At 55.6% G+C, this 55,266-nt stretch carries 62 protein-coding genes and 3 pseudogenes (2 of these 65 cut by a window edge); 21 read left to right on the forward strand and 44 right to left on the reverse strand.

The window, feature by feature from the left end; genetic code table 11:
- The 26 genes and pseudogenes from HEQ18_RS06505 to HEQ18_RS06630 form a co-directional block, all read right to left on the reverse strand.
- On the reverse strand, positions 1–1,904 hold the 5' portion of the coding sequence (locus HEQ18_RS06505; RefSeq protein WP_432814097.1) for a phage tail protein. 277 nt of this gene lie to the left of the window's left edge; only the first 1,904 of its 2,181 coding nucleotides appear in the window; it begins with the start codon at positions 1,902–1,904; the stop codon falls past the left edge of the window.
- A 1-nt stretch (position 1,905) separates the two neighbouring features.
- Entirely contained in the window at positions 1,906–2,364 is a 459-nt protein-coding gene (locus tag HEQ18_RS06510) for a peptidoglycan endopeptidase (RefSeq protein WP_432814098.1), read from the reverse strand.
- Positions 2,330–3,152: pseudogene (locus HEQ18_RS06515) on the reverse strand (DUF2163 domain-containing protein). The gene HEQ18_RS06510 and the pseudogene HEQ18_RS06515 overlap by 35 nt, the downstream one beginning before the upstream one ends.
- Positions 3,152–5,476 (reverse strand): DUF2460 domain-containing protein, encoded by a 2,325-nt coding sequence (locus tag HEQ18_RS06520; protein ID WP_432814099.1) that lies wholly within the window; start codon positions 5,474–5,476, stop codon positions 3,152–3,154. The pseudogene HEQ18_RS06515 and the gene HEQ18_RS06520 overlap by 1 nt, the downstream one beginning before the upstream one ends.
- 3 nt (positions 5,477–5,479) lie before the next feature.
- The gene (locus HEQ18_RS06525; protein ID WP_397605842.1) at positions 5,480–6,046 is read right to left on the reverse strand and encodes a tail tape measure protein; all 567 of its coding nucleotides are present in this window, start codon (positions 6,044–6,046) and stop codon (positions 5,480–5,482) included.
- The gene (locus tag HEQ18_RS06530; RefSeq protein ID WP_432814100.1) at positions 6,046–6,252 is read right to left on the reverse strand and encodes a phage tail assembly chaperone; all 207 of its coding nucleotides are present in this window, start codon (positions 6,250–6,252) and stop codon (positions 6,046–6,048) included. The genes HEQ18_RS06525 and HEQ18_RS06530 overlap by 1 nt, the downstream gene beginning before the upstream one ends.
- Positions 6,249–6,563, reverse strand: a complete 315-nt coding sequence (locus HEQ18_RS06535; RefSeq protein WP_397605819.1) for a gene transfer agent family protein — start codon at positions 6,561–6,563, stop codon at positions 6,249–6,251. Before HEQ18_RS06535 ends, HEQ18_RS06530 begins: the two co-directional genes overlap by 4 nt.
- A complete protein-coding gene (locus HEQ18_RS06540) occupies positions 6,560–6,967 on the reverse strand; it encodes a phage tail tube protein (protein WP_397580483.1) in 408 nt (135 codons plus the stop codon). The genes HEQ18_RS06535 and HEQ18_RS06540 overlap by 4 nt, the downstream gene beginning before the upstream one ends.
- Before the next feature lie 52 nt (positions 6,968–7,019).
- The gene (locus HEQ18_RS06545) at positions 7,020–7,418 is read right to left on the reverse strand and encodes a DUF3168 domain-containing protein (RefSeq protein ID WP_397605820.1); all 399 of its coding nucleotides are present in this window, start codon (positions 7,416–7,418) and stop codon (positions 7,020–7,022) included.
- Complete coding sequence (locus HEQ18_RS06550; RefSeq protein WP_432814101.1) at positions 7,415–7,612, reverse strand: hypothetical protein; 198 nt, start codon at positions 7,610–7,612, stop codon at positions 7,415–7,417. The genes HEQ18_RS06545 and HEQ18_RS06550 overlap by 4 nt, the downstream gene beginning before the upstream one ends.
- Complete coding sequence (locus HEQ18_RS06555) at positions 7,609–7,935, reverse strand: head-tail adaptor protein (RefSeq protein WP_296199819.1); 327 nt, start codon at positions 7,933–7,935, stop codon at positions 7,609–7,611. The genes HEQ18_RS06550 and HEQ18_RS06555 overlap by 4 nt, the downstream gene beginning before the upstream one ends.
- Positions 7,932–8,471 (reverse strand): head-tail connector protein, encoded by a 540-nt coding sequence (locus HEQ18_RS06560; RefSeq protein WP_432814102.1) that lies wholly within the window; start codon positions 8,469–8,471, stop codon positions 7,932–7,934. The genes HEQ18_RS06555 and HEQ18_RS06560 overlap by 4 nt, the downstream gene beginning before the upstream one ends.
- A 133-nt stretch (positions 8,472–8,604) precedes the next feature.
- Positions 8,605–9,672, reverse strand: coding sequence for a phage major capsid protein (locus tag HEQ18_RS06565; RefSeq protein ID WP_432814103.1), 1,068 nt, complete (start codon positions 9,670–9,672; stop codon positions 8,605–8,607).
- Position 9,673: 1 nt separating this feature from the next.
- Complete coding sequence (locus HEQ18_RS06570) at positions 9,674–10,042, reverse strand: HK97 family phage prohead protease (RefSeq protein WP_432814104.1); 369 nt, start codon at positions 10,040–10,042, stop codon at positions 9,674–9,676.
- A 12-nt stretch (positions 10,043–10,054) separates the two neighbouring features.
- A complete protein-coding gene (locus tag HEQ18_RS06575) occupies positions 10,055–10,312 on the reverse strand; it encodes a DUF6127 family protein (RefSeq protein WP_397603326.1) in 258 nt (85 codons plus the stop codon).
- Positions 10,313–10,444: 132 nt separating this feature from the next.
- Complete coding sequence (locus HEQ18_RS06580; protein WP_397605825.1) at positions 10,445–10,891, reverse strand: hypothetical protein; 447 nt, start codon at positions 10,889–10,891, stop codon at positions 10,445–10,447.
- Between the two features lie 63 nt (positions 10,892–10,954).
- The gene (locus HEQ18_RS06585; protein WP_397605826.1) at positions 10,955–11,401 is read right to left on the reverse strand and encodes a hypothetical protein; all 447 of its coding nucleotides are present in this window, start codon (positions 11,399–11,401) and stop codon (positions 10,955–10,957) included.
- A 10-nt stretch (positions 11,402–11,411) separates the two neighbouring features.
- The gene (locus HEQ18_RS06590; protein ID WP_432814105.1) at positions 11,412–11,684 is read right to left on the reverse strand and encodes a DNA/RNA non-specific endonuclease; all 273 of its coding nucleotides are present in this window, start codon (positions 11,682–11,684) and stop codon (positions 11,412–11,414) included.
- 75 nt (positions 11,685–11,759) lie between these two features.
- Positions 11,760–12,836 carry an IS5 family transposase gene (locus tag HEQ18_RS06595; RefSeq protein ID WP_432814106.1) on the reverse strand — a complete coding sequence of 359 codons (1,077 nt, stop codon included), beginning with the start codon at positions 12,834–12,836 and terminating at the stop codon, positions 11,760–11,762.
- A 40-nt stretch (positions 12,837–12,876) separates the two neighbouring features.
- On the reverse strand, positions 12,877–13,197 hold the full coding sequence (locus tag HEQ18_RS06600) for a DNA/RNA non-specific endonuclease (protein WP_432814107.1): 321 nt from the start codon (positions 13,195–13,197) through the stop codon (positions 12,877–12,879).
- Between the two features lie 305 nt (positions 13,198–13,502).
- Positions 13,503–14,618, reverse strand: a pseudogene (locus HEQ18_RS06605) (phage portal protein); the annotation flags it as partial.
- Positions 14,619–14,670: 52 nt separating this feature from the next.
- Entirely contained in the window at positions 14,671–15,141 is a 471-nt protein-coding gene (locus tag HEQ18_RS06610; RefSeq protein ID WP_432814108.1) for a hypothetical protein, read from the reverse strand.
- Positions 15,138–15,452 (reverse strand): helix-turn-helix domain-containing protein, encoded by a 315-nt coding sequence (locus HEQ18_RS06615; protein ID WP_432814109.1) that lies wholly within the window; start codon positions 15,450–15,452, stop codon positions 15,138–15,140. The genes HEQ18_RS06610 and HEQ18_RS06615 overlap by 4 nt, the downstream gene beginning before the upstream one ends.
- Positions 15,453–15,531: 79 nt before the next feature.
- Positions 15,532–16,023 carry a hypothetical protein gene (locus HEQ18_RS06620; RefSeq protein WP_432814110.1) on the reverse strand — a complete coding sequence of 164 codons (492 nt, stop codon included), beginning with the start codon at positions 16,021–16,023 and terminating at the stop codon, positions 15,532–15,534.
- Between the two features lie 69 nt (positions 16,024–16,092).
- Positions 16,093–17,346, reverse strand: coding sequence for a DNA-packaging protein (locus HEQ18_RS06625; protein ID WP_432815969.1), 1,254 nt, complete (start codon positions 17,344–17,346; stop codon positions 16,093–16,095).
- A gap of 34 nt (positions 17,347–17,380) precedes the next feature.
- Complete coding sequence (locus HEQ18_RS06630; protein WP_432814111.1) at positions 17,381–17,710, reverse strand: hypothetical protein; 330 nt, start codon at positions 17,708–17,710, stop codon at positions 17,381–17,383.
- A gap of 44 nt (positions 17,711–17,754) precedes the next feature.
- Here HEQ18_RS06630 and HEQ18_RS06635 point away from each other — a divergent pair, with 44 nt between their 5' ends.
- The gene (locus HEQ18_RS06635; RefSeq protein ID WP_432814106.1) at positions 17,755–18,831 is read left to right on the forward strand and encodes an IS5 family transposase; all 1,077 of its coding nucleotides are present in this window, start codon (positions 17,755–17,757) and stop codon (positions 18,829–18,831) included.
- A gap of 113 nt (positions 18,832–18,944) precedes the next feature.
- Here the strand turns inward: HEQ18_RS06635 and HEQ18_RS06640 are convergent, their stop codons facing one another.
- From HEQ18_RS06640 to HEQ18_RS06650, 3 genes are all read right to left on the reverse strand, one after another.
- Positions 18,945–19,187 carry a hypothetical protein gene (locus HEQ18_RS06640; protein WP_432814112.1) on the reverse strand — a complete coding sequence of 81 codons (243 nt, stop codon included), beginning with the start codon at positions 19,185–19,187 and terminating at the stop codon, positions 18,945–18,947.
- Positions 19,188–19,375: 188 nt separating this feature from the next.
- Positions 19,376–19,774, reverse strand: a complete 399-nt coding sequence (locus HEQ18_RS06645; protein WP_432814113.1) for a DUF5615 family PIN-like protein — start codon at positions 19,772–19,774, stop codon at positions 19,376–19,378.
- Positions 19,775–20,407: a DUF433 domain-containing protein gene (locus HEQ18_RS06650; RefSeq protein ID WP_432814114.1), complete on the reverse strand. Its 633-nt coding sequence runs from the start codon at positions 20,405–20,407 to the stop codon at positions 19,775–19,777.
- Between the two features lie 354 nt (positions 20,408–20,761).
- Here HEQ18_RS06650 and HEQ18_RS06655 point away from each other — a divergent pair, with 354 nt between their 5' ends.
- Complete coding sequence (locus HEQ18_RS06655; RefSeq protein WP_432814115.1) at positions 20,762–21,616, forward strand: DUF3800 domain-containing protein; 855 nt, start codon at positions 20,762–20,764, stop codon at positions 21,614–21,616.
- A 294-nt stretch (positions 21,617–21,910) separates the two neighbouring features.
- Positions 21,911–22,462 (forward strand): pseudouridine synthase, encoded by a 552-nt coding sequence (locus tag HEQ18_RS06660; RefSeq protein WP_432814116.1) that lies wholly within the window; start codon positions 21,911–21,913, stop codon positions 22,460–22,462.
- 10 nt (positions 22,463–22,472) lie between these two features.
- Here HEQ18_RS06660 and HEQ18_RS06665 read toward each other — a convergent pair whose 3' ends face one another.
- Genes HEQ18_RS06665 through HEQ18_RS06680 form a run of 4 tightly spaced genes read right to left on the reverse strand, consistent with a single transcriptional unit; the run spans position 22,473 to position 24,640 of the window.
- Positions 22,473–22,685 carry a hypothetical protein gene (locus tag HEQ18_RS06665; RefSeq protein ID WP_432814117.1) on the reverse strand — a complete coding sequence of 71 codons (213 nt, stop codon included), beginning with the start codon at positions 22,683–22,685 and terminating at the stop codon, positions 22,473–22,475.
- A complete protein-coding gene (locus tag HEQ18_RS06670; protein ID WP_432814118.1) occupies positions 22,654–23,811 on the reverse strand; it encodes a JmjC domain-containing protein in 1,158 nt (385 codons plus the stop codon). The genes HEQ18_RS06665 and HEQ18_RS06670 overlap by 32 nt, the downstream gene beginning before the upstream one ends.
- A 38-nt stretch (positions 23,812–23,849) precedes the next feature.
- Positions 23,850–24,269 carry a VOC family protein gene (locus HEQ18_RS06675; protein ID WP_432814119.1) on the reverse strand — a complete coding sequence of 140 codons (420 nt, stop codon included), beginning with the start codon at positions 24,267–24,269 and terminating at the stop codon, positions 23,850–23,852.
- Positions 24,266–24,640: a hypothetical protein gene (locus tag HEQ18_RS06680; protein ID WP_432814120.1), complete on the reverse strand. Its 375-nt coding sequence runs from the start codon at positions 24,638–24,640 to the stop codon at positions 24,266–24,268. The genes HEQ18_RS06675 and HEQ18_RS06680 overlap by 4 nt, the downstream gene beginning before the upstream one ends.
- A 91-nt stretch (positions 24,641–24,731) precedes the next feature.
- Between HEQ18_RS06680 and lnt the strand changes: the two genes are divergently transcribed.
- From lnt to HEQ18_RS06705, 5 genes are all read left to right on the forward strand, one after another.
- Entirely contained in the window at positions 24,732–26,423 is a 1,692-nt protein-coding gene (lnt, locus tag HEQ18_RS06685) for an apolipoprotein N-acyltransferase (RefSeq protein WP_432814121.1), read from the forward strand.
- Between the two features lie 66 nt (positions 26,424–26,489).
- The gene (metK, locus tag HEQ18_RS06690) at positions 26,490–27,698 is read left to right on the forward strand and encodes a methionine adenosyltransferase (RefSeq protein WP_432814122.1); all 1,209 of its coding nucleotides are present in this window, start codon (positions 26,490–26,492) and stop codon (positions 27,696–27,698) included.
- 58 nt (positions 27,699–27,756) lie between these two features.
- Positions 27,757–28,461, forward strand: coding sequence for a tRNA (guanine(46)-N(7))-methyltransferase TrmB (gene trmB, locus HEQ18_RS06695; protein ID WP_432814123.1), 705 nt, complete (start codon positions 27,757–27,759; stop codon positions 28,459–28,461).
- A gap of 108 nt (positions 28,462–28,569) precedes the next feature.
- Positions 28,570–29,697, forward strand: coding sequence for a sensor histidine kinase (locus tag HEQ18_RS06700; RefSeq protein ID WP_432814124.1), 1,128 nt, complete (start codon positions 28,570–28,572; stop codon positions 29,695–29,697).
- Positions 29,694–30,437: a LytR/AlgR family response regulator transcription factor gene (locus tag HEQ18_RS06705; RefSeq protein WP_432814125.1), complete on the forward strand. Its 744-nt coding sequence runs from the start codon at positions 29,694–29,696 to the stop codon at positions 30,435–30,437. Before HEQ18_RS06700 ends, HEQ18_RS06705 begins: the two co-directional genes overlap by 4 nt.
- Positions 30,438–30,482: 45 nt before the next feature.
- Here the strand turns inward: HEQ18_RS06705 and HEQ18_RS06710 are convergent, their stop codons facing one another.
- Both HEQ18_RS06710 and thiS read right to left on the reverse strand, forming a co-directional pair.
- Entirely contained in the window at positions 30,483–30,824 is a 342-nt protein-coding gene (locus tag HEQ18_RS06710; protein WP_432814126.1) for a UrcA family protein, read from the reverse strand.
- Positions 30,825–31,098: 274 nt separating this feature from the next.
- Positions 31,099–32,106, reverse strand: coding sequence for a sulfur carrier protein ThiS (thiS, locus tag HEQ18_RS06715; protein ID WP_432814127.1), 1,008 nt, complete (start codon positions 32,104–32,106; stop codon positions 31,099–31,101).
- An 88-nt stretch (positions 32,107–32,194) separates the two neighbouring features.
- Here thiS and HEQ18_RS06720 point away from each other — a divergent pair, with 88 nt between their 5' ends.
- The 8 genes from HEQ18_RS06720 to HEQ18_RS06755 all read left to right on the forward strand — a co-directional run bounded on the left by HEQ18_RS06720 (position 32,195) and on the right by HEQ18_RS06755 (position 40,192).
- Positions 32,195–32,635 (forward strand): type II 3-dehydroquinate dehydratase, encoded by a 441-nt coding sequence (locus tag HEQ18_RS06720; protein ID WP_397606491.1) that lies wholly within the window; start codon positions 32,195–32,197, stop codon positions 32,633–32,635.
- 44 nt (positions 32,636–32,679) lie between these two features.
- Complete coding sequence (gene accB / locus HEQ18_RS06725; RefSeq protein WP_432814128.1) at positions 32,680–33,147, forward strand: acetyl-CoA carboxylase biotin carboxyl carrier protein; 468 nt, start codon at positions 32,680–32,682, stop codon at positions 33,145–33,147.
- A 2-nt stretch (positions 33,148–33,149) separates the two neighbouring features.
- A complete protein-coding gene (gene accC / locus HEQ18_RS06730) occupies positions 33,150–34,499 on the forward strand; it encodes an acetyl-CoA carboxylase biotin carboxylase subunit (protein ID WP_397606493.1) in 1,350 nt (449 codons plus the stop codon).
- Positions 34,475–35,188: a M15 family metallopeptidase gene (locus HEQ18_RS06735; protein WP_432814129.1), complete on the forward strand. Its 714-nt coding sequence runs from the start codon at positions 34,475–34,477 to the stop codon at positions 35,186–35,188. The genes accC and HEQ18_RS06735 overlap by 25 nt, the downstream gene beginning before the upstream one ends.
- Positions 35,189–35,312: 124 nt before the next feature.
- The gene (locus tag HEQ18_RS06740; RefSeq protein WP_432814130.1) at positions 35,313–36,143 is read left to right on the forward strand and encodes an RcnB family protein; all 831 of its coding nucleotides are present in this window, start codon (positions 35,313–35,315) and stop codon (positions 36,141–36,143) included.
- Between the two features lie 104 nt (positions 36,144–36,247).
- A complete protein-coding gene (locus HEQ18_RS06745; RefSeq protein ID WP_432814131.1) occupies positions 36,248–37,516 on the forward strand; it encodes an amidohydrolase family protein in 1,269 nt (422 codons plus the stop codon).
- 12 nt (positions 37,517–37,528) lie between these two features.
- Positions 37,529–38,239, forward strand: a complete 711-nt coding sequence (locus HEQ18_RS06750) for a prolyl hydroxylase family protein (protein WP_397580507.1) — start codon at positions 37,529–37,531, stop codon at positions 38,237–38,239.
- 141 nt (positions 38,240–38,380) lie between these two features.
- Complete coding sequence (locus tag HEQ18_RS06755; protein WP_432814132.1) at positions 38,381–40,192, forward strand: DUF885 domain-containing protein; 1,812 nt, start codon at positions 38,381–38,383, stop codon at positions 40,190–40,192.
- A 245-nt stretch (positions 40,193–40,437) separates the two neighbouring features.
- Here HEQ18_RS06755 and HEQ18_RS06760 read toward each other — a convergent pair whose 3' ends face one another.
- The 5 genes from HEQ18_RS06760 to HEQ18_RS06780 all read right to left on the reverse strand — a co-directional run bounded on the left by HEQ18_RS06760 (position 40,438) and on the right by HEQ18_RS06780 (position 46,613).
- Positions 40,438–40,665 (reverse strand): transposase, encoded by a 228-nt coding sequence (locus HEQ18_RS06760; RefSeq protein WP_432814133.1) that lies wholly within the window; start codon positions 40,663–40,665, stop codon positions 40,438–40,440.
- A gap of 75 nt (positions 40,666–40,740) precedes the next feature.
- Entirely contained in the window at positions 40,741–42,051 is a 1,311-nt protein-coding gene (locus HEQ18_RS06765) for an MFS transporter (RefSeq protein ID WP_432814134.1), read from the reverse strand.
- The gene (locus HEQ18_RS06770) at positions 42,051–42,947 is read right to left on the reverse strand and encodes an ROK family protein (RefSeq protein ID WP_432814135.1); all 897 of its coding nucleotides are present in this window, start codon (positions 42,945–42,947) and stop codon (positions 42,051–42,053) included. The genes HEQ18_RS06765 and HEQ18_RS06770 overlap by 1 nt, the downstream gene beginning before the upstream one ends.
- Positions 42,944–44,080: a glycoside hydrolase family 68 protein gene (locus HEQ18_RS06775; protein ID WP_432814136.1), complete on the reverse strand. Its 1,137-nt coding sequence runs from the start codon at positions 44,078–44,080 to the stop codon at positions 42,944–42,946. Before HEQ18_RS06775 ends, HEQ18_RS06770 begins: the two co-directional genes overlap by 4 nt.
- Before the next feature lie 85 nt (positions 44,081–44,165).
- A complete protein-coding gene (locus tag HEQ18_RS06780; protein WP_432814137.1) occupies positions 44,166–46,613 on the reverse strand; it encodes a TonB-dependent receptor domain-containing protein in 2,448 nt (815 codons plus the stop codon).
- Positions 46,614–46,789: 176 nt separating this feature from the next.
- Here HEQ18_RS06780 and HEQ18_RS06785 point away from each other — a divergent pair, with 176 nt between their 5' ends.
- The 4 genes and pseudogenes from HEQ18_RS06785 to HEQ18_RS06800 all read left to right on the forward strand — a co-directional run bounded on the left by HEQ18_RS06785 (position 46,790) and on the right by HEQ18_RS06800 (position 50,193).
- A complete protein-coding gene (locus HEQ18_RS06785; RefSeq protein WP_432814138.1) occupies positions 46,790–47,845 on the forward strand; it encodes a LacI family DNA-binding transcriptional regulator in 1,056 nt (351 codons plus the stop codon).
- A gap of 85 nt (positions 47,846–47,930) precedes the next feature.
- Positions 47,931–48,086, forward strand: a pseudogene (locus HEQ18_RS06790) (ATP-binding protein); the annotation flags it as partial.
- A 110-nt stretch (positions 48,087–48,196) separates the two neighbouring features.
- On the forward strand, positions 48,197–49,315 hold the full coding sequence (locus tag HEQ18_RS06795; RefSeq protein ID WP_432814139.1) for an anhydro-N-acetylmuramic acid kinase: 1,119 nt from the start codon (positions 48,197–48,199) through the stop codon (positions 49,313–49,315).
- Positions 49,312–50,193, forward strand: coding sequence for a BadF/BadG/BcrA/BcrD ATPase family protein (locus HEQ18_RS06800; RefSeq protein WP_432814140.1), 882 nt, complete (start codon positions 49,312–49,314; stop codon positions 50,191–50,193). Before HEQ18_RS06795 ends, HEQ18_RS06800 begins: the two co-directional genes overlap by 4 nt.
- Here the strand turns inward: HEQ18_RS06800 and HEQ18_RS06805 are convergent.
- Genes HEQ18_RS06805 through HEQ18_RS06815 form a run of 3 tightly spaced genes read right to left on the reverse strand, consistent with a single transcriptional unit; the run spans position 50,165 to position 53,396 of the window.
- Positions 50,165–51,229 (reverse strand): beta-N-acetylglucosaminidase domain-containing protein, encoded by a 1,065-nt coding sequence (locus HEQ18_RS06805; protein ID WP_432814141.1) that lies wholly within the window; start codon positions 51,227–51,229, stop codon positions 50,165–50,167. The two genes, HEQ18_RS06800 and HEQ18_RS06805, sit on opposite strands and share 29 nt — an antisense overlap.
- Complete coding sequence (nagA, locus tag HEQ18_RS06810; RefSeq protein ID WP_432814142.1) at positions 51,226–52,362, reverse strand: N-acetylglucosamine-6-phosphate deacetylase; 1,137 nt, start codon at positions 52,360–52,362, stop codon at positions 51,226–51,228. Before nagA ends, HEQ18_RS06805 begins: the two co-directional genes overlap by 4 nt.
- Positions 52,359–53,396: an SIS domain-containing protein gene (locus HEQ18_RS06815; RefSeq protein WP_432814143.1), complete on the reverse strand. Its 1,038-nt coding sequence runs from the start codon at positions 53,394–53,396 to the stop codon at positions 52,359–52,361. Before HEQ18_RS06815 ends, nagA begins: the two co-directional genes overlap by 4 nt.
- A gap of 57 nt (positions 53,397–53,453) precedes the next feature.
- Here HEQ18_RS06815 and HEQ18_RS06820 point away from each other — a divergent pair, with 57 nt between their 5' ends.
- Entirely contained in the window at positions 53,454–54,824 is a 1,371-nt protein-coding gene (locus HEQ18_RS06820) for an FAD-binding oxidoreductase (protein ID WP_432814144.1), read from the forward strand.
- Positions 54,825–54,833: 9 nt separating this feature from the next.
- Here the strand turns inward: HEQ18_RS06820 and HEQ18_RS06825 are convergent, their stop codons facing one another.
- A protein-coding gene (locus HEQ18_RS06825) for an acyltransferase family protein (protein WP_432814145.1) crosses the window boundary here: on the reverse strand, positions 54,834–55,266 show its 3' portion. 653 nt of this gene lie beyond the right edge of the window; the window shows 433 of its 1,086 coding nt (coding positions 654–1,086); its start codon lies beyond the right edge, outside the window — the gene reads right to left on this strand; the stop codon is at positions 54,834–54,836.

Raw genomic sequence — 55,266 nt, forward strand, 5'->3', positions numbered from 1 at the left:
CCGCTACCGTCTTTTACCACGCGGCCATGAACGGGCGGCAGGGGCGTAATGGCCATTCCCTCTGCAACAACGACTGTTGTCACTGGTGCGACATCACCAAGTCCCTGCGCATCCAGTGTAACCGTTTGCCCGACCTGATAAGCGTTTTCCGATATAATACGTGTTGAGGGCGCATCTATGAGCACAATTTGCGCACCCGCAGCGTGCGCAGGTGCATGCATAACAGACGAGGAAACGGCCCGGCTGAATCGCGAAAGTCGGTAGCTTTTTCCGCCTAAGGCCACAATGCGCCCGACGCGCACAAACTCCCCATCGATCCAGAATATCGGCGCGTCAACCGCCAAAGGCGAAGTGTCACGGGTCGCAAGATTCATGGCCGCGTGCAGCAGCACGATATCAAGCATGCTTGCCTTATCCAACAAAAACGGGTGATGCGCACCCATTGCATTTTGCGTATTCCCCATCACCGCAGGCAGGGCAGTCGTCCCAAAATCCGTCCATTGATCATCCGTTGAAAGCGAGATCGCGGCCCGTTTCCATCCCGCTTCTGTGCCTGCTGCAAATAACGCCAAGGTCGGTTTATGCGGATCGCCGCCCGGGACCAAAGGCAAGTCGAAGGCCAATATTCGCGTCTGGCCAATCGGCTGATCCGCAGAAGGCACATGCCGTCCAGCTTCGCCGGCCAAGGCACCGATTGCCATATACTTGGGTAACGCCTTGGCCTTGATGTACGTCGTTCCCAGACCGACTTCAACCTCTGAAATTTGCCACTTCCGGTTATCGGCTGTCCGGAAATGATCGCCGGGCCGGTAAGAACGACCCGACGCTGCGGCTGCCCCGGACCAGACATGGGACGCATAGCGGACATCGCTGTCTTTGGCCTCAACGATGGCCTTGGCAGCGCCAGCGCGGAGCACCGCAGGTAATTCCAATCGCATGTCACTCCGGCCACCTGCGTCACTATTGCTTTGCTGAATACCTGCCTGATAATCGCGCTCTGCGTCATAATAACGCAGCGAGACATGGACCGGAATATTGGCCGCCGGTGGCATGGCATGTTTTGGTTTTTCCAACGCACGCCCATTTTCTTCAACCGCAATGTCGATGCTGTGGACAAAATCCTGCTGCACGCCGACATCCCGGATAACAAGATGGCTGTCGCAAACGACAAGTTCCAACGGACAACTATCCAAAATCGGCGCAACAGCTTCCCTCACGCTCGCGCCGGCAACGGCAAAGCCAATAATCTCAAGCCCGCTTTGGGTCGTAATGTCGCCATTCGAAACCGTTGTCAGCAAGGCGGATAACGCCAGCGGCTCGTCGCGTTCAAAAATCTCGAAGGTGAACGACGGTATGCGATTGCCAAATTCGGCGAGCTGGAGATCTTCGAAAACAACATAAGCTATGCCGCGATGTGCAGGGCATTGCCCATGCGCCTCGGCCGAGGCCAATAAAGGATCGCGCGGCTGATTTTCCTGACCTTCATGCACACGCATCTGGGCATCAATTTTAAAGTCATCATTTACACCACGGATAAGGTTGCCATCAGCCCATATGCGGCCAATGCGCGCGATTGGCCTGCTCGATAGCGCCACGGCAAGGCTGACGCGGTAGCTGTAATTCACCGTTGAAGGCCGCCCCTTGCCACCACCGCTTTTCGTCCGCTGTTCAATCAAATCTGTGGACCAGATGACGGTGCCCGCTACCCGCATGGCGCCAAATATACCGGGGATTTGCGAACCATAGCTGGATGTCTGGACCGCCAGTTCTTTCAGCCGGCTCCCCTGTCGGGCAGGCGGCGCGAATATTTCTGCATCGATCTGTTGGCCAATGAAAGCGCCAATCGCGCCGCCAATCGGTCCACCAATCGCGGAACCTACGGCGGTCAAAACAAGCGTTGCCATATCAGTCTCCTTGAAAGCGCCATTGGGTGATGTTGCCATAAGGCAGCGGCAGCGGGGTCAATACGACGCGGCCCAAACCCACATGCGCATGCACCGCACCGACGTGTGCCAGCACCGCAAAATGAATGTGTCGGGGCCCGGGTCGCAGCAGCAAAATGTCACCCGCGATCCACGATCCATCGTCAACATTCCGAAATTTTGAGTCCGTAAAAAAAGCCTGCACGCGTCCTTCAAAATCACCGCGCAGGCGATAATCTGTGGGTATTTCGAAACGATAGCCAGCTTCGAAAAGACAGGCCGAAACGACGCCAACACAATCAAGCCCGGTTTCCGGCGAACGGCCATGCAATCGGAACGGCGCACCTAGGCATGTCAGCGCACAAGCAGCGATGCTCGCTTGGGGCTTGGTCTGCGGCGGCTGAAGCCTAATTGCCACCGGGGTAACGGGTAAGTAGGTCATTGCCGGGCAAATAAGGCTCGCCGCGAAAGTTCGCACCATTGCCGAAGCGCCCCGCACATGTGGACATGATCTTGTCACACCCTTGCGTCAGTTCGATCAGGTCGCCTGCTTTTGGCACATGAAACGGGGCGCTATATACATAAATCTGTGTGCTTTCATGACCTGCAATTTTCGCAGTCGACCCGCAATTGGGACCGGTAAGCCATCGCAATTCGCCATAGGCCAAATGCCCGTCGGCAATATCCAAGGGTGCAGCGATCGAAATCCGGTTGTCATCTCCGCTTGCTACTTCGGCAAGATGCCGAAAACGTGCACTGTTCAGGCCACAGGCCGCATCGCAAAATCGTGCGCGACAAGATGGAGACGTTTGCGGCGCCACGGCTTTTTCCAACCGCGCTTGCAAGCCAACAAGCTCGGCCTCAAACGCATCATCGGTGAAGGATACTGCGCCCAATTCCCCGGTGGCCAACACGCGCTTTGCCGCTTGCGGGCGCGGTCCAGTCAAACAGGAAAATTTCCAGATACGCCCCGTTCCAACGTCCAGCCGCAAGATCATCTGCGCAGATGTCATCGGATGTCAGCGCGCCCGATACGTCCAACCCATCCTTATCCAGGCCAGCGCTTTGCATGACCGTCGTTGGCTGCATTCCGGGGCTTGCGCGCAACAATATGCCATCATGCGCGACATCGACATCATGCGAGGTAAACCCCAATGTCACCCCGTCGGCCCGTTCCAGCCGCCAGCCATAAGCAACGCTGGTCAATGGTCCTTCCATCCACGCGTCCATCACACCGCTTCCCGGATTTCGATCAACGGAATATTGGGCATATCGCCTGCGCCAAATGTCGCCCGCGCCATATCCATTTGGTCGGAGGCAAAGCGAACCGGAACGTCGAAACGATATCCAGCGGTCACGGCTGCGCCAGCAGGCGGTGCCGCGGCAAAGCTTACGACTCCACCTACAGCGAGCGACCAGCCCGTCGCCGTCACGCCATTCACAGCAACCAGGACCGATGCCGCAACCGGTCGGGTAATCCGGCGCACTTGGCCATCCGCCCCATAGGTTTTTAGCAAGGGAAACGCCGTGCGCACCCCGTCGCCCAACCCAAGACTTTGATTCAACATATTGGGGTTGCCCGTCATCCCGTTCGAGCTGTTATCGAACGGGTCAGTGAAGCGAAACCCGACCGCCGGGCCACGCCGTGCGCGAAAGAAAGACAGCAATTGCCCCAACTCCGCTTCGGACCGCACGCCCGGACCAACATCATAGCTTAAACGCGCATTGCTCCAACTGCTGTTGCGCCGTTCATGGCCTGAAAGCGTGGTGACAACATTGGTTGAAAATGCGGCAGTCACTTCTGCCTCACGCCCGATTTGCAGCGGAAAAAGCACATCATCAAATTCCTGCACCGCGTCCTCCTGTTGCCCAATTTCAAAATAGGTAAAGCCATCGCGCGCGACCTGCGGCAGCGCCCAGACATAAGTTTGTGCCGCACCGCGCGCGCGGCTTTGCGCTGCGGCAAAGGCAATTTCGCCCCATTGCGCTTTGTCTTCGGGCCGAAGGACGAAACCGGTGAAATAATGCTGCTGCGCGACAGGATAACCCAGGCGCGTCGCCATCAACGGAACCGCCCGCCGCGTCGCCCCATGATTGCCCGTGATGACCCAGTCATAATCTTCAAGCTGCAACACATCGAACGCGGGCTTGGCCCAGTCCAATGGCACGTTCGCCCGCATGGCCTCAGGCGCATCGGCGTCCAGCACCGTGGGCAAATACACCAGCAATAAAGTCTGCGCGCCTAAGCTTCCGGCTTCCGCCCGCACGGCATCGCAGATCGATGCTGTGGACGCGGCAAGCAACTGCCCCGCTTTGTCCAGCATCGCCTTTTGCGCCGCCGTTTTGGGGCCCTTTATACTCTCGATGCTCACAGAAAGCGCCCCAAAGGCCGCAGTCGCCGCCGTATCATATAGGCAAATCCGCTCGTCGGGCATGATCCACCACCACGGCTCGCCTATCTGGAACTTCACCGGCAATCCGGCGTCTTTCAATATCGCGACAAAGGCCCGCGCAACGGCCTTCAGGTAATTCATCGCGCCTGCATGCGCTGGCGACAACAATGTCGATGGCGGCTCCCAACCCGTCAGCGCCGGGTCACCGTTGGCCGCGCGTTGTTTCCAGTCATTCCAGCTATGCGCGTCAAACAATTCATAACTTAACGAAAAAATCAGGTCGAACCCAAGCATCTTGGCTTGCGCGGCAAAGCTGCTGTGCCAGGCGATGCAGGGCTTATTCAACGCCCCGCCCGTTAAGCTTACATAATGCGCATTGCCCAGCTTCTCTAACCGAAAATAATGGCTCATGCCGACATAATGGTTGATCGTCCCGCGATAGCCCAAAGCAAGAATTTGCCGCAATAGCCGTGCTGGCGTCTGGTTATAGGCATCATCATAGCCCGTCGCCATTTTCAGGTCATGTTCGGGGATCATCACATCACCCGTATCGAGCATCACGCCCGCGCCATCGCAGCGGATTTCGGACAATTCGACCCATGCTGAGGCTGGCGCAGCAAGGTTGCCCGGCTGGCCCGTATAGCTTGGCGGAACGAGCGAAATGAACATCCGGTCAATGTCGCCCGCAAACACAGGGTCGCGCTCTTGCGGCAATAAAAACCCGCCAGAAAGATCGCTAAAATCGAGGACGATCTCTGCGTCCTGCGGCGTGCCAACGGCATAATTCCACAACCGCACATACCAGCTTTTGGCCGCACCATTGGCGTCGCGGCCAGATATGGTCAGCGTCGGGCCGTTGACAGCATTCAATGGCATGATACCTTCAGACCGCCACCGGAAACTGATGGTCAGCCGTCGGTAATCGCGGTTGGTTTCATAAGCGAGCAATGGGTGGTCCCATGCATCGACGCTGTCCCAGATCAAGCCCGCCAGATCATCACTGCGATAAAATACCGCGTCTGCGCGCAAGGATTCCGGGCCAGTCGTCACCACCGACGCCATCATCGGGCGTGGAAAATTCACGGTCCAAAAGCGCGGGTCGAAGCGCATGACGGGCGTTGATTTTTGCTGCCGTCTTTTGTCGCATAACCAATATGCCATGGCTTAATCCCGCGCCAGGGCTTGGCGGACGGCACGCGCGACATGGCGCGAGGACCGTTCCAGCGCAGCAGGCGCAGTGCCACGTGCATCCGACACGTTGATTGTCATCCGCACAACTGTCGTCGTGCCGGACGCGGCAGACGCCTCAATACGCCCGCTGCTCGTGGGGACAAACAACTCAGGCCCGCGTTCGCCGACACGATAGGCCCGGCCCGGCGACACGGGGCCGCCCGTCGCGCGCCCCGGCGCACCCAATGCTGCGCCAAGCAATGTCCCCAATGTGCCAAGCAGGTTGCCAGCGCCGTCGCCACTGCCCCCATTCAAACCCGAACGAATGGCCGCAGCCGCAATTTCCGATAACACTGACAACGCCACACGGCGTAAATCTTCAAAGCTGAATTTGCCGCGTTGAATTGCGCTCGTCAGCCCGCGTTCAAGCGCGGCACCGGCGCGTTCCAACCCGTCGGTAAATGGCCCGTCGAGTTCCGCGCGCATCGCGGCAACGTCGCTTGCAAAGGCGCGGGTGTCCGCGCGCACCGACACGACCAGCCGATCAATTTCTTCATCCATCATGTCTCTCCGCTTGGGCTATCTGGAAACTGCGTCATCAGTCGGTGCATAATGTCTGGGCTTGGCGGCGCTTCGCCATCGCTCGCCATCGCTTGCAATATGCCCAGCAATTCGCCGGGTGTGGCGTTCCAAAAGTCATCGGGCCGCCATCCCAATGTCAGGGCCGTGCGCGCCGCCAATCGGGCCGCGACATCGGCAAAGGTCATTGCCCGCTCAATATCTGGCCAAGTAGAATTTTCAGCGCGGGCGTCATCGCCGAAAGCCCGACCTTGGCAACGCTTTCGCTGAACCTATCGCGCGTCATTTCGGCGTCGGCGTCATAAAGGCAGTGCCAGAATAGAGCGACCATTTCGGATAGCTTCAAATTGCCCGCCGCCGCCCGCTCGACAAGCGCGAACAAAGGCCCCAGTTCCTCCTCTGCCGCGACCAACGCCGCAAAGCTTGGGCGCAAAACCACCGCCCCGCTTTCCAGCAACAACGACGCTTCGCCGCGCGCTGCATTTGCCGGCCGCCTCATAAGGACGTTACCTGTCCGCTGCTTTCCAGCGCCAGCGTGTAGGACCGCTCCCCATTGAAATCGCCGGCATAATCGAGCCGTGCGACCAGAAATTTTCCGCGCAGCTGCTCCCCACCTTCAAAGCTTAACTCATAATCATCCAACTGCCCCGAAAGCGCGTTGTTTTTGATCCGCGTCTCAGCAGACGACCCTGTAAAAACGCCTGCCCCTGACACCGACACCGACCGCACACCCGCGCCCGACAACAGCTCACGCCACGCGCCGCTGCCCTTATGGGTGATGACCACCGGATCGCCATTGATCGACAATTGCGTGGTGCGCAGGCCAGCGACCGTTGCGTACACTGGCGGCGTTGCGCCATTGCCAACCTTCAACAGGAAGGCGCTTCCTTTTTCTACTGGCATATGCCCTTATCCTTTCAAGAATGTCCGCGCATCGGCGGAGAAATTATGTGATTTAGACGGCAAGCAATCGGACGCGGTGCTCGACCAGCCCGGCCCATGGCCCCGCCGGATCGCGCAGTACGATCGACCGCAGGAAGACAAAGCTCGCGATCCGCCAGCCAGGCAAATCACGTGGGATCGCCACTAAGGCATCGTCAACATGGCCCATAAGGTCCGTGAGCCGCGACGCGGCCTCGCCATCATCCCACACCGTAAACGCCAGCCGGATTTCACGCCCCTGCTGCGTTTTCGTCCCCCAATCGGTCACCAACCCGTCGGTGACCGCGACATAAGGAAAGTCGGCACGGGGCGGCGGGCCGTCATAAATGCCCTTCAGTTGCGCGGCCAACACCGGGTGTGCCGATAGCGCCGCCACGGCAGCGGCTTGCAAGGCTTGCACTGCATCGCTCATCGTCCGAAATTCCTTAATTGCGCGTCGTCCAGCATCCGGCGGCGCAGGTTTTTGGCCACTAAAGTTACGCCTTCGTCACTACGTTCGGCGTGCACGTCTTGCGGCAAGTCAGTTGCCATCAATCGGTCGCTGATCCGCTGCACGCGCGCTGCTCCCAAGACGTCGGCTTTGGCCGTCAGACGGTCGGCGTTCATCGCACTTCTTCGCAGGTCAGGTGCATTTGACCGGGCGTCTGCGGGTCACTTAAGGCCCCGCGCACCGCCAGATATTTGCCCCGCCATGTCAGCCTTGTACTTAGGCCAAGCCCTTCGCGTTTGCGCAACGTCACCCGCCAACGCGGCAGTGCCGACAAGGCATCGCCGCGCGTCAGATCGGCGGGCATTAACGGTGAAACCGCCGCCCATGCCTGCCCATCATAGCTGTAATTGCCTACTGCGCCTGCGCGGCTGTCGCGTGTGCTCAGGCGCGTTTCAATCACGACACGTTCACGCAATGTGCCTGCAAATTCCCCGCTCATGGCAATTGTATCCGGCGGAATGGGAGCAACAACGCCATTGCAGCGGCAGGTGGGCCAGCATCATCGCTCGCATCGCGGTTGTTGTAAAAATATGCCGTCAGCCGCAGCAAGCCAAGCCGAAGTGACTCCGGCAGACTGGCCCAATTGGCCGATAGGCCAGCGATAAGCGATACCTCCGCACGTCCCGCAATGCCGGGCTGTAGCACCCGGAAATAGGCTTCTCCGCGTGAGCTGATCTTTGCCTCCCACGCCGACGCTGCCATGGGAAAGCTTGCGCCCTCTGCCGGAATGCCCGTTACGCCCACGATTGACTGCACGGGCATGGCTTGCAGTATTTGCCAGCCCGACCCTGTCGTGACCATATCCTTTGCACCACGACGGATCAGTATCTGCCGCGTGAACTGCTCGGCATGTTCAATGGCGGCGACGGCGCAAGCGGCCAGCACATTGTCATCGGTGCCCGCATCGACACGCACATAGGCCCGAACCTCGGCCAGCATGACGCTGTCAAGGCCGAGCGGATCAAGGCTCAACATCTGATGTTCCTTTGAAATTGGGGAAGACGCGCTACCGGGGTTGCGCTATTCTAGCCATATCGGCTTTTGATGTTATGTGTTTTAACCAAAATTGGCCTCTGCCCATCAACGCAGCGGGCAGAGGCCAAAATGTTTACGTCAATGAAAAGCGCATCAATTTGATCGCCGCCGAATTGATTAGCGCGCCACCAATGCGCTTCGTGGCGTAGAAATGGACATAAGGCTTGTTCGAATACGGATCGCGCAAGATATTGGTCTCGCTCCGTTCGGCAATCAAATAGCCCGCCTTGAAATTGCCAAAGGCAATCGACAGGCTGTTTGCCGATATGTCGGGCATGTCTTCAGCTTCAACGACCGGATAGCCCATCAACGTATCCGGCTGTCCTGCGGCGAGCGCAGGTTGCCACAGAAACGCACCATCCGCCGTTTTGAACCGGCGAATAATCGACAGGGTGGATGCATTCATGACCCAGCTTGCTCCCTGACGATAAGGCGCGCGCACAGCGTGTACCAGCTCCACCAACTTGTCTTGCGGATTGGTCGCGGCAAAGCCGCCCGCCACGCCCGTCGGCACATATTGCAACGTGCCAAAGGGCCGCGTCGCATCGCTTGTCGTCGCAACCGGCCCGGTCAGAAATCCGCGCGGGCGGTTGGTGCCATTGCCATTGATGAATGCCGCGCCTTCGGCCTTGCCAAATTCGGTTGCAATTTCATCCGCTAGCCAGGCCTCCACATCAAATGCGGCATCATCCAGCATCGCCTGCGTCGCCGCCGGATTGGCGTACAGGTCGCCAAAGCTGGGGACGATTTCGTTGAATGTCGGCGTCGCCGTTTCCGGACGCGCCGCCGTTTCTGCGGCCCAGCCCGATGTCACGCCATTTTGCGTCACCAGCTTGCGATAGCCAGCCGACCCCACGCGCACCACGCTCGAAATCGCGCGAATGGGCGAGATTGATTTCAAGACGCTGTCAATAACTTCGTCAATTTCGCGCGGCACGGCAAAGCCGCCATCGGCAGGCGTTACGCCCGTGAAGCTTTTCAACTCCACCTCCGACCCGCGCCGCAAATAGCCATCGACAAAGGCCGACCGCGCCGGGTCAGCGACCTTGCCGCCCGACAAAACGGGCCGCGTCACCGCCACCGCCGGCACCGCCCCGTCAAAGACGGCGTCCAGATTGTCTGCTTTAATTTCATAATCCATGTCATTCTCCTTGCGTGAACTGAGTAATGTCTGTGATGTTTGGCCCACCCGCCTCCACCGCCAGCACGCGGGCCAGCGGTTGCATGGGGGTGGCAACGATGCTGACTTCGATAAGGTCGAGGTCAGTGAGCTCCCGATATTCCTGTTGCTGCATCGCGCGGACGCGGTAGCCGAAGGATAGGCCGCTGCCCGCGTGCACGACGGCGCTGTCATCATCGAGCTGCGCGATCACCCGCAGGCCGCGTGCATCCTCGCTTAAGCTTTCGACAAAGCCGATGCGGCGGCGTTGGTCATGCTGCCACAATAAGGGCAAACGCGCCTTTACGCACAATATCGCCGCCCTTGTCCGGCGCGTCGAAGATCGCGGCATAGCCCGCCAGCCTCATTGGCTGACCAATCCGGGCAGGCCCAATTTGAACGCAATGCCGATCAGCAACAACGCCAACACCATCCGCACGACCCAGCCAATCGCCGCCTTGCGCGCCGAGCGTTTGGCGTCGCGCCAGGCGGACAACAGCTCGCGCAATTCGCCCATATCCTTGGCGGCGCTGGCATCGTCCAGCCCCAGCCCGGCCAGCGCACGACGCGCACCAGTTTCGGAGGCCTGCTCCAGCAGACCTTGCAGTTCTTTATCAACCATTGATGTTTCCTATGTGTAAATCGGACCCAAACAGGCTCTATCCGCCGTTAAGGGTCGCGCGATCTGCGCAGCTTCATGCATGGTGCAGACGGCAAGCGGCGGTTATCGTGTCTTTTGGAAATGCAACGACCGTTAGGTCGCGGGATTTGCATCACCCGACAGGTCGTCTTCGGTTATTTCATGCCAATCGCCATCATACATCGGCGGGTAGATCACGGGCTTGTCGCCATAGCGTGCACGAAGAGCGTCCTGCCGATAGTCCAGCGAGTCCCATTCATCCTCGAGATCATCCGTGTACAAAAACTCGGCATCGAACCTGCCGTCCTTGATATCGTAAAGCAACATCGACCATTTCTTATCAGGCGGCGCGGCGTCCCATAATTCCAATATGGTATCATGTGTTTCGTTGCCAAATTCACGATATATGACTTGTTCGGGCAGATTCTCGAAAATTGCGCCGCCGGTCATTTGATCCGCAGCTTCGATGAATACAAAAACATCGTCGGGAACTTTACCCAGAAAATTTGCTACTTGCTGCCCAATTTGATTAAGCAGTTTACCCATTTCTTCGCTTGCCATGCCAAATCTCCTATTTGTCGTTGGGTAAACGTTCGATTTTACCCACTGGAAATGCAGCGCCAGCTAGCTTGCGGAATTCTCATCTTCGTCAGGCAAATCGTCCAACGTCAGTATACGGAACTTTCCGTCCCGCTTGGGGTAGATGACAGGCTTGTCGCCATAGCGGGCGCGAAGAGCATCCTGCCGATAGTCAAGCGAGTCCCATTCATCCTCGAGATCATCTGTGTACAAAAACTCGGCATCGAACCTGCCATCCTTGATATCGTACAGCAGCATCGACCATTTCTTGTCAGGCGGCGCGGCGTCCCATAATTCCAATATGGTGTCATGAACGTCATGTCCGAAATCATGATAGATGACTTGTTCAGGCAGATTTTCAAAAATTGCCCCGCCGCTCAACTGGTCGGCAGCCCGGATAAAAACAAAAACATCATCGGGAACTTTGCCAAGCGTTTTGGCGACAAGCTGCCCAATTTGATTCAGCAATTTGCCCATTTCTTCGGTTGCCATGATTTTCCTCCTATTTTTTATTGGGCATGCGGTCGATTTCATCAATGCCGCCAATATTTGAAAACACGAATATCCAATCTGGTCGCCGCGAATTACTGGTATAAGTGGCTTGGATGTCAACAGTTACATTCTTACCAGCTTTCAGAGCCTTTTTCCATTTGTTTTCAATGATCCGGTACTCGCTGAGATTGAAACGTGCATTCTGGGCAAAATGATTATAGCTGGGCACCTCCATTAACCGTTGATTTTGGTCAAGCGGCCTCGATATGCGCGTTGCAGGCACCTGATCGGTGCATTTCGGGCTGAGATTGGCTCTATTGCCGCTGTTTTGGCCCCTATTTCTGGATTTTGGACACAATTATCCTGTCGCCGCTCGTCGTTCGTGGAACAGCAGGCGCTGCATATTGTACGCAAGATTGGCGAGCATGATCTTCGTCTCGGCACGCTTGATGCCGATGGTGCGGATGAACAGTCCCATATGCGCCTTTTGCTGCGCAAAGACGTGCTCGACCCTTGCACGTATCTTCGACTTTGTTCGGTTGGCTGCACGAAGCGCTTCTGACCGTGGCTTGCCCTTTGGCTTCTTGCGGTGGATGCGGCTGACCCGGCCATGGGCTGCAAGCCACGCTTCATTGGTCTTGGACCGGTAAGCGGTGTCGCCCCACACATCAGATGCAGTGTTGTTTGTCGTGACCACTTCGCGCAGTTGTGATCCATCATGACGCGCGCCGTGCGTGACCACAGCCTTGCGGATGAACCCGAAGCGCTGATCGATAGCTATATGATTCTTGTAGCCAAAGCTTGGGATCGCAATGTCGATCTGCGGCTTGCCGTTCGCAGCCATGCGCGCTTTGGCAAACTTCACCGTCCAGCGCGCATCTGTGTCTTTCTGCGCAGCCTTGGCGGGTTGGTCGGGCCAGACTTCCTGTGCCGTCTTGCCCGTTTTGATTGCATCCTTCTCGTCTTGCGTATTGCGCTGCTTGGGGGCTGCAATCAGCGTTGCATCGACGATCTGGCCGCCCATTGCCAGATATCCATTGGTTCGCAGCCGGTGGTCAAAGGCGTCAAACAGCACCTGCAAGGTTCCGGCATCGGTCAACTTCTCCCGGAATAGCCGGATCGTGTTGGCATCAGGCGTTGGCGCTCCAAGATCAAAGCCCAGAAAACGCAGCCAGCTCAACCGATCACGGATCAGATACTCCATGCGGGCATCGGCCACATTGTTCTGCGCCGCCAGAATAAGGATCTTGAACATCGATACGCAGTCATAGGGCGGTCTGCCACCCTTCGAACCGTCCGAATAAGCCAGTGCATTGTCCAGGATCACACGAAAGCCTTCAAAATCAACTATCCGCCCCAGCGCCTCAAGCGGATCGCCATTGGCCGAAAGCCGCTTCAAATGATCCGATAAACCGAACAAACCCGCCTGCTTCATAATCGCCTCCCGATGGGGACCGTTGAATCAGATCACACGCTCAAATGCCAGAGGTTTTTGGAGGTGCCCAGCTGATCTCCGGTCCGCCGAATTCGCGGGCAATGAAATGGCCGCCATGATCGTTCTGTTCACGATTGGGTTTTCCTGCGTTGGTCTGCGCGTCGCGGGATCGTGGCTGATCGGGTTGTAAACGCAACTGACCAGACGCCCGAACCGTCCGATCCTGCTCATCCGCCTCAAAATCATAGCCGCCTGCAGAAATTTTCCGAGTTGTCGGCAACGGTCGCTCGACAGGTGTTTCCAAAACTTTCGGAACAGTGGTTCTGACGATTTCCGTCCGGACTTCTATCGGCTTTGCCAATGGTTTGGCGAGCGGTTTTGTCGGTGGCGTGGTAGGTTTGGCCCCATCCCAACTTCGACTCGCTTGATCGCCACCCGGTTCCCCACCACGGAAACCGCCGCCATCATTCTTCGGCTTTGGTGCCTTAGGCTTACTCCACCCCCCCCCGAAGCACCGCCACCGCCGAAACTTCCGCCACCGCCAGCAAATCTTTGCCCTTGTCCCTTAAATGTGAACTGGCCGTTTTCGGTGTCGTGCCACGGATTGAACTTGAATTCGAGCGCACCATTTTCGTTCGATATCTCTGACGGCTGCACGGCCGGCGCAAGGCCCACCGCCGCGCGTTTCTCTTCGGTCGTCAAAAAGTCCGCTGCACCCACTTGCGCCCACAACCGCTCCCGATCTTCGGCCAGCGCAGGGATCGCATCCAAATCCAAGTCCAACGTCAGGCCGTCAAAATAGGGCCGCAGCCCTTGCGCCAGCGCGTCCAAAATCTTGCGCGCCAACGGGATGATGCTCTGGTTCCACAAAGCGCGGTTTGCCTCGCGATAATTGGCATAAGTCGCATCGCCGGGCAGACCAAGCAGCACTGGCGGCACGCCAAAAGCGAGCGAGATTTCCCGCGCCGCCGCTTCCTTCAATCCGGCAAAATCCATCTCCGCTGGGGTCAGCGCCATCGCCTGCCATTTCAAGCCACCCTCCAGCAACATCGGCCGTCCGGCATTGCCCGCGCCTTGGAAACTGGCGGCAAGCTCCTCCTTCAACCGCGCATATTGTTCGCCGTTCAACGTCCCGCTGTCGCCCATGTCATAGACCAAAGCCCCCGATGGCCGCGCGGCATTATCCAGCAACGCCTTGTTCCATTTCGTCGCCGCATTATGCGTCGCGACCGCGCCCGACGCTGCGCCCAGACAGCCAAGCCCATAATGGTCATCGAGCGGGTGGATTGCGCGGATGTGGATCACATTTTCGGCGGGCAAACGGCTCGCGATCTCGCCTGCTTTATACACAAACGCCACGGGCCAGCCGCGCATGTCGGCTTCAATCGTCATCCGCTCGGGCCGCAGCGCGAACAATTCGGCTGGCCGCCCGTCATTGCCCGACAATATCTCGACATAGGCATTGCCGTGCAGCAACAGATGCGTCGCCACCGTCTCCATCAACGCCTGCCCCGCCGACGTGGCGCGCACCAGTTCCAGCCCGCGCGCATCATTTGCGGTCAACGGCGCGGACGCCAGCCCCTCGGCAATCAACCGCACCGCGCGTTGCGCAATCGCGTTCGACAAATAGCCTTCGCGCATCTGCGCCTCATAATGCCGGGGCCATTCGCCCAGGCTACCCAAAGCATATCCGCGCAAGCCCGGCAGACGATCCTGCTGCACACGCGTTTTGGCCGGACGCAGATACCCACGCCCGGCTGATTTCCAACCGAAGATATTCATGATTTTTTCCGTTTTTTAAGGTTGCTGCTTCAGCGTTTCAGCTAGACGGCGCCTAGCTGCTTTCTTCTGCTTCCGACTGCATGAGATTTACCTTTAGAGATCCGAGACGGATTTCATCGTCCCCTACGAACGCCCTCACCTTTAACCGAAAGGACTCGGTCACTGCGATTCCGTGGAGGAGGACCGGTACAATCATTTGATGGAACCGGACAGAACCGCCTTCAATATCCGAAATGTCTTCAAACAAGGTTTCTTCGTTTGCAGGTATATGACCTTCCATCGAAAAAATCGGTTCCACTTCATCCGAACGAAACACGAATATTTTTGGAGACATCGGCAACGAATCGGCCTTAAATCGGAAATCAATAAGCGCGCACAATTGTGCCAGTACGACTGGTGAACTACCCATGACATTTATCTGACTCTGATAGGTGCCCACTAGAGTCATTTTCCCTGTAACTTCATGCCTTATATCGTCGCAAAAAGTAACAAATCCTCCTGGGAAATTTGGATTTATTATCAAGACACCAGCTCCTGAAGGCGGAAGTCGTTAGATTTTGGTTTAAAACCAGAATTTGAAGAGGCTTCGGTAAGACTAGGCATACTTTCGATATGAACCGAAGGGTCTGGACTGGCATTAGTCGTCGGCAAAGCGTTGGTACCCGCAAGCACCTTTGGCACAACTAAGTCAAACTCAATCTCTCTGCCTAAGGCCCACGCAAGCTCAGCAACACGTCCTAAAGTAATATCCTGAGTGCCATTTAGCTCGCGACTAATAACAGAACGATGCACACCGATGGAGTTCGCAACTCGGGATTGATTGATGCCGCTCAAATCTCCTTCTTCAACAAGCGCGCGCTGAAGCGAACGGCGCACTCGTGAAATGAAACGTCCAGCGGCGCGCCTGCTTGGGCTAATAGCAATCTGAAATGACGTCATCTGGATTATCTCCGGTTACAAATTTTGGTTCGTCTAGAGCAAGGTTATCGCGCAAACGTACAGCTTGTTCACAATAGCCACGGTACATACTTCTTCGCTGGATGAGATTATATTTGCTGTCACAGTCCGAAACCACAAAGCAATCTCTCTGCGTAAACCAACCAAATAGGCGGACATCAGCAGTTTTCAATTCCCACACCCCGTCACCAAGATGAACGAGTGCCTTAAAAGTTCGACCAACTGGAAGAGCCTGCCCTGAACAAAATTCATAGAACAACGCATCCAACTGCTCGGAGGGGGTTTCTTCGATATTACGGTCCGAATCAGTTTCAGGTAACACCTCTACAAGCCACTTATGAGCCCTCGGGAGCAGGTAAATGCGACGCAATTCCAACTCTCTAAGACCCAAAACCGGATCGACCTTTATGACTTCTCCGGATTGAGCGAGATTTAGTAGTGTTGCCATTTAAGTCAACAGTCCTTAACAAATACTGAGCAATTAACATTTAGTATTGGTTTTGTTCTCGCTGTCAATTCACAACAACCGCACCTGCGGCACCCGTTCTGCTTTGCCGAGCATCAATTCGGTCAAGGCCCATACCAACGCGTCGGCGCGGTCGGGGGAGCGGCCGGGGCCTGCATAGCCGCCGCCTGCGATCAGGCCGCACATCTGGTCCTCCAACTCTTGAAAGGCGTTGATGTGAAAAACACGCCCGGCTTCGTATAATATCGAGATTGGCTCGGCGCGGGCAGATTTGCTGCGGCTCGCGTGCGCCCGCTTTATGGGCATCGCAATGTCCGCCGCGCGCAACACGGTTTCGACCATATTGCCGCCCTGATTATCCTCGACCACCACGCGGTCGGCCTGCCAAGCATCCGCCGCAGCCGCGACCGCGCGGGCCCAGCGTTCGGGCGATGCGCCAGAGATGCTATGGTCCGTCAGCACATAGGCGTTTTTATCAACGCCCAGCCCAACCGCGACGATGCCGCACGCGTCGCCATTTTCCGACACGGGCGGGTCAACGCCAATGACCACGCGTTTCAACTCGGGCGCGCACGCCGCACGTTGCCGTTCCAGCAAGTCCCGCGACCACAGCGCACCATCCGCATCCGCGATCAGCTCGCCATCCAATTCCTGCCGCCCAAGCCGCGTCCCGGCATACATCGCGCGCACCGACGCAATAAAGTCCGGCGGCAAGTTCATGCCGTTATCAATTGTCCGTCCGCGCGTCACCGCCACCCCCTTTTCCTTATCGAGCCGCCGGACCAAAGGCACCGGACGCGGCGTAGTTGTCGCCATCGCTCGCGGGTTCTGCCCGAGGCGAAGCCCAAGCATCAGATTGTCCCACGCGGCGATCCCGCTGGGCCATTTCGCAATTTCATCGGCCCAGGCAAAGTCATGCTGCGGCCCGCGCAGGCTTTCGGGCTCTGCGCCCGAAAATAACGTCGCCGTTGCCTGATTGGCCCATGTCAAACGGCGCAGGCTGGGTTCATAAGCAGGCCGCTCGCCAAAGGGCAGCGACAACAGGCCGCTTTCGCCCTCGACCATCACGGCCCGCGCCTCATTCAAGGTCGCGCCCACCAACGCAAAGCGCGCGCCGGGATGTTGCGCCGCCAATGCGCTCACCCATTCCGCCCCCATGCGCGTCTTGCCATAGCCGCGCCCCGCCATCACCAGCCATATGCGCCAGTCTTCCAAGGGCTCCGCCTGATCATCGCGGGCCCAAAAGTTCCAGCTTTGCGTGTCGGCCATGTTTTTCCGGGTCCAGCGGCGGATGACCTCGACCATCTGCTCATAAGGCAGCGCCAGCAACGCCTGCGCATTAGGCATCGGCATTTGCTTCGCCTTCGCCTTCGCGTTCGGGTTCAGTTTCGGGTTCGGCGCGCGCCGCCGCGCTCTCTTCGGCGCGTTGCCGCATTTGCGTGAGCTTCAGGATCAACTGCGCCTTTAATGTCGCCAAATCGGGCTGCGCAGGCTTGGCCGCAGGGGCGGCAAGCGCGCCGCCCTTCACCGATGCACGGTGTGCGCTGAGCAAGGCAATCGCCAGCCGATGCTTTTGCGCCCGCGCTTTCAACGTGCCATCGGCGGTCCGTCCGCTCGCCGTTTGCAGCGCTTCAGCCAGCAAATGGGCACCTCCAAAAACCTCTGGCATTTGAGCGTGTGATCTGATTCAACGGTCCCCATCGGGAGGCGATTATGAAGCAGGCGGGTTTGTTCGGTTTATCGGATCATTTGAAGCGGCTTTCGGCCAATGGCGATCCGCTTGAGGCGCTGGGGCGGATAGTTGATTTTGAAGGCTTTCGTGTGATCCTGGACAATGCACTGGCTTATTCGGACGGTTCGAAGGGTGGCAGACCGCCCTATGACTGCGTATCGATGTTCAAGATCCTTATTCTGGCGGCGCAGAACAATGTGGCCGATGCCCGCATGGAGTATCTGATCCGTGATCGGTTGAGCTGGCTGCGTTTTCTGGGCTTTGATCTTGGAGCGCCAACGCCTGATGCCAACACGATCCGGCTATTCCGGGAGAAGTTGACCGATGCCGGAACCTTGCAGGTGCTGTTTGACGCCTTTGACCACCGGCTGCGAACCAATGGATATCTGGCAATGGGCGGCCAGATCGTCGATGCAACGCTGATTGCAGCCCCCAAGCAGCGCAATACGCAAGACGAGAAGGATGCAATCAAAACGGGCAAGACGGCACAGGAAGTCTGGCCCGACCAACCCGCCAAGGCTGCGCAGAAAGACACAGATGCGCGCTGGACGGTGAAGTTTGCCAAAGCGCGCATGGCTGCGAACGGCAAGCCGCAGATCGACATTGCGATCCCAAGCTTTGGCTACAAGAATCATATAGCTATCGATCAGCGCTTCGGGTTCATCCGCAAGGCTGTGGTCACGCACGGCGCGCGTCATGATGGATCACAACTGCGCGAAGTGGTCACGACAAACAACACTGCATCTGATGTGTGGGGCGACACCGCTTACCGGTCCAAGACCAATGAAGCGTGGCTTGCAGCCCATGGCCGGGTCAGCCGCATCCACCGCAAGAAGCCAAAGGGCAAGCCACGGTCAGAAGCGCTTCGTGCAGCCAACCGAACAAAGTCGAAGATACGTGCAAGGGTCGAGCACGTCTTTGCGCAGCAAAAGGCGCATATGGGACTGTTCATCCGCACCATCGGCATCAAGCGTGCCGAGACGAAGATCATGCTCGCCAATCTTGCGTACAATATGCAGCGCCTGCTGTTCCACGAACGACGAGCGGCGACAGGATAATTGTGTCCAAAATCCAGAAATAGGAGCCAAAACAGCGGCAATAGAGCCAATCTCAGCCCGAAATGCACCGATCAGGTGCCTGCAACGCGCATATCGAGGCCGCTTGACCAAAATCAACGGTTAATGGAGGTGCCCAAATCGGTCTCCAACCGGGCATAGCCCTCTGCCAAAGCCAGCGCCCATGCATCGCGAAACGCCGGCGTCCGCCGCCGCTCGGCATAGACCGCACTGCCCTTTACGCCTGCCGCCCGTGCAGACGCCGACACATTCGCCGTCTGCGCCAAATGGTCCAGAAACTGGGCACGAATTTTCATATTCAACCGCGCATCGGGCACGGGTGTTTTATTGATGGCCATAAAAAGCCCTCCTGAGCGCAAAGAAAAAGGGCCAAAGATTGCTCCTCGACCCATTGGGTGATGATGAAAGCGGGTCAGTGTGCGACTCGCAATTTTCGACTATGACATAAACTAACCTTTTATGGTTACGATGTCAATATGTTTTTAGCCTATTTGGTTAATACGCATAAACTGCATCACTAAAGCACCTAGCGATGAATGCGTATTCGCCTTGCGCATATCTCTAACATCATTGGCTGATTCGCCTGCCTGGCTTGCTGGAATTCTAACTCGACCAAAGGCAAAAACATCAACAACCGTGCCAATGCCTCTGGTTCGGGAAGACAGAACATGAGCCTACACAAACTTGGAAATCTCTCACGATGGGTTTCAGATATTTTGCGTTCAATGCGCCTCATATCGTTGTCATGACTGACAAGTATCCGGTCATTCTCAACAGCTGCTGTGGCTACTAAAGGATCTGCAGCACCAGTTTCCAAAATTTCAGTCGCACGAACTGCATCGTGGCCACACTCCGTTAAGGCCAAGATTATTGCCGTCTGCACGTTTTCGTCAATTAAAAAGCGCATAATGGAAAGATGACCCAATTACGCTGCTTGTGTCAATTCATGTTCTTTTAGAACGGCTTGCACGTCCTGTTTTTTGAGACTCGGATATTGCTCAATGATTTGACCGATCGAGTAACCAGCGCGCGCGAAAGCTTTGATACTTGATACCAAAACGCGAGTGCCTGCGATCACTGGATCGCCACCCATTACAAAACGATGTTGTTCAATTTTGCCTACCAAGCTGTTGTCACGAAGGCGCATTTTTTCCGACTTTGCCTGCATATCTTCGGCGACACTGGATAGTGGGATAGCCAACGCTATTTGACCACTTACTGCCCCTTGGATCTGGTCAGACCCTTGCGGCTTAAAATGAACCTCGCGATTTACGACATATAAGGTCAACTCTGACCAAGGCCGACCACTATGCTCCCGAAGTTTCACGGCGGCTCTTCTCAAATGCTGCATAGAAACTCGCTCACGCAATAGTGATAGAGTTCGGAGCGCCACCAAATCCTCAAAAGTATAAATCCTGCTGTACGGACTTCTTCTGTTTTTATAGGCTAGGCTTGGCTGATAAAACGCGTCATTGTCCCACCCGGTCAATCGACTAATTGACAAGCCAGTTAAGCGATGCACCTGTTCGATGCTAAAGGCTGCAATCAAATTGGTCAAAGCGCGCTCCATCACGACTAGTAAAGTCGTGATGCGACTTTGAACTTCGGTTATCTTTTCGTCAATGATATTGGACGGATTTTTTAATGCGCCAGGCACAAGTCAAAGAAAAGAAAAGAAAAAGTTAGGTAGCCTGAGCATTTATCGTCAGGCAGACGATATGGTGACTGTTACAGGCGCATCCGACTACCCTCACCCCCACGCCCATTCAAGCTGGAATCTCCCCCACCCCCCCCACCCACAACATCATTTCGCATCTCCCCCGCTTTTCGTCGGTGTCGCAATCCAGATCGTGGGTGGACTGCTTGAACTTATCGGCTTGACTCTTATCGATTTCTATCACCATTTCCTTTAATGCCAACTAGATACATCATATATTGCGATGAATCCGACGACAAAGGACAGTTCTTTTCGAACTTCTATGGCGGAGTGCTCATACTTGCGTCGCGACGCGAGGCTATCGAAGCAGAATTACAAGCATTAAAGAACGAACTGCGAATTTTTGATGGCGAAATGAAATGGCAACGAATTACCGAAAATTACGCTGATAAATATATAGCTTTTGTCGATAAAGTTTTTGATATTGTAGAGCGCGGCGACATGAAAATTCGTATCATGTTCACCCACAACAGGCATAGACCTGTTCTAGAAGAATATATGATAGGGCGTGATTATTTTATGCTTTATTATCAGTTTGTAAAACATGCCTTTGGACTACAATATGCTGTTCCTGACGGGGACACAGCAACGGCCCAGTTATTGCTCGACGATGTCCCCCATCATTCAGATAAGTTCCGCCAGTTCAAAGATTATATGTCCACGCTTTCATCGTTCCCAAAGTGGTCTCGTGCTGGCATGTCGATCGCCTATCATGACATTGCCGAGGTGAATTCCAAAGAGCATCATATCCTTCAGGCTCTGGATGTTGTTTTGGGCGGAATACAGTCGCGGCTCAACGAAAAGCATACAAGGCCGCACCCGCCCGCTAAACGTCGCGGCAAGCGGACCAAAGCTAAAGCGCGTGTATATGCAAAGATCAAAGATAGAATTCGCGAAATTTATCCGAACTTTAATGTCGGAACGAGCACAGGGATAATGGACGGTCCGCACGAGCGTTTTGAACATCCTTATCGGCATTGGCTGTTCGTTCCGAACAACGCAGTCATAGACCCGTCGCGAACGAAAAAAGCTAAAACTAAAGGAAAGTAACCCCGTCCGATTCTACAGAAGGCCCCACGCAGGGCGTGAGGTTTCAAATCGGACAGGATTTCTCCACTTATAAGAAGTTATTGGGAAACGCAACCTGATTTTATCACCATATGTTGGTATGTTTGTGGATAAGTACCTACCATAGACGGTGTTCCGTCGGTATTTTTCGTTCTTCAGCGAGACCGATTTTTTGGCACCAGAGGTTTTTTTGATGCCGCCAGAGTCAGCCCCCCCCCCCCCCCCCACCCACAACATCATTTCGCATCTCCCCCGCTTTCGCTACAGCACGCCCCCATGTCCCGCATCATCCTGTTCAACAAACCTTATGGCGTATTGCCGCAATTTACGGACAAGGGGACGGAGGGCTCGCCGCGGCTGACTTTGTCGCAATTTGTGGATGTCCCAGGCGTCTATCCGGCTGGGCGGTTGGATATGGACAGTGAAGGGTTGATGCTGCTGACCGATGATGGCCGGTTGCAGGCGCGGATTTCGGACCCGAAATATAAAATGGCCAAAAGCTATCTGGTGCAGGTGGAGGGCGAAGTGACCGACGATGCGCTGGTCCAATTGCGGCGCGGTGTTTCGTTGAAGGACGGCTTGACCCTGCCCTGCGAGGCCGAACGGATTGCCGATCCCATGCTGTGGCCGCGCGACCCGCCGATCCGCGTCCGGCTGTCGGTACCCGATAGCTGGATCATGCTGACCATCCGTGAAGGCCGCAACCGTCAGGTTCGGCGCATGACCGCCGCAGTCGGGCATCCGACATTGCGGCTGGTCCGCCGCGCGATTGGCGCATGGACGATCGATGGCATTGCGCCGGGCACGTGGCGCGAGGTCGAAGGCTAAGGCGTCGCCCTCAGTCCGTTACCGGCCGCGCGATGCGCTTGCCCTTCGTCCGGCTGGTCAAATGAAACTGCCCGCACCGGTCGCAGGCATAATGCCGCAGCGTGATTGTCGCCTTTGCAATCGCCGATAGCGCGTCTGCCGCGCACACATAACGCGCTTTCTTCGCGCAGATGCTTAACCGCGTGCGCAGATCAATCCTCGCTGTCAAACGCGATGCAGCCATTGTTGCAAAGTTGCGTGAGGAGATCGATGGCCGCCGCGCTGCCCGCCAGTGCGACGTCGAGGACCACACTATCCGCAGCGCACAAATCTTTCGCCAAGGCCGCCGTCTCGTCAATGCAATCGAAACAGACGCCATCGGCAAACAGCATGACTGCATCTATGTCCTTGGCCCCCGCGATATACGCCAATCGGCTCGCCGGATTACGCGACAGCGGCGTTTGGGCGATGATGGCCTCGCGGACTTCCTCCGGCGCAACGGGTATTTCGGGCCGCCAATCCATATCGGGATATTTGGGCGTGCTGTTGAAGGTGCCGAACCAGCGGGCGAAATGGGCGGGGTCGGACAAGGATTCCAGCATCATCTGTTGCAAGCGGTCCAGCGCGCCGGGTAAAATCTCCCCCGCATTAGCCTGAGCCTGCAAATCCGGGTCGCGATAGAGTTCATCGTCCTTTATGCCGTCGAGAACATCATCGACATAATGCCCCAAAAGGTCGCCACGCGATGGCGCGCGGAACCCGACCGAGTAGGTCATGCAATCCGAACCCACCGCAACGCCATTGTGCGATATGCCCGGCGGGACATAAAGGATATCGCCGGGTTCTAACACCCATTCCTCGGTCGCCTGAAATTCGCTGAGCAACTTCAAATCCTCATGCGGCAGCAACAAAGTATCGGCGTCGCAGTGCGCGCCGATCTGCCAACGGCGGCGGCCAAGCCCTTGGATGAGGAAAACATCATATTGGTCGAAATGCGGTCCAACCCCGCCTTGGTCGGCGGCAAGGCTGACCATCACATCGTCGATGCGCCAATTGGGAATGAAACGAAACGGCGCGATCAGGTCGGCGACGGCGGGCACATGATGGTCAACCGCTTGCACCAGCAACGTCCAATGGCTTTCATTAAGGCCAGTCAGCCGTTCCTCGGCCAGCGGACCTTGCTCCATCGCCCAACCCGCATCGGTTTGACAAATCAGCCGCGATTCAATGTCCTCTTCGCATGCCAGCCCCGCCAGCTCGTCAGGCTCCAGCGGGTTTTGCCAGTCGCGAAACGCATTGCGGATCAGCAGCGGTTTTTTCTGCCAATATGCGCGCAAAAATTGGTCGATGTCGAAATTTTGAAAGTCCATGACGTCGCGCTGTGGCCTAAAGCGGCAAAATGCAAGCGTCAGCGCGCAAACACATTGGCGTCGTCGGCAAAGGCCTTGAACTCCAAAGCATTGCCGCTTGGGTCATAAAAAAACATCGTGGCTTGTTCGCCCACTTGCCCCTTGAACCGGATATGCGGCTCGATGCCGAACCGGACGCCCGCCGCCTTTGCGCGTTCGGCCAATGCCGCCCATTGGTCCATATCCAAAACAACGCCGAAATGCGGAACGGGGACGTCATGGCCATCGACGGGATTATGCGCCGACACACCGCGCGCCGACGGGTCCAGATGCGCGACAATTTGGTGGCCGAAAAAGTTGAAATCGATCCATTGGTCGGACGACCGCCCTTCGGCGCAGCCCATGATAAAGCCATAAAAATGCTGCGCTTCGGCAAGATCGTGGACGGGAAAGGCCAGATGGAACGGACGTAAGCTCATTTTGATGTCACCGGCTTGGGCAAAGGTTTGTCGATGCTGTCGGCACTAGCAAGCTCCGCCGTCATTTGCACGGCGCAACTGTTGATCCGCGCCAGATCGCTTGGCCGCTGAAATTCGGCTTTGGCAGCTTCAGACAACGCGACCGCGACCAATTCGCGCGGTTGCCCGCTTTGCGTGGTGACGCGATTGCCGACAATGCCCGCCCATCTTTTGCCCGATTGGCGCACGTCGGGCGCATCGGCTGGCGCCGTGCCTGTCCGCTGTTTTTCCGCCAACGTCGCAATGACGGCGACACAGGCGATATCGCCTTGATGCGCATCGGTGAGCGCAGAAGGTGTAATGGCGACAAGCGCGATGGCGAAAAATATCATGCGCCCGGATTTAACAGCCAAAGCATGAACTGCAAGCAACGACGATGTTTGCCCGATTGCATTTGTCACATACGACGGGCAAAGGCGGGTCGTGCAGAAAATCTCCGCCCTGCTTCATCGTTTTCCGCGCTGGGCCGTTATCGGCGCTGGTGCATTGTCGGCTTATGGATTTGCGCCATGGGGGCTTTGGCCGTTAACGCTCGCGTGCTTTGCGTTGCTGATCCACCTGATCGCGCATGCCCAAAATACAAAGCGCGCTTTCATTCTTGGCTGGCTGTTCGGGGTCGGGCATTTCACCTTTGGCAATCAATGGATAGCGGTCGCATTCACCTTTCAGGCGGCGATGCCGATCTGGCTTGGCTATATCGCCGTGGTCGCGCTGGCGCTGTATCTGGCAGTTTATCCGGCCTTGGCGGCGGCGGGGGCCGTTTGGATACGTCACCTTGCGACGAAAATCCTTCGTCATTCCCGCGAAGGCGGGAATCCAACGCCTGAGCCGCCGATTGAACCTGATGGTCAGGCGTTAGGCTCCCGCCTGCGCGGGAGTGACGATGTGCGAAACGGCCCTGATTTCCTCCCGCTCATCTTGGCCTTTGCTGGCCTGTGGATCTTCACCGAATGGCTGCGCAGTTGGGTGTTTACAGGCTATATCTGGAACCCGCTCGCGGTCGGATTTGTTTCGCACTGGTTTGATCTTTGGCTTCCGACAATCGGGACCTACGGCGTTGGGGGGCTGATGATCTTGGCCAGCGGTGCGATGGCGCTGCTCGGCAGTCGACGTTGGACAAACGGATTTGTTTTGGCGGCGATTGTCGGCGTGGCCATTTTGTCGTCGGTCAAAATTTATGTGACGGAGCCTTCGCTCAGCGAGCGAGCCGCCGTCACCGTCGTCCAACCCAATATCTCGCAAGCCGACAAATATGCGCCCGGCTATGACGCGCTGAATTTCGCCAAGCTGGCGATGAACAGCCGCCCGTTGCCGGACCAAGCGCCGCGCCTGATCCTTTGGCCAGAGGCGGCAATTCCGGATTATCTGGAGGACGGATATCCCTATCCCTATTATCAGGGGCAGGCTGGCGAAAGTGCCGCCGGTGCGCGCGCGCGGCTCACCACGCTGATGGCCGATGGTGATGTGTTGGTGACGGGTGCAAATCGGCTTGTTTTTGAAAAGGGCCAATTGGTTGCCGCGCGTAACAGCGTTTCCGCCATGGACGCCTTTGGCCGTATTCTGGGCCATTATGACAAGGCACATCTGGTGCCTTATGGTGAATATCTGCCGATGCCCTGGCTGCTTAGGCCACTTGGCCTCGCGCGATTGGTGCCGGGCGATCTTGATTTCTGGCCTGGCCCGGGCGCGCAGACAATCACCGTGACCGTTGACGGCAAGCCGGTGAAAATTGGCATGCAGGTCTGTTATGAGATTATTTTTTCCGGCCAGACGGTTGATCGCAAGAACCGGCCCGATTTCATCTTCAACCCGTCCAACGACGCTTGGTTCGGCAATATCGGCCCGCCGCAGCATCTGGCGCAGGCACGGTTGCGCGCGATTGAGGAAGGCCTGCCCGTCATCCGCGCAACGCCCACAGGGATCAGCGCCATCATCGACGCCAATGGCCAGATCGTGCAAAGCCTGCCCTTGGGCACCGATGGCCGCATCGATGCCGTGATACCCCGCGCCAAAGCACCAACCCTGTTCGCGCGATTTGGCAATGTCGTTCCGCTGGCTTTTGCTGGGCTGTTAATCCTTGCGGCGTTGTTACCGCTTGCCCGCCGTCGCGGTTAAGGCTAAGGGCGCGTCACGATATAAAGAATTCTTTATACGCAGACACAGCAATAGACTGGAAAAACCATGCGCTCAAATTACCTTTTTACTTCCGAATCCGTGTCCGAAGGACATCCTGACAAGGTTGCGGACCAGATTTCCGACGCCATTGTCGATCTGTTTTTATCCAAAGACCCCGAAGCGCGCATCGCATGCGAAACATTGACCACGACTCAGTTGGTTGTGCTCGCGGGCGAAATTCGCTGCAAGGGCGTTTATGAAAATGGCCAATGGGCCGAGGGTGCCCAAGAAGAAATCGAGGCCACCGTCCGCCGCACCGTTAAGGAAATCGGTTACGCGCAAGACGGCTTCCACTGGGAAACTTTGCGCTTCGAAAATAACCTGCATGGCCAGTCTGCGCACATCGCGCAGGGCGTAGATGCCACGGGCAACAAGGACGAAGGCGCCGGCGACCAAGGCATTATGTTTGGCTATGCGTCCACCGAAACGCCCGACCTGATGCCAGCGACGCTGGATTACAGCCACAAGATCCTTGAGCGCATGGCCGCAGACCGTCATTCGGGTGCTGCGTCTTTCCTTGAGCCCGATGCCAAAAGCCAGGTTACCTTGCGCTACAACAATGAAGGCAAGCCAGAGGCCGCAACCGCTATCGTCGTGTCCACGCAGCACGCGACGGGATATGACCAAGGCGAGAAAGAAGCCGATCTGCACAATTATGTGAAGGGCGTTATTGCCGACCTGCTTCCCGCCAGCTTGCTGACCGAAACCGAATATCACATCAACCCGACCGGCAGCTTCGAAATCGGCGGCCCCGACGGCGATGCGGGCCTGACTGGCCGTAAAATCATTGTCGACACCTATGGCGGCGCAGCCCCGCATGGTGGCGGCGCGTTTTCGGGTAAGGACCCGACGAAGGTCGACCGTTCTGCCGCCTATATCACGCGCTATTTGGCCAAGAATATCGTTGCTGCTGGCCTTGCGACACGCTGCACCATTCAGCTCGCTTATGCCATTGGCGTATCCAAGCCTTTGTCGCTTTATGTCGACACGCATCGTACCGGCACGGTCGGCGATGACCAGATTGAAGCCGCCATCATGGCCATCGAAAAACTGGGTGGCCTCACCCCGCGCGCTATCCGCACGCATCTTGGCCTGAACAAGCCGATTTACCGCAAGACCGCCGCTTATGGCCATTTCGGCCGCAAGCCCGAAGGCGACTTCTTCCCATGGGAGCGCACGGACTTGGTCGCAGATTTGAAAGCTGCTTTAGGGTAAGGACCACTTACGTAATTAAACTTGCAGGGTGGCGGCCGAAAGTTTAGCCGCCACCCGCATGACTGCGAACAAAATCGGTGACCCAACGACGCTGAACCGCCTATATGGCCGTTCAAAGGGCAAGAAGCTGCGTTCGGAGCAGATTGACTTGGTCGGCAATCTGCTGCCGCAGATTTCGGTTCCGGACGAAGGCGCGCTGGGCAGCAAGCAATTGTTCGGCGACGGTCGCGCGATGCATTTCGAAATTGGTTTTGGCGGCGGGGAGCATTTGGCGTTTCGCGCCGACCTGCTGCCCGATCATGGCTTTATTGGTTGCGAGCCGTTTTTGAACGGCGTTGCGCAAGCGCTGTCGCATATCCGCGAAGGTGGCTTGCACAATGTGCGGCTGCACATGGGCGATGCGCTGGACATGCTGCGCCGTGTGCCCGACGGGTCATTGTCCTTCGTCTATCTGCTGCATCCCGACCCTTGGCCAAAGGCGCGGCACATAAAGCGCCGGATGATGAATGACGGACCCGTTGATTTGATTGCGGCAAAACTAAAACCCGGCGGAGAATTCCGCTTTGGCACCGATCACCCCGTCTATGTCCGCCACGCGCTAATGATTATGCAGCGCCACCGGCAGCAATTTGACTGGTTGTGCAACAACGCATCCGATTTCCAGAACCGCCCCGGTGGCTGGCCCGAAACCCGCTATGAGGCAAAGGCACGCCGCCTTGGGCATGAAGTCTGGTACTTCCGCTATCGGCGCAAAGAGGCCTAAATGGATTAACACCCGCGACCACAGATAATCATTCGACGAACTTGGCGCAGCGTTCGACGAGCAACGATGCACGTGGTGCAAGCCGCGAAAAATGCGGTATGGAAGGATATGGAAAGAGCTACCTCCCCGCATCCGCTGATTGGCCACCAGATGGCATTGCTAACCATAACTGGCTTTTGGGCCTTTTATGCGCTGATCTTGACACTGCGCGCCGCATTGCTCGACTTTCCTGCGCAAGCTATCTTGTTCGAACGTCGTTTGATGGTGGCGTTGGTCGGTGTGCTTGTGACCTGGATACTCTACATCGGTTTGCGCATGGCCGACCGCCGCTCCCTTGGCTTTCGGGTCGGCTGGACCTTTGTTGGGGCCATTCCGTGCGCCGTGATATTGGCATCTGCCAATTTCTATATCTTTTACCTGTATGACCCCGTCAGCCTGTTTAAAGACCCAAGCATTGGCCGCACGGTTGAGGATTTGAAAGAAAAACTGGGCCTGTCATTTTGGCAAGACATTGCCGATATTTCGGTTACGCATTATTTTTTCCTGATCGCTTGGGGCGCGCTTTACGTCGCCATTGGCTACGCACGTGAAGTGCGCGAGGCCGAGCGAAAAACGTCCCGCTTTGCCCAAGCGGCCCAAGATGCCGAGCTGCGTTCCTTGCGCTATCAGGTCAATCCGCATTTCCTGTTCAATACGCTGAATTCGCTTTCCAGCCTCGTCATGATCGGAAAGCCCAAAGAGGCCGAAGCAATGATCCAGAATCTGTCCAATTTTTATCGGACAAGCCTGTCGTCCGACCCGCTGGAGGATGTCACCCTTGCAGAAGAAGTCGAGCTGCAACGGCTATATCTCGAAATTGAAAGCGTGCGTTATCCCAAAAGGCTGCGCGTCAAAATCGACATTCCCGATGCATTGATGGGGCAGCATGTCCCGGCATTAATCCTGCAACCTTTGGTTGAAAACGCGATTAAATATGGTGTCTCGCGCACTACCCGTCCGGTAGAATTGACCATCAGCGCGAAGAGTGAGGGCGATGTTCTTATCCTCAGCGTCTTGGATGATGGCGAAGCCGTCGATCCAGACCATGTTGGCGGAAGCGGCATTGGCTTGGCCAATGTCCGCGACCGATTGGAAGCACGTTATAAGTCGGCGGCGCGCCTTGATACGCAAGCGATTCGTGGCGGGGGCTTTGTCGCCATGCTGACTTTACCCCTGAACCGGAGGATCGCCCCATGAAACGGCTGCGAACGTTGATTGTCGATGATGAGCCACTGGCCATTGAGCGCCTGCAAATATTGAGCGCTGATCATCCCATGATCGAAATTATAGGCACGGCAAATGACGGCGTAGAAGCACTGCGCATTGCCCAAACATTGACGCCAGACCTGATTTTTCTGGATATCGGCATGCCCAAAATGGACGGCATCAACGCCGCCCGCGCCTTGGGGTTGATGCCCAAAAAACCCGCAATCATCCTGATCACGGCGTATGATAATTTCGCGATTGAAGCGTTTGACCTCGACGTGGTGGACTATGTGCTGAAACCTGTGTCGAGCGAACGTCTTGGCCGTGCGATCCTGCGCGCAACTGGCGCGCCGAAGGCCAAGACGCATGTGCCCGAGCTTTCGGCAAAAACCAATGGTCGTTACGCGCATGAATTTTGGGTGTCCCACCGCGCGGAGCTTATTCGCGTCGCTGTCGCGGATATTGAACGGGTTGAGGCCGAACGGGACTATATGCGGCTGCATACCAATGGCCGCAGCTATTTGCTGCACCAGACGATTTCTGCGCTGGAACAAAGATTGGACCCCGAACGGTTTCAGCGCATTCACCGCAGCCATATTGTGCGCCGTGATCTCATCACGGGACTGCGGCATGAAGGTGGCGGGGTCTGGCATGCTCTGCTGGGCGAAGAACACAGTATGCGCATCGGGCGAAAATATCTGGCCGATGTCAAACGCCTTGCTGGCAAATAAAAAACTCCGGCAGAGGTCTGCCGGAGTTTTATGGACCTGTGGTAATCAGCCGGAAGTGACGCTTGCTGTGCTATCGAGAGAAAGGCCGCGCTTTTCCATATAAGCGGCAACAACCCGTTCGCTTGCCAAGTCGGCCTTAAGATAGGCCGCTTTTTCGCAATTGCGTTGGCTTTGGTTCTCCAAGATGGAGGTCCTGCGCGGGCTGCCGCATACCTGCAGAACGGCTTGCCGAATGCGCGTTTGCAGAAGCGCGCGGCCTTCCGCGGACGAAAGATCAAGATCGGCGTGACGGATATCCTGCGTCTTTATACTGGCCATGACAGGCGTGGTTGTCATCGCAGCGCAGGCAAGGGTCAACGATAATATCATGTGTTTGGGGGATGCCATATATATACCTTTCAAATTGGCTGCGGCGTTAGGCCGCCAGCCAAAGGGGGAGAGGGTTGCAGGCGGACAAACATCCCAAGCTGGTGAGCATGAAATGCGCCCCGCCTACGGACACACAGATAAACCTGCTGCGTTACCCGTGCATGACAGTTTCGATAAAGCGCAAAGACAATCGGTGATTCGACCAAAGTCACGACCAATGCACCAAATTGATCGACCAACGACTACATTCGCCATTTTGACGCCGCGAAGGTGGATTTAAGTGGTCCTGACCCTAAATCAGGCCAGCCAGCGGGCTGGAGGGGTCCGCATACATTCGCCGTCCCATTCGGCCCGCCAGATAGGCCATGCGGCCCGATTCGACCGCCAATTTCATCGCCATGGCCATGGCGATAGGATTCTTGGCTTCGGCAATCGCGGTGTTCATCAACACGCCGTCGCAGCCCAGTTCCATCGCCACGGCAGCATCGGATGCGGTTCCGACACCCGCATCGACCAGAACCGGAACCTTCGCGCCTTCGACAATCAAGCGAATGGTCACGCGGTTTTGAATACCAAGCCCCGAACCAATGGGCGCGCCAAGCGGCATCACGGCCACTGCGCCTGCGTCTTCCAATTGTTTGGCGGCGATCGGATCATCGACGCAATAAACCATCGGCAAGAAACCTTCCTTGGCCAAAACCTCGGTCGCCTTTAACGTTTCGCGCATATCGGGATATAATGTCTTGGCCTCGCCCAGCACCTCAAGCTTAACCAGATCCCAGCCGCCCGCCTCACGCGCCAGCCGCAAGGTGCGTATCGCATCATCGGCGGTGAAACATCCGGCGGTATTGGGCAAATAAGTGTATTTTTTGGGATCGATATAATCGGTCAACATCGGTGCCTTGGGGTCCGACACGTTGACACGCCGCACGGCCACAGTAATAATCTCCGCGCCCGATGCCACAAGCGCGGCGGCGTTTTGTTCAAAATCCTTATATTTGCCGGTGCCCACAATCAGCCGCGAATGAAAATTGCGTCCCGCCACTGTCCAGCTATCGTTCGGGGCAATGTCCTGCCCGCCGCCGACAAAATGGACGATCTCCAACCTATCGCCATCGACCAGCACAACATCTTCCAACGTTGATCGGGAGACGATCTCCAGATTGCGTTCAACAGCTACCTTGGCCGGATCAAGGCCAATGTCGCGGACAAGATCGGCAACGGTGGCGTGGATGCGAAAACGGCGCAGCTCGCCATTGAGCGTCAGGGCAATACTATCGGAGGACAGATTAGAGGTCATTTCATCTCGCAATTTTTAATTACTGGCATATAATGACGAGCGAGCTGTGTGCGCAACCGCTGCTTTGACATTATCTGGGGAATATACTTTGGCTGACCAGCCGGTAATCTTTGTTCTGAATGGACCAAATCTCAATTTGCTTGGCACAAGAGAGCCCGAAATTTACGGCACAGATACGCTGGATGATATCGCCGGCCATTTGGACGACCGTGCCCGTGCCGCAGGGGCCGTCATTGATTTTCGGCAGTCCAGCCATGAAGGCCATTTGATCGATTGGCTGCATGAAGCGCAAGCCGTCGGCGCAAAGGCGGTGCTGTTGAACGCTGCTGGCTATACGCACACGTCCATCGCGATCTTGGACGCGATCAAGGCGATTACTGTCCCGGTATTTGAGGTGCATTTATCCGACCCGCATCAGCGGGAAAATTTTCGGCATTTGAGCTATGTTGGCATGGCCGCCAAAGCGGTATTTGCCGGACATGGCGCAAAGTCGTATGAACTGGCGCTGGACGTAGCGTTACAACTTTGACATTAGGCGCTCCAAAGCAAATTCAGGGGCGCAAGGAGTTTTACATGGCGGCAAAGACAGGAACTACTGGCAGCATGCAAGTCGATACGGACCTCGTCCGCGAACTGGCGGCGATGCTGAACGACACGGGACTGAGTGAAATTGAGGTTGAGGACGGCGAACGCAAAATTCGCGTATCCCGCACAATGACCGCCGTTTCAGCGCCGATGATGGCAGCGCCCGTCGCGCCACCCGCAGCAGCACCCGCAGCAGCCGCGCCAAGCGCACCTGCGATATCCGCCAACGCCATGAAATCGCCTATGGTCGGCACAGCCTATCTGACCCCTGAACCCGATGCGGCACCCTTTGTCAGCGTGGGTCAGCAAGTGAAGGCCGGCGATACCGTCCTGATCATCGAAGCGATGAAGGTCATGAACCCGATTGTCGCCGCCACGTCGGGCACAGTCACCGAAATCTTGGTCGAAAGCGGCCAGCCGGTTGAATTTGACCAGCCCCTGTTGGTGATTGCATAAACATGGCCATTGAAAAAATCCTTATCGCCAACCGTGGCGAAATTGCGCTGCGCATTCACCGTGCGGCGCATGAAATGGGGATCAAGACGGTTGCCGTCCATTCAACCGCTGATGCCGACGCCATGCATGTGCGGCTGGCGGATGAGGCAATTTGCATCGGGCCGCCATCGGCGACCGACAGCTACCTGAACATTCCAGCGATTATTTCTGCCGCCGAAATCAGCCATGCCGATGCGATCCATCCTGGCTATGGCTTTTTGTCGGAAAATGCACAATTTGCCGAAATCGTCGAAAGCCACGGCATCAAATGGATTGGACCCAAGCCCGAACATATCCGCACGATGGGCGACAAGGTGGAGGCGAAGCGGACCGCAGGCGCATTAGGTTTGCCGCTTGTCCCCGGCTCCGACGGCGCGATTGACGATGTCGGCGAAGCCAAGGCCATAGCGCGTGAGATTGGCTATCCGGTCATCATCAAGGCGGCGTCTGGCGGCGGCGGGCGCGGCATGAAGGTCGTGAACAGCGAAGAAGAGCTGGAGACCCAGATGCAGCAAGCAGGGTCCGAAGCGAAAGCCGCTTTTGGCGATGCGACGGTCTATCTTGAAAAATATCTGGGCAACCCGCGCCATATCGAATTCCAGATTTTCGGTGATGGCAATGGCCATGCTGTCCATTTGGGGGAGCGCGATTGTTCCTTGCAGCGGCGTCACCAAAAAGTTTTGGAAGAAGCGCCTTCGCCCGTGCTTGCCACCGCAGAGCGTGATCGTATGGGCAATATCTGCGCCAAGGCGATGGCCGATATGGGCTATCGCGGGGCGGGCACCATCGAATTTTTGTGGGAAAATGGTGAATTCTATTTCATCGAAATGAACACGCGGTTGCAGGTTGAACATCCTGTCACCGAAATGATCACGGGCATTGATCTGGTGCGCGAACAAATCCGCGTGGCCGAAGGCAAGCCGCTTTCGTTTAGCCAAGAGGATGTGACCTTCACGGGCCACGCCGTCGAATGCCGGATCAATGCCGAAGACCCGCGCACGTTCATGCCGTCACCGGGCACGGTCACCTGGTACCACCCGCCGGGCGGCCTGTATGTCCGCGTCGATAGCGGCCTATATCATGGCTATAAGGTCCCGCCTTATTATGACAGCATGATTGCCAAGCTGATTGTCTATGGTCAAACGCGTGAAGGATGTCTGATGCGCTTGCGCCGTGCGCTGGGCGAATTTGTGATTGAAGGCATGAAAACCACCATTCCGTTGCATCAGCGCCTGTTGGAAGAACCTGATTTCCAGAACGGCAATTACACCATCAAATGGCTTGAAGAATGGCTGGCGAAGGACGCGGAATAAGTCTTTCGCGCCGTGCGGTCGCGTTTGGGTTGGCGGCCCTGCCGCTTGTCGGCTGCGCGCCCGTAGGGCCCGACCGTGATGTACAGTTCATTCCTGCGAACAAGGCCGCCGCGCTCAAGCCCGATGACCCCAAGCGCCTATTGGAATTGGTGAAGCTTGATCCGGCAATCAGGCTCGACATGCGTTATGCGACGTCAAACAATTTTACCGGCCGGGTGTTGTATGATGAGGCACGGGCATTTTTGGCGGCTCCGGCGGCACAAGCGGTCGCACGCGCCAGCAAAATGGCGCAGTCCGATGGCTTTGGCCTGACAATTTATGATGCGTATCGCCCTTGGCGTATTACCAAAAAGCTGTGGGACGCAACGCCGGTTGGCCCGAAAAAGGAATATGTCGCCAACCCCAAACGCGGGTCAAAGCATAATCGTGGCTGCGCGGTCGATCTGACCTTGTATGATCTCCAAACCGGCCAGCTTGTCGAAATGCCCAGCGAGTTCGATGATTTTTCGGAAAAAGCGCACCGTGATTATATGGGCGCGTCTGCGGCGGCCATTGCCAATCGTGCGCGCTTGGCAAGCTATTTGGAGGCCGAAGGATTTGTTGGCCTATCCAACGAATGGTGGCATTTTGATTTTACCGGGTGGGAGCAGTTCCCAGTCATGGATATTCCGTTCAACAAAATCCGCTGACCCCGCCGTTCATGAAAACGCCTCCTTTCATGAACGTGAACACACAGTTCAGCTTCGCTTCAGCAGAATCGATGCAGACCGTGCCACACGCAGACGCATGGTGCCTCTGCCATGGGGACCTGCCATGAAAAAATACATTCTGATGACTTTGGTGACCGCGTCGGCGCTTTCGTCCATTGCGGCGCATGCCGCCCCGGGCGCACCGGTTCGCGCCGATATGATGGTGGATGACTATACGGATTTTCAGCGCGAAGAGCGGCGTGCCGAACGGCAAGAGGCACGTCCCAACCGGACGCCGGAACAACGCGCAGAACGCCGCGCCGAGCAGCCGCAAAACCGGACCGAACGTCCACCTATCGTTCAGATTGCGCCACCACCCCCACTGGTGGATCGCCGCGAGCGCGCCGCCGATGCTATCCGCACCGAACGCCGCGAAGCGCGCCAAGACGGTCGTTATTATGATCGCAACCGCGATGGTGAACTTGACCGCCGCTGGGACCGCAATCGCGACGGCAATCTGGACCGAAATTGGGATCGCAACCGCGATGGCCGACTGGACCGCCGCCTTGACCGCAATGATGATGAACGCATTGACCGTCGCTATGACCGGAACCGCGATGGCCGGTTGGACCGGACACAGGATGGACGCTGGACCAAGTATTGGCGCAATGACAACCGCTATAACTGGCGCGGCTATCGTGAACAAAACAGAAATTATTACCGTCCCGGGCGCTATTTCGCACCGTACCGTGGCCGCAATTATAGCCGCATTTCCGTCGGCTTTTCGTTAGGTTCGGGCTATTATGGGTCGCGTTATTGGATCAACGATCCGTGGCGGTACCGCCTGCCCGCCGCTTATGGCAGCTACCGCTGGGTGCGTTATTATGACGATGTCCTTTTGGTGGACCTGCGCAATGGCCGTGTCGTTGATGTCATTCGCGACTTTTTCTGGTAAGCACGCAAAAGCTAAAAGGCCCGGACTTCACCGTCCGGGCTTTTTTGCTTGTAACCTTGGCCCAAGCTGACCAATCTCCCGCACATAAAATGGGAGAGGTTTTGATGTTACGTTATCTATTACTTGCAAGCGCGGCTTTGTCGTTCGCAGCGCCAGCGTCCGCTGCGACGCAAGCCATCATCGTTGGCAACCTCATCCCCGATGCTGCGACCGGCCCCACCGGGCCAGCCGTTATCTTGGTCGAAGACGGGCGGATTAAAGACATTGCCAAGGGCACAAACAATCCGTTTCAGGCGGACAGCGTCGTTGACCTGTCGACCATGACTTTGGTCCCCGGCCTCATTGACCTCCATGTCCATTTAACCGGCGACCCTGGCGATGATTATCGTGACGAGGCGGTGAACCCCGATGAATGGGGCGTTGTCATGGGTGTCAAAAACGCAGGCTTGACGGTCAAGGCTGGCTTTACGACCGTGCGTGAGGCTGGCTCTGCGCAAAATACCGCATTTGTACTGCGGCGCGGCACGGCGGAAGGCCGCATCATTGGCCCGCGCATTATCGCAGCAGGGCCCGCTTTGTCGATCATCGGCGGGCATGGCGATGTGTCCGGGTTCCGCAACGACGTCATTGCGACATTGGAAACGGGCTACACCTGCACAGGGCCAATCGAATGCGCTGAAAAAGTGCGTAAATCGTCGCGCGCTGGCGCGGACGTTATCAAGATAACTGCGACGGGTGGCGTCTTGTCGCAACAGGGCCGCGGACTGGAGGCGCATTTCACCAGCGACGAAATGCTTGCCATCACCAACACCGCCCATTCGCTTGGGCTAAAAGTCATGGCGCACGCCCATGGTGCGCGCGGTATTGAAGCTGCATCGGCGGCAGGCATTGATTCCATCGAACATGGCACATTTGCCGATGAGGCGGCGTTGAAGGTCATGAAGGCCAAGGGCACAGCTTTGGTTCCGACGTTGATGGCGCTGGAGGGTGTGCGCGCCCGTCTGGGCAAGGGCATTTACACCCCAACGGTTGAGGTTAAGGCAAAGCAAGCTGTTGAGGCCGCTGGCCGTCATGTCCGGCGCGCAAAGGCCATGGGCGTTACCGTTGCCTTTGGCACCGACGCGGGCGTATTTGAACATGGCAGCAATGGCGGCGAATTTGCCTTATTGGTGAATGCAGGGATGACCCCGACCGAAGCTCTTGCCAGCGCCACCACGATAGCTGCCAAAACGCTTGGGCTTGAAAATGAAATCGGCCGGATTGCGGTTGGCTATTCCGCCGATCTGGTTGCGGTGAATGAAAATCCGCTCAATAACATCCGCACTCTCGAAAAGGCCGAATGGGTCATGGTAAGAGGACGTATCGTTCCGTGATTCGGTGAACTTATGCAAACAGATACGCAAGCCAAAGAGTTTGACCCCAATAATGATCCCGCCAAGCTGGCGCGGATCGGCGCGCATGTCACCAAAAGGTTGAACGCCAATCCGCTTGTCCAAAAGGTCGAGCATGAAGACGCGCAATTATATGTCTATCAAGGGTTTTTGAGCGCCAAAGACTGCAAGACATTGATTGCAAAAATTGATGCCGATGCCGTTCCCTCCACCTTGTACAAAGGCACCGATCAACAGGGCTTCCGCACCAGTTACAGTTGCCATCTGAACCGGTGGGACGCATTCATCGCCAAAGTCGAAGCACGCATGAGCGACGTTCTAGGCATCGACAATAATTATGCCGAAACCATGCAGGGGCAGCGGTACCAGATTGGCCAAGAATTCAAAGCGCATCACGATTTTTTTCACCCAAGCCAAAGCTATTGGGAGCAGGAAGGCCCGGGAGGCGGGCAGCGCAGTTGGACCGCCATGATATTCTTGAACGAACCCAAAGAGGGCGGCGCAACCGAATTCCCGCATCTTGGCCTTGGCGTGCGTCCGCAGGCCGGAATGATGCTGATGTGGAACAATGCAAAGCCGGACGGGACGCTCAACTATAAAACATTGCATACCGGCACGCCGGTCATTCGCGGGGTGAAGCATATCATCACCAAATGGTATCGGCAAAATGACTGGCTGGAGATTACGACCGCAAAGATGTCTTAAAAGGCATCGCACTTCGCTTGCGACCCGCGCATTGTCGTTTGTCGAAATCATCTTGTGCTTGGCCGACATGCCGCGGACAGTAAGAGCCAATCCCATATCATAAAATTTTGAGGCATTTGACATAAATTCGGAGAGTTTTCCATGAGAATAAGACCACAGTTCCTTTTGCTGAGCTGCGCTGCCTTGCTGTCGCCTTTCGCCGCGCAGGCGCAGGTGCAGACCGCCGCGACCGAAACTGCCGCGACCGAAAGTCAGAAGCTGTCGACATTATTCGCCGCCGATGATGAGGCAAGCCTGCAACGTAACCCGCTAAGCGCCATGTTCCGGGGCGACATGCGTTATGCCGACCGTTTTGGCGATTTCATCTCCGATGCCTATTTCGCCAATGAACGCAAAGCCGCCGAAGCCAATTTGGAGGCCCTGAAAAGCATCGACCGTGACCGGCTAAACGCGACAGACAAAATTGCCTATGACGTGTTCAAACAAAACCAGACCGATGCGCTCAAGGGCTTGTCCAAAGAGGTTATGGACCTGACCGTCGTCCGTCCACTCAATCACTTTTCTGGTTTTCACACCTTCTATCCGACCTTTGCCAGCGGACAGGGCGCTGCGCCGTTCAAGACGGTTCAGGATTATGACAACAACCTGAAACGGCATAAAGAATTTATCATACTGATAGATCGGTCGATTGACCGTTTCCGTCAGGGCATGGCGACGGGCGTGTTCGAAACGAAGATGACGATCACGAACGTCATCGATCAATTGAATACGCAGCTTGCGCAAAAAACCGAAGAATCGCCTTATTATGGTCCGATCCTGAAATTCCCCGAAGGTTTCAGCGATGCCGACAAGGCGCGGCTCACGTCCGAATATCGCGACATCGTCGAAAACGGCCTCTACCCCGCCAATGCCCGCCTGCGCGATTTCCTACGCGACAGCTATTTGCCCTTGGCGCGCGAACAGGTCGGCCTTTCGGCGATGAAGGGTGGCGAAGGCCTGTATCAATATATGATCGAGCAGACGACGACCTTGCCGTTGAAGGCCGACGACATCCACAATCTCGGCCTGTCCGAAGTGGCGCGAATCACATCGGGGATGGAGGCGATCCGCAAGGAGGTCGGGTTCAAAGGCACGTTGCCGGAATTTTTTGACCATTTGCGTTCGGATCCCAAGTTCAAACTTGCCAGCCGCGATGCCTTGACTCAAGGCTATTATGACATTGGCAAAAAGGTTGATGCCAAGATTTCGACGCAGTTCAAATATCTTCCCAAGGCCCCGCTTGAAATCAAACCTTATGAAGAATTCCGCGAAAAATATGAAGCCGGCGGCAGTTATCAGCCCGGAACGCCCGACGGTTCGCGCGCCGGGACATTTTATTTCAACGCTTATGACCTGCCAAGCCGCACGACCCCCGGCATGACCACGCTCTATCTGCACGAAGGTGCGCCGGGGCACCATTTCCAGATCAGCATCGCGCAGGAAAATGAAAAATTGCCTGCCTTCATGCGCTTTGGCGGTAACACCGCTTATGTGGAGGGCTGGGCGCTATATGCCGAAACCTTGGGCTATGACATGGGCCTGTACAAGGACCCGTATCAACGCTTCGGCACATTGTCGGACGAAATGCTCCGCGCCATGCGTCTTGTGGTTGATACTGGCCTGCACAGCAAGGGTTGGACGCGCCAACAAGCCATCGACTATATGCTCGCCAACAGCGACATGGGCAAAACCGATGCAACCGCAGAGGTGGAACGCTATATCGCCATTCCAACACAAGCCTTGGCGTATAAAATCGGGGCGCTCACGATCATGCGCCTAAGGGACAAGGCCAAGACGCAATTGGGCAAAAAATTCGACGTGCGCGAATTCCATAATCAGGTTTTGAACACCGGCGCGTTGCCGCTGACTGTTCTGGAAAAGAAAATCGACGATTGGATATCAGGGTCGAAATAAACGGATGCGCTTCCCGGCGAGAATGCTTGCCGGAAAGCCAAGGCTAGGACTTGTTAAATCCACCTTCAATGGAGGATTTAACTGGTCCTGACCCTAGATAGGTGACTTGCACAAAGCGCATTCCATAAATTAAAGACCGTCCCAGCGCGTGAGCTTCAAACCGGTCTTCGGATTGATCGCTTTTTTTTGGGGCACCGGCACTGTGCTGGTGGGCACGCATGAGTGTGCTGTCAACGAGGATGTATTCAAAGTCGGCGTCTTGGCTCTACACCTTGAAAAGACTCTCCCAAATGCCGCGACGACACCAGCGTTTGAAGCGCTGGTAAACGGTGTGCCACCGACCGGGCCAGCCACAAAATAGCTTCCACAAATAACCGATTATCTCGCCCACTCCGTCCAGGGTCTGTCACCTTGCCCGGCAAATGCGGGGATATCCGCTCCCAAACCGCGTCACTCAGTTCCTGTCGATCCATCCCTGCTGACCTCCATACAGCCAGCAGCTTGAATCAGACAATGACACGATTGGGAAGCATGAATGTAAACACCAGCTAGGCCTGTTCACGGACCCGTGTCATAAAAATTGCGGCGATCAAAAGGAAGCTGCCAGCGAGCATTATGACATTCTGCGGATTTCCGCCTAAGAGGCTATCATAAAAAAACGGCAGCGTTACCGTTTGAATCAACATCGGGATGACGATCATCATGTTGAAGATGCCCATATACACGCCGGTTCTTTCTGGCGGGATTGACCGCGCGACTATAACATAGGGGTTGCCCATGATGCTGGCCCAGCCAAGTCCAATGCCGACCATCGGGATGAAAAGCAGAGCGGGATTTTCAATATAGGGCAAAGTCAGCATGGCGATGCCTGCGAGTCCAATGCTGACGACATGCATGATTTTTGGTCCGAACCGGCGCGAAAAAGGAATCAAAGCAAAGCCGGCCAGAAACGCGACGAAATTGTAAAAGCCACCAATTTGACCATTGAGCAACGCCGCATCCCGATACCCTTGGGAGGCCGCATCCGTGGTGTCAAACACGCCCCGCGCCAGGGCATTGACAATATATTGCCAGTAGCAAAACATGCCATACCATTGAAATAGCATCATCAGGCCGAGCTGACGCATGGTAAGCGGCATGTCCCGGATGGCGTTCCATATTTCCAAAATAGTCGCTTTAGGCGTCAAGGGATTTGCACGAATGTGTTTGATCTGCGCTTCGCTGAGCGGAAGTTCGCGTATGCGGAATACGGACCATGCGATGGTGGTAATCGACAGAAACGCGCCCGTATAAAATGCAGCATGGGCAATGTGGGGAATACCGTTGGCGTCAACCGCATCCTTATTCATGCCTAAAGCCACAAAGATGACCGGCGCGAGATAGGCGAGTGTTTGTGCCAGCCCGGTAAAGCTGGCCTGCATCAGGAACCCGGCTGGCTGCTGCTGCGTAACGAGGCGATCGCTAACATAGGCACGATAAGGTTCCATCGTGATGTTATTTGCAGCGTCCAGAATCCACAGGAGACTGACGGCCATCCATAGCGCCGCGCTTAACGGCATCAACAGAAGGCATATGCTGCACAAAAGCGCGCCAATAAGGAAATACGGCGTCCGGCGACCATATTTGGACAATGTCCGGTCACTCATTGCGCCCACGATCGGTTGCACGATCAGGCCCGTTACCGGCCCCGCCAAAAACAGCAATGGCAGCGTAGATTCTTCCGCGCCCAAATAATTATAAATCGGGCCCATATTGCTTTGTTGCAGACCAAAGCTGAACTGGAGGCCAAAGAAACCCAGGTTCATCTGAGCAAGATTGGTTATGGACAATATTGGTTTTTGAATTGCTTGTTCTGACATTACGCCCCCTCCATTGCGCGCTGTGCCAACACAAATGCGCCCAATAATCCTGAATTATCGCCAAGCGCTGGTACCATGATGATACTGCCGGGGGACACTGCGAAATAATCGCCGGCCAACATATCAGCGACCTTGCGCACGCGCTCTATCAGTCCGGGGGTCTTCATAACCCCCCCGCCCAGAATAATCTCGTCGGGTGCCAGAACCGATTGCAGCGTGACGGCAAGTTGCGCCAGATACCAGGCAATCATTTCATGCGCGGGATGGGTATCCGGCAAATCGGACAAGGTTGCGCCAAATCGTTTCAGGATCGCCGGGCCACTGACAAGCCCTTCGCAGCAATCGGCGTGGAAGGGACATATCCCGGCGAACCCGGTATCTGCGGGGTGACGGGGTAGTCGCATATGCCCCATTTCGGGATGGCCTTTACCATGCATGGGAACGCCGTTGACGACCGTCCCGCCGCCGACGCCCGTGCCAATGGTTACATAAACCGATGTGCGATTGTCTGCGCCTGCGGCGCGGCCCCATCTTGCCTCCCCAAGCGCAGCGCCATTCACATCCGTATCAATACCGACCGGCACACCCAAAGCGGCGCGCAGTGCGGGAGCAAAATTGAAATTGCTCCACCCCGGCTTGGTCGTTTTGTTTATATGTCCCCAAGTTTCAGACAAAGGGTCCAAATCCAGCGGGCCAAAGCTTGATATACCAAGTGCCGATATAGGGCCCTGATCAGCGAACCAATCCATGATGTTCTGCAACACGGTTTCGGGCGAAGACGTTGGGATCACCATACGGGCTTCAATGTCATTTGGACCAGTGCCAACGCCCATGACGATCTTTGTGCCGCCCGCCTCAATCCCGCCGACACGCGCATTGATGCGGTAATTGTTCATGCCTGTTCCGGTCCGGACGCCAACGTTGCCGTTGCTCCATCTAAAACTATTTTTATCATGGGAGCAAGTGAACCGCCGAAATAAGTGCGTGCATCGTCGGAACTTAATATTTGTAATCCGGCCTTCGGATAATCTGTGAAGCTGGTGACGCGCAAATCATTTAGAACTTGCCAGCTATAGGCCTGTCTGGGTTCTCTTGCCGGATTGGCAATGACAAGCCCGCTGCCATTTAACGGCGTGTATGGACCCGATATTGTCTCTGCAACCATGCCATATAATCCGGTGGGCCCGGCAGGGCCGTCTGGCGCAAAAACCGAGTTCTGTGTGGACCAAAACAGATAATATAGATCGTTCTTAAACAACAGATGCGGCCGTTCGAGTTCGTTATTAAATGAATCTGCGACGACCAAAGGTGCTAATAAATCCCATTGGGTGTGCGCCTCCGAGGAACTCCGCGCCCATCCTACGCACCCGTTATGGCTGCTGCTGGATTGTGCGAGAGAGGCTGCAAATAACAAATAACTTGCACCGTCAGCGGGATCACAAAAATAAGCAGGGTCGCGAAATGCCTTAACTGTGCCCGGTTTTCCGTCAAGTTGATCGACGATAACATAATGCTGGCCATCACTTTTAACCGATTCAATGGGGGGTGACCAACCCGTTAGCTGCGGCAATTCGTCAGCGAATGTCAAAGTCGCCTGTGTCTGAAACAGCCGCTGTTGCCATCCACCAGAGGTGCCGGTCAATCCTGCTGCGGTGTAGAATAAAGTTACATGATGTGCATCGGTCAATATTGCGGATCCCGACCATTCACGATTACCCGGGTTTAGACCGGCGGGCAAAACGAAACCTAAATCGGTCCACTGCCCCGACTTTTCATGCAAAAGCCGGATGCGGGCGTGCAGGTGTCGGTCAATAGGATCACCCGATGCAGGGGCGGCCAGCACCATCCACAATGTGCCGTTTGCGATGTCAGCAACGCTACCATCCGGGTTTTGGACTGGCCAATAATCCCAATGATCAAAGCCGGGCACGGTGCCGTATCGGTCGCCTGCCGCAATGACCGGTGCGGCTGGGATTGGCGCAGCGGCAATCGACGCAACGTGTTTGGGAGTCCAGAACGATGCGATCACAACTGTGCCTTATAAAACGAACTATGAATTGGATTTTCTAATACACGCCCACCTCGATACCGAGGAGGGCGTGCTGTAGATTGGATTAAAAATCAATCCGAACAGATGCGGATACGGTGCGACCATTGATGGATCGTGCCCGTATGATACCGTTCGTTGGAATGGATCCTTCTTCGCTTTCGGTGAAACCTTGCGTGTTGAACAAGTTATTGGCGTTCAATGACAACTGCACTTTTTCCATGGGGCGCACGTTGAAGAACGCATTCACCTGGGTGAAAGCAGGCAGCTTCAACTCATTGCTGTCCTGCGCGTAGCTGGCAGATGTCCCGACAATATTGGCACCCACGGTAAAACGATCACCATCATATTGCGGCGTGACCTGATACACCAATTGCGCTTGCCGACGGGGGCGTTTGCCTTCGTTCGCAGGCGAAATATTATCGCGGCTGATGCTTGCATCGGTATAGGTTCCCGACGCCGTCAGCGAAAATGGTCCGCTGCGATAGCTTCCCTCTAGCTCTAGTCCCGTCGCCTTATACGCACGGCTAAACACTTTTTGGGTTGTCGCTTCGAAATTTTCTTCTTCTGTGGTGGCGCGGAACAAGGTTCCGAAAATCTGCAAACCATCAGACGAATATTTCGCACCCAATTCGGCTTGATTAACAAAATCAACCGCAACGTCATCGTTAAGCAGTTGACCGCTCGTTACGCTGATATTGTTGCTGTTCAGCAATATTCTGTCCGCATTTGCCCGTCCGCCGCGGCTATATCGTGCAAACACGGCAAGGTCGCTGGTTATCCGATAATTAACACCGCCCGAATAGGACCAATAATTTGTGTTATAGTTGATGGGTTGCGGACTGGTAAGTTGCAGGACGGTAACCTTGGTTTCAGGCACCGAAATTGTGCCGTTGCCGTTGACATCTTTGGTGACAACAGGGCCATCGGCGGTCACAAATCCACGTGCTTCCAATGAATCGTAACGTATGGATCCGTCAATCGAAAGGCGATCGGTGTCATAGCTTAACGAAGCAAATGGGGCGTTGATATTGTAGTCGACATCATAAGCGCGGCGGCAGCAATTGCCGAAGAATGTGGCGCCATAGCCCACAAGTCCATTTTCCGTCTGCAACACACCAGCCGCGTTACGGACATTGATAAGCGCCGCATTATTGCCGGTCGGCTCCAAAAGATAGCTGTTCCAATTCCATGTCGTCGCCAAAGACTGGCTCGATTTGTAGAGCCCGGCCGTTGCCGTCACATTACCACCACCGGCATCCATCGTCTTCGAAAGACGAATGTCGTTTACGATGTTGTTCAGGCTTTCGATTTCGGTGTTGAACAGCACCACGGGGATGAGCAAGTTGGTACCGGCATATGCCTGTCCTGCTTTTGGCCCATTGGCGTAAGACAAAGTCGAACCCGCGCCGCCAATTCCGTTGGCGACCGATTGTGCGGTATCAATGCCCGAAGGGAATGGAGATACAAATTTGCCGGAAACGTCAGAATATTTGAATTTTTCCGTCAGCGTCAAGCCATCAGCGATTTCAACCTGCGCCTCAAAACCGACCGAATTGACCAGTGGCCTTTGACCATCACGAATATCGCTTATGGCGGCATTATTGTTGCCATCCAAACCAAGGACACGCGTGAAGTTCACGCTATGCAACGTGTCTTCATTAGGACTGAGATTAGGCAGACCTTGGTATTTTGGATCAGAGTTTGTGCCGGTAACCCGCACGGGGCTTGGTAGATACCCAATGGCACGATCATCAAGACGCTTGAAGTTCAACCGGATGAAACCGTTCGCCAGTTCCTTTGTGATGTTGGCTTTGATCTGGTAACCTTTATTGCCATCATATCCAGCGCGGCGCGGGCCTTCACCCTGGCGGTAAAAACCACCGACATGGAAGCGAACCGTGTCAGTCAACGCTCCACCATAATCCGCATCAAGGCGATATTCACCGTAATCAAGGCCAAGCGTTCCTTGGACCGACCCACCTTCTTGCTCGCCTGTTTTCGAAATCAGGTTGATGACGCCGCCAGGGGCATTGGACGCAAAGGTCGACGCCGATCCGCCACGAACCGACTCAACGCGCCGGACGTTGAAATCTGAACGCAAAAATATGTCCGCATTGCCAAAGGCGATGTCGCCAAATTCCAATACGGGCAAGCCATCTTCTTGAAGTTGCAGAAACTTCGATCCGCCCGATGCGACAGGAAGACCGCGAACTGATATATTGGCATTGCCTTCGCCGCCTGAGCTTTCCGAACGGATGCCGGGCAAGTTGCGAAACAATTCGGCAACGGATCGCGGCGCGGCATTGGCAATGGCGTCTTCGCTGATTGAGCTGACAGAGATCGAAGTTTCAAGCTTGTTTTGGCCGCGTGAAACAGCGGTAACGACTATCTCGTCATCGGTCATGGTCGCATCTTGAATCGGTGCTTCTTGGGCTACAGCAGATGAAGCAACTCCGGTAGCTACAACAATCGCAAGTGTCGAAGCGAGCGTGCGGTTATATCGAATTTTCATAATTCCTCCCCAATTGAACGTCGCGAGGGAATTAAACCACTGTTCCATCGCATAGGTGCAATCGATATAAAGAAATTAAATCGATTGCAATAATAAAATGCAATCGATTTAATAGACCCTTAGCGCATCATGGGTCGCTAATTTTTCTTGCTTTCTAATGCATCTGGAACAAAGCCATGGCGATGAGCAAACGACCAGCCAGAACCCAAGATGTTTCCATTCCCATAGATGCGCGCGCGCGCACGATCTCAGATATTGCGCGGTTGGCTGGTGTTTCGGCTGGCACTGTGTCCCGGGCGTTGAGCGGCTCATCCCTGGTAAAACCGCGCACCAGCGAGAAAATCCGGATGCTGGCTACCGCGCATGGCTTCAGCCCAAATATTGCTGCACGCAATCTGCGGACACGCCGCACGGGTGCTGTTGGCGTCATCATACCTTTGGGGCATGAGGCGGGGCAACATATTTCAGACCCGTTCTTCATGGCATTGCTCGGTCACCTCGCCGACGCGTTGACGGATCGCGGTTATGACTTGTTGCTGTCCCGCGTGCTGCCATCGAACAAAGATTGGTTGGCTCAGTTCGTCGACTCAGGTCGCGTAGACGGTGTCATTATTATCGGACAGTCTGATCAATCTGCAGTGCTCGACGAAGTAGCATCGCGCTATCTGCCTATAGTGGTTTGGGGCGGCCACATCGAAGGACAGGTTTACTGTTCGGTCGGTTCGGACAACAAGTTGGGTGGACGCCTAGCGACCGAACATCTGATTAACAAAGGATGCAGACGCATTGCCTTTTTCGGTGATGCCGCTGCACCTGAAATAGCACAGCGACTTGACGGTTGTCGCGAAGCATTGGCGGAAGCGGGTGTTGACGCAACGATTGACTATCTGCCTGTCCATCTCACCGCCGAAAACGCCCACACAGCAATCTTGGCGCGACTGAGCGAAAAGCGCATAGTCCCCGACGGAATCGTTGCGGCATCAGATGTCGTAGGAATGAGCGCGCTTCGTGCACTGTCTGAATTCGGTTTGAGTGTCCCGTCTGATGTGCGCGTGGTCGGTTATGACGACCTTTCGATAGCGGCACAAACTACCCCACCTCTTTCATCGATTAAACAGGACTTGGCGACGGGCGCTGCTCATCTTGTTGATATTCTTTTCCGGCGGATGGCGGGTGAGGCAACGAAGTCTGTTGTAATGGCTCCAAGCTTGATTTGCCGATCATCCACTTAGGGTCAGGACCACTTAAGTCGCATAATCGCAACTTCATGCCGCTGTGTTGATTGACGCGGAGCGGTGACCCGCCAGCGCCGCGATCATGGTCGTGCTTCGCGGCCTCAAGATGTATGGCATGGCTGGCGCCGTCAGCGACCTGATCGAACAGGGTGCCCCTGCGTTCGAAGCGGCTGTGCCGATCCTCTCGCAACTGCTCAAGGCGGAGATGACCGAACGTTTGGCCAATACTACCGGTTATTTCTGCACGCGACAGTGTCTATTGCGATCACGATACAACAATAGCAATGGACATCGATTCAGCCATCTTATATACCAATATAATACCAATATCCGGTGAGCAGTTTAGGTATGCAGTTTGTTATCGGACTTATGTCTGGAACTTCGCGCGATGGTGTTGATGCCGCGCTTATCAAAACCGACGGTCGCAATGCGGTCGAATCTATCGCCTTTCAGTTTGAGCCTTACCCCGAGAACCTGAAGGCCGTGATTTCCGATGCATGCGATATTGCAATGGCCAGCAAGCAACCTTTCGCCAGCCGGGCTATAGACTATTGTGAAAAGTTGCTTGATGAACGGCATCTCGCAGCTAGCGAAGCCTTGCTCACTAGGTCAGGCGTATCAGCGAACGAAATCGCTGCGATCGGGTTGCACGGCCACACAATTGCGCATCGTGCCGACTTGGGTTGGACGTGGCAAATTGGAAATCCTGCGTTTTTGGCGAACCAACTGAACATTCCGGTAATGTCCAATATGCGCAACTTTGATGTAATGTTCGGCGGCCAAGGGGCTCCTCTCATCCCCGTCTTTCACCGTGCTTTGTTTGCAGATACTTCGCAGCCAGTGGCTGTGCTCAATCTTGGCGGGGTTGCAAACCTCACATTTATCGGCACAGACGGCGCGCTCCATGCGTTTGACTGCGGAATGGCGAGCGCTTTAATCGACGACTGGATGTCTCGAAAAACAAATTATCCGTTCGACGAAGGTGGTAAATTCGCAGCCAATGGGACGGTGGACCAACAGGCATTGCACGCAATGCTCGACCACCCGTTCTTTTCTGCATCGGTTCCAAAGTCGCTGGATCGTAAAGACTTTAGTCTAAATTTAGTGGACGGACTTTCAGCTCAGGACGGCGCTGCCACCTTAACAGCGTTTTCCGCCAAAGCCGTCGCCATGGGACTGAAACATTTCCCCGCCATGCCTCAACGCTTGATTGTATGCGGCGGCGGACGCAAGAATGATACGATGCTCCAAATGATCGAAACATACTGCGGAATCCCAACTGTGCTGACCGACGATCTCGGCTGGGGTGGCGATGCAATTGAGGCGCAAGGATTTGCCTATCTTGCGTATCGTTGTCTACATAGATTGCCGATAACATATCCCGGCACCACCGGCGTCGCAGAGCCAATGTCCGGCGGAGTGTTAACAAAGCCCGACCAAATCTTAGCAAAAAAGGTATCAGCATGAACCTGTTTCTTGGAGTAGATGCCGGCGGCACTTCGAGCAAATCGAGATTGACTGACGAACGCGGCAATGTCCTGGGTTCGGGCATTGCGGGACCGGCGAATACGCGCATCGGCCTCGATAACCTTCATACCACATTGCTTGACGTTTCAATGCAGGCGGTCCGCGCAGCCGGCTTGAGCGAGGAGGATGCGCGCAAAATCCGTTGCGGCATGGGTATTGCAGGCATCAACCGCATGGGAATGAAGCCCGAAATCCAGGCACTAGCTTTCCCGTTCGCGAACGTCCAGTTTACAAGCGATGCAATGATCGCCAATTTGGGTGCGCATAGGGGTGGTGACGGCGCCATTCTGATTATTGGAACAGGCAGCGTCAGTCTGGTTAAGCGAGGCGAAGACAGCTTCAGTATCGGTGGGTACGGGTTTCCGATATCCGACGAAGGGAGCGGCGCGGCGCTAGGTCTGAGCGCCATCAGGCATGCTTTGCGCGCTCTGGACGGCAGGACCAAACCATCACCGTTAAGTCAGGCGGTAACAAAACAGTTCGATCATGCCATCCCGCGCGTAATCGCCTGGATGGATGACGCAGCGCCGGGTGATTACGCGCGCTTTGCTCCGTTGGTGATGGACTATGCCGACAATGGTGACGAGATCGCCCTGTCAATTGTTCGCGATGCAGCGCTGCATATCGAAAGGTTTATCGAGACCATTATTTCACGCGGAGCACCTCGATGCGTTTTGATGGGCGGACTTGCGGAACGGATGAAGCCCTGGCTGCGCGTGCGGATTGTTGCGCAACTGCAGGATGCTCTTGGTGATGCACTTGATGGCGCTTTGATACTTGCGGGCCGCCCTATTGGGTCCGAAGCATCTCGCCAGTAATCGCATAGCCTCCAGACAGCCAGTCAACGATCTCTCTCGCTGCCGGATGGTCGACGGAAGCATATTTCTGACGAACCTCAGCTAGCCTATCGGCAATGCCCGACAGGCCGCGGTCTTCTAGCAGATTGAGGTCTTCCTGAAGCAGGAAGGCGAAGTCGGTACCGCAGACGGTAGTCGCTGCTTCGGCAAATGCCGCCGCGTAACTATATGCCTCCCCTCTGCGATAGCATAACGGCAAGGTCAGCGCCGGAACGCAGCTCAGTATCGGCTGCGATGCAGGATTGATTGCATGATGTGCGATATGGGATCCCATGGCTGCGGGACGGCCGGTGAATGCACGCAGATGGAGATGGTTTGACATCCGTGGCCCGTCATTCACAGGATAATTATCCCAAATAGACGGCTTGCGGCCCAGTAGTTCCGCAACACTGACAAGATGCCCGACGCCGAATTCGCGAGAGCATACTTCCTCACCAGTCCAGTAGACGGAAATCGCCGGGTCCAGAAGCTTTCCAAGCGTTTCCAGATAAGCTTCCGGTCTTTGCCCGAACACGCGGTCAAGCAAAGGATCGTCGGAATAATAGCTCGGGCACATGAAAAATCGCGATGCTTTGCTGCACCCAATGGCGAAATCAATTATTTCGGCCTGTCGCTTGGCAAGATCGGCATAATCGCCGCGCATGTCGTCAAACAGGATCACGAGATCGTCGATGCCAATCATATTGAGATAGGCGATCTTTGCCTTCAACGCATCCTTGGTCGTGCGGTCAAAATTGATATGCGCGCCATAAGGCGACAATCCGATACCTGACTTGACACGGTGGCTTGCGCAGTGCTCGATAAAGCGCCGAAGATTTTTCGTTTCGGCCTCGTCATGTATGTTACGCCAGTTGCGGCGCAGATGGCTGTCGATCTTGGGCGCGTAATGGAAGAATGCATAGCCCATAGGCGCGAGCCTATTGATGACTTCAGCGCGATCTTCCCAACTCCACGCACGGCCAAAATAGCCCTCGATAACGCCCAGCTCAGGCATCATGCGTTTTTGCCCGCTATCCAGACATTCCTGACGTTGAGCCCGTCATCGAGATGAACGATATCTGCCCTAAATCCGGCAGCTATCTGACCGTGTGCATTACCAAGCCCCAAAAATTCTGCAGGCGTAGCACTTGCCATTCGGGAAGCCGAACCGAGATCAGTCTGCATCAGTTGTACGCAATTTCTTACCGCGCTGGCCATATCGAGATCGGAGCCAGCGAGTGTGCCATCGCCGGAGCGCAACATACCTTCGCTGGCCGTTACATGGGTTTCACTCACTGTGAATTCCTTGATGCGAGAGCCGACGGTGGGCATCGCATCTGTGACAAGCATCAGTCCGTTACTACCCTTGGCACGATATGCTGCGCGCAGCGATGCGGGGTGGACATGATGTCCGTCAACGATGATTCCGCAGACGAGATCGCTGTCGAGACTGGCTCCCACGACGCCGGGCGCTCGACTGTCCATCTGTGTCATCGCGTTGAACAGATGGGTGACGCCAGACAGGCCTTCGTCGATCGCCCGCTTCATGTCATCATAAGTTGCCAGCGTATGCCCTGCTGCAACTATGACGCCACCTTTTACCAGCGCGGCGATGGCTCCTGGAGGCGCAAGCTCTGGCGCAAGCGTGACCAGCGTCCTTCCATATTTCAGGGAGGATAAAAGTGAGATCGCTTCGTCATCCAGTACCCGGAATTTCTGGGAATCATGGATTCCGTGCTTGCCTGCATTGAGAAACGGACCTTCGATATGTATTCCTACAATCCCCGAAACACCGGCCTTGATAGCATCATCGACGGCAGCGACGGCCTTGGCGATAACGTCAAGATCGTCACTGATCAATGTTGGCAACATCGCAGTCGTGCCGAACTTTCGATGCGCCTCGACGATGGCGGTTATGCCTTCAACGTTCGGCTGGTCGTTGAACAGGACGCCCCCGCCGCCGTTCACTTGCGTATCAATAAAACCGGGCAAAAGCATGCCACCGTCAAGTCTTTGCACTGACACATTGTCCGGCAAGGCATTTGCCGACACCAAAGCTTTGATGTTGCCATTGCTGACGATAAGCGCATGCTCTTCATGCCAAATATTGCCCGCAAATATGCGCGCGCCCAGCAAAGCCGTCATGGTCATATCGTTTCGGTCACCTTTTGCAGCATGGGTGGGTGATCCGGATCATAGCCGCGCTTTACCGATATTGCATTCACCATGGCGTAGAAACTCTGCACCATTGCAATAGGGGCAGTGACGCTATTCAATCGTTCTGGAAGGCCAAACATCACGGCCCCGTCAAATTGCTGACCGGCCACGGCAATCTTGGCATTGCGGCCGAGAAACTGATGGACAATTGCATCGAGACCAACGGCTCCCTTGTCCAGCGGAGGAAATATCAACAGTGGAAATCCCGATTTTACCAGTGCCATCGGTCCGTGCACGACCTCCGCCATACTGAAAGCCTCAGCATGAATGCCGCTCGTTTCCTTGAATTTGAGCGCTGCCTCCTGCGCGACGCCAAGGGTCAACCCGCGGCCAAGTACGAACATGCTATGGGCATCGTGTAGAAGATCTGCTCCTGCGGACCAATCTTTGGCCCAAGCTGTTTTCAGAGTTTCAGGGAGCCTTTCCACGGCTTCCTGCGCCTCATTGTCGCCGCTCCAATGGCTCACAAGATGCGCGAATGCACATAATGTGTTTATGTAACTTTTGGTCGCTGCAACACTCTTCTCTGGTCCGGCATGCAACGGCACAACTATTTCGGCTAGCTCTGCGAGCGGTGAACTTGTGTCATTTACAAAAGCGATGACCAGCGCACCGGCTTTTCGCGCCGCATCGGCCGATAGCAACAAATCAGGGCTTTTCCCGGATTGCGAGATGAGAATGAACGGCTGATTCTTCATATGGAGAAGCGGCGCGCCATATATCGAACTGATCGATGGCGCCTGCGAAACGACGGGAATCCGAAGGCGCGTCTCGATCAGATATTTGGCATATGTCGCTGCATGATCGGAACTTCCCCGCGCGCATGTGAAGATGATTTGCGGATCGAGAGCGCGCAATTTTTGCACTAAGTCGGCAATCAGCCCAGCGTTAGACGCATATTGCAGGGCAGCAACTTGCCTGGCTTGCGAGGCTTCTGCATACATTAATGTTCGGGTTGGGTCATTCATATAATACCTATATAATACCAATTTACGTGTCGGTGCAACACTGCTATTGGCGAATAAATGAACAGTCTTGCACAGTCCCTTGGCGACCAGTTCGGTACCCGCCTTGTCACAGCCAGTTCGGCGCTGGCGCAATATGCTCAGAGCGAAGGTCTTCACGCCCACCAACCGCCGTCACTTGTTGCCCAGCCCGAAGCAATCGATGAAGTGAAGCTGCTGGTGAAAAAGGCAGCAGAAGAAAACTACGCGATTGTCGCCTATGGCGCAGGAACTTCACTCGAGGGCAATGCCGCTGCAATAAATGCCGATACTCTGTGTATCGATTTCAGCAGAATGAACCGGATCGTTGAGGTCAGCGCAGCCGACCTGTTATGTGTTGTCGAGCCGGGCGTGACGCGTGAACAGCTCAACGAAGATATTCGTGCGACTGGTTTGTTTTTTCCGGTCGATCCCGGTGCCAACGCCTCGCTTGGCGGCATGATTTCAACACGCGCTTCTGGAACAACGACCGTCCGTTATGGCAGCATGCGCGAGAATATACTTGGGCTGAAGGTGGTGACTGCCGATGGCAGCCTTATCTCGACAGGAACGCGCGCCCGAAAGTCAGCTTCCGGTTATGACCTAACGCACCTCTATACCGGCGCTGAAGGTACGCTTGGCCTGATCGTTGAGGCAAGTTTGCGCCTGCATGGCCAGCCTGAAAAAATCCTTGCGGCAACATGGGACTTTGGCACCATCGAGGGCGCGGTCGATACCGTCATCGCCACGATCCAGTCGGGCGTGCCCATCGCGCGAATGGAGTTGCTTGACGAAGCAGCAATCCGGGCCTGTAACCGGCAAAGTGCTCTGGGGTTGCCCGAAAAGCCGATGCTGTTCCTCGAATTTCACGGATCAGACGCTGGCGTTGCCGACCAACTGGACCTGGTTCGGCTTATGGGTGACAGCAATGGCGGCGGCAAGCTTCAGTTTGCAAGCGCTACCGAAGACCGGAATGCCTTGTGGAAGGCGCGCCATCAGGCGCTATGGGCTGCGAAAAATATGGTTCCCGGAGCCGTTGCATGGATCACCGACATTTGTGTGCCGATAAGCCATTTGAGCGATGCCATCACCCGCGCCAAAACTGCAATACAAGCATCCGGCCTGTTTGCTCCGATACTGGGTCATGTCGGTGACGGCAATTTCCATGTCTTCTTCATATTGCAGGTGGAGGATATGGCGAGTTGGGACAAGGCACGTATTATCAATGAGGCGATGATCGACCACGCGCTGTCGGTAGGCGGCACCTGCACGGGCGAGCACGGGATCGGCTTGGGTAAAAGAGAAGCCATGCGCCGCGAGCATGGTGCGAACAGCGTAGCGACCATGCGGCAGATAAAAAATGCGCTGGACCCCTCAAGTTTGTTCAATCCCGGCAAGATCTTCCTGGATTAGAGGCACGACCTAGACTTTGAGCATCCATCCACGCCGCTTCAGCCAAGGAAGGACGGCACAGGAAATCGCTGCTGCAATCAAGGCATAGAGCAGGGATGTAACCGGTGCTGGCAATCCGACGTTTGAAAGCTCTTGATAGGTTGCATCCCATATCGTTTCACCGTTCGGTAATTTGCGGACAATGATCGCGATCAACAAAATGTGAACGACGTAGAGTGTCAGCGCTGCCTGGCCCAGACTTACGGTCCACAGGGCAATCTTGTTCCCGCCGAGGATAGACCAAATCGATTTAAGCGATACCCAGAATATTATCCCGATACCGCAAGTCGCAAGTGCGAAACTGGCCGTCCACAGATTCTTGTTCAATGGCAAAATAGGGGTCAATGCCAATCCTGCAGCCAAAATGATCAGGCCTGCCAGCGCCAGGCGCGCATGGCTGACC

Source organism: Sphingorhabdus sp., from assembly GCF_050921905.1.
Classification (GTDB): domain Bacteria; phylum Pseudomonadota; class Alphaproteobacteria; order Sphingomonadales; family Sphingomonadaceae; genus Sphingorhabdus_B.

Excerpts from the sequence above, each read along its gene's own strand:
- HEQ18_RS06520 (WP_432814099.1), bottom strand. The coding sequence starts at position 5,476 with ATGGCATATTGGTTATGCGACAAAAGACGGCAGCAAAAATCAACGCCC.
- HEQ18_RS06560 (WP_432814102.1), bottom strand. The coding sequence starts at position 8,471 with ATGTTGAGCCTTGATCCGCTCGGCCTTGACAGCGTCATGCTGGCCGAG.
- HEQ18_RS06675 (WP_432814119.1), bottom strand. The coding sequence starts at position 24,269 with ATGAGCTTACGTCCGTTCCATCTGGCCTTTCCCGTCCACGATCTTGCC.
- accB (WP_432814128.1), top strand. The coding sequence starts at position 32,680 with ATGGCGGCAAAGACAGGAACTACTGGCAGCATGCAAGTCGATACGGAC.
- HEQ18_RS06640 (WP_432814112.1), bottom strand. The coding sequence starts at position 19,187 with ATGGCCATCAATAAAACACCCGTGCCCGATGCGCGGTTGAATATGAAA.
- HEQ18_RS06710 (WP_432814126.1), bottom strand. The coding sequence starts at position 30,824 with ATGGCATCCCCCAAACACATGATATTATCGTTGACCCTTGCCTGCGCT.
- HEQ18_RS06770 (WP_432814135.1), bottom strand. The coding sequence starts at position 42,947 with ATGAACAATTACCGCATCAATGCGCGTGTCGGCGGGATTGAGGCGGGC.
- HEQ18_RS06580 (WP_397605825.1), bottom strand. The coding sequence starts at position 10,891 with ATGGCAAGCGAAGAAATGGGTAAACTGCTTAATCAAATTGGGCAGCAA.
- HEQ18_RS06700 (WP_432814124.1), top strand. The coding sequence starts at position 28,570 with ATGGAAAGAGCTACCTCCCCGCATCCGCTGATTGGCCACCAGATGGCA.
- HEQ18_RS06660 (WP_432814116.1), top strand. The coding sequence starts at position 21,911 with ATGTCCCGCATCATCCTGTTCAACAAACCTTATGGCGTATTGCCGCAA.
- HEQ18_RS06745 (WP_432814131.1), top strand. The coding sequence starts at position 36,248 with ATGTTACGTTATCTATTACTTGCAAGCGCGGCTTTGTCGTTCGCAGCG.
- HEQ18_RS06680 (WP_432814120.1), bottom strand. The coding sequence starts at position 24,640 with ATGATATTTTTCGCCATCGCGCTTGTCGCCATTACACCTTCTGCGCTC.
- HEQ18_RS06815 (WP_432814143.1), bottom strand. The coding sequence starts at position 53,396 with ATGAATGACCCAACCCGAACATTAATGTATGCAGAAGCCTCGCAAGCC.
- HEQ18_RS06750 (WP_397580507.1), top strand. The coding sequence starts at position 37,529 with ATGCAAACAGATACGCAAGCCAAAGAGTTTGACCCCAATAATGATCCC.
- HEQ18_RS06635 (WP_432814106.1), top strand. The coding sequence starts at position 17,755 with ATGAAGCAGGCGGGTTTGTTCGGTTTATCGGATCATTTGAAGCGGCTT.
- HEQ18_RS06550 (WP_432814101.1), bottom strand. The coding sequence starts at position 7,612 with ATGAACGCCGACCGTCTGACGGCCAAAGCCGACGTCTTGGGAGCAGCG.
- HEQ18_RS06535 (WP_397605819.1), bottom strand. The coding sequence starts at position 6,563 with ATGAGGCGGCCGGCAAATGCAGCGCGCGGCGAAGCGTCGTTGTTGCTG.
- HEQ18_RS06585 (WP_397605826.1), bottom strand. The coding sequence starts at position 11,401 with ATGGCAACCGAAGAAATGGGCAAATTGCTGAATCAAATTGGGCAGCTT.
- HEQ18_RS06655 (WP_432814115.1), top strand. The coding sequence starts at position 20,762 with ATGCCAACTAGATACATCATATATTGCGATGAATCCGACGACAAAGGA.
- HEQ18_RS06805 (WP_432814141.1), bottom strand. The coding sequence starts at position 51,229 with ATGATGCCTGAGCTGGGCGTTATCGAGGGCTATTTTGGCCGTGCGTGG.
- HEQ18_RS06670 (WP_432814118.1), bottom strand. The coding sequence starts at position 23,811 with ATGGACTTTCAAAATTTCGACATCGACCAATTTTTGCGCGCATATTGG.
- HEQ18_RS06620 (WP_432814110.1), bottom strand. The coding sequence starts at position 16,023 with ATGGCAACACTACTAAATCTCGCTCAATCCGGAGAAGTCATAAAGGTC.
- HEQ18_RS06555 (WP_296199819.1), bottom strand. The coding sequence starts at position 7,935 with ATGAGCGGGGAATTTGCAGGCACATTGCGTGAACGTGTCGTGATTGAA.
- HEQ18_RS06525 (WP_397605842.1), bottom strand. The coding sequence starts at position 6,046 with ATGGATGAAGAAATTGATCGGCTGGTCGTGTCGGTGCGCGCGGACACC.
- HEQ18_RS06735 (WP_432814129.1), top strand. The coding sequence starts at position 34,475 with ATGGCTGGCGAAGGACGCGGAATAAGTCTTTCGCGCCGTGCGGTCGCG.
- trmB (WP_432814123.1), top strand. The coding sequence starts at position 27,757 with ATGACTGCGAACAAAATCGGTGACCCAACGACGCTGAACCGCCTATAT.
- HEQ18_RS06595 (WP_432814106.1), bottom strand. The coding sequence starts at position 12,836 with ATGAAGCAGGCGGGTTTGTTCGGTTTATCGGATCATTTGAAGCGGCTT.
- HEQ18_RS06820 (WP_432814144.1), top strand. The coding sequence starts at position 53,454 with ATGAACAGTCTTGCACAGTCCCTTGGCGACCAGTTCGGTACCCGCCTT.
- HEQ18_RS06540 (WP_397580483.1), bottom strand. The coding sequence starts at position 6,967 with ATGCCAGTAGAAAAAGGAAGCGCCTTCCTGTTGAAGGTTGGCAATGGC.
- HEQ18_RS06755 (WP_432814132.1), top strand. The coding sequence starts at position 38,381 with ATGAGAATAAGACCACAGTTCCTTTTGCTGAGCTGCGCTGCCTTGCTG.
- HEQ18_RS06740 (WP_432814130.1), top strand. The coding sequence starts at position 35,313 with ATGAAAAAATACATTCTGATGACTTTGGTGACCGCGTCGGCGCTTTCG.
- HEQ18_RS06780 (WP_432814137.1), bottom strand. The coding sequence starts at position 46,613 with ATGAAAATTCGATATAACCGCACGCTCGCTTCGACACTTGCGATTGTT.
- accC (WP_397606493.1), top strand. The coding sequence starts at position 33,150 with ATGGCCATTGAAAAAATCCTTATCGCCAACCGTGGCGAAATTGCGCTG.
- thiS (WP_432814127.1), bottom strand. The coding sequence starts at position 32,106 with ATGACCTCTAATCTGTCCTCCGATAGTATTGCCCTGACGCTCAATGGC.
- HEQ18_RS06545 (WP_397605820.1), bottom strand. The coding sequence starts at position 7,418 with ATGAGCGATGCAGTGCAAGCCTTGCAAGCCGCTGCCGTGGCGGCGCTA.
- metK (WP_432814122.1), top strand. The coding sequence starts at position 26,490 with ATGCGCTCAAATTACCTTTTTACTTCCGAATCCGTGTCCGAAGGACAT.
- HEQ18_RS06565 (WP_432814103.1), bottom strand. The coding sequence starts at position 9,672 with ATGGATTATGAAATTAAAGCAGACAATCTGGACGCCGTCTTTGACGGG.
- nagA (WP_432814142.1), bottom strand. The coding sequence starts at position 52,362 with ATGACCATGACGGCTTTGCTGGGCGCGCGCATATTTGCGGGCAATATT.
- HEQ18_RS06785 (WP_432814138.1), top strand. The coding sequence starts at position 46,790 with ATGGCGATGAGCAAACGACCAGCCAGAACCCAAGATGTTTCCATTCCC.
- HEQ18_RS06705 (WP_432814125.1), top strand. The coding sequence starts at position 29,694 with ATGAAACGGCTGCGAACGTTGATTGTCGATGATGAGCCACTGGCCATT.
- HEQ18_RS06530 (WP_432814100.1), bottom strand. The coding sequence starts at position 6,252 with ATGACCTTTGCCGATGTCGCGGCCCGATTGGCGGCGCGCACGGCCCTG.
- HEQ18_RS06575 (WP_397603326.1), bottom strand. The coding sequence starts at position 10,312 with ATGGTTGATAAAGAACTGCAAGGTCTGCTGGAGCAGGCCTCCGAAACT.
- HEQ18_RS06760 (WP_432814133.1), bottom strand. The coding sequence starts at position 40,665 with ATGGATCGACAGGAACTGAGTGACGCGGTTTGGGAGCGGATATCCCCG.
- HEQ18_RS06630 (WP_432814111.1), bottom strand. The coding sequence starts at position 17,710 with ATGCCAGAGGTTTTTGGAGGTGCCCATTTGCTGGCTGAAGCGCTGCAA.
- HEQ18_RS06570 (WP_432814104.1), bottom strand. The coding sequence starts at position 10,042 with ATGCCGCGATCTTCGACGCGCCGGACAAGGGCGGCGATATTGTGCGTA.
- HEQ18_RS06665 (WP_432814117.1), bottom strand. The coding sequence starts at position 22,685 with ATGGCTGCATCGCGTTTGACAGCGAGGATTGATCTGCGCACGCGGTTA.
- HEQ18_RS06765 (WP_432814134.1), bottom strand. The coding sequence starts at position 42,051 with ATGTCAGAACAAGCAATTCAAAAACCAATATTGTCCATAACCAATCTT.
- HEQ18_RS06510 (WP_432814098.1), bottom strand. The coding sequence starts at position 2,364 with ATGACCTACTTACCCGTTACCCCGGTGGCAATTAGGCTTCAGCCGCCG.
- HEQ18_RS06625 (WP_432815969.1), bottom strand. The coding sequence starts at position 17,346 with ATGGTCGAGGTCATCCGCCGCTGGACCCGGAAAAACATGGCCGACACG.
- HEQ18_RS06800 (WP_432814140.1), top strand. The coding sequence starts at position 49,312 with ATGAACCTGTTTCTTGGAGTAGATGCCGGCGGCACTTCGAGCAAATCG.
- HEQ18_RS06795 (WP_432814139.1), top strand. The coding sequence starts at position 48,197 with ATGCAGTTTGTTATCGGACTTATGTCTGGAACTTCGCGCGATGGTGTT.